The following is a 54,017-nucleotide window of genomic DNA, read 5'->3' on the forward strand; positions in this document are numbered from 1 at the left end:
GCCGGGACCATCCTGCTGGTAACCATTGATCGCGGCGAAGGGGCGGCGCTGTTTGAACGGATGCCCCGCGCTGACGGATCACGGCCATTTGTTGCTGCAAAGCGGCAAAACAAGGAAAATCCGCAGGGATTCGAGGAATATCTGGCGCGCAGACGCGCGCAGGACCGCGATTGCTGGCAAATCGAACTGGATGTCCCGGATGGGGAACGGTTCATCGCATCGTGGAACGGTTAAGTTGACTTGCAAACCATTCCCGCTAGGGGCCCGTCCCACTTCGTAAGGCGCAGGCGGCCACGGCAACACTGAGGTTGCAGGGCAGGCACGCAGACGGGGGACGGCCGGCAGGCCAGAAATCGGACCCATCCTACAACGCAAGCAACGCACCCGGGTCCCAGCCTGCGACATGGCTCGTCAACCGCACGATTTGACGGACAGAATGACCATTGCCACCCGATACGCCAGCATGGCGGCGCTTGCCGCTGGACTGGTGATGACCGTCGCCGGAGCGGATCTCTCCGGCACTTATGCCCAGGCAGCCGTGACGCAAGATGCGCCCGTTGCCCGACCGACCGGCGAGACCATGCCGGTGTTCGTTTCCGAGGAAGTGGTCCAGCCGCTTCCCCCCGCTTCCGACAATCAGGCTGACGTCATCAGCGACACTGCAGAGGTCCGCGCGTCGTCGCTGGCCGAGCTGGTGGCCGCGACGGCGAACGATGTCCCCCTGTCCGATGAGCTCCGGTGCCTGGCCGGCGCGATCTATTTCGAAGCGCGCGGGGAACCGCTGCTGGGCCAGCTGGCCGTGGCCGAAGTGGTCATCAACCGCAGCAACTCGGGCCGCTTTCCGGCCACCTATTGCGGGGTCGTGCGTCAGCCCGGCCAGTTCTCGTTCGTGCGCAAGGGCGCTATCCCGCAGGCGCGGCTTGGCACCCAGGCCTGGCGCAACGCTGTGGCCCTGGCCCGGATTGCCCATTCCGGCGGCTGGCAAAGCCACGCTGACGATGCGCTCTATTTCCACGCCCGCTATGTTCGCCCCAGCTGGAGCCACCGCAAGCAGGCGCTCGCGACGATCGATTCGCACATTTTCTATCGCTGACCGGGAAACCCGGCTCACCAGGCCGAGTCCTCAATCGCGCAAGGTCACCCAGACCGGCGCGTGGTCGCTGGCCTTCTCGCGCCCGCGGTGCGCCTTGTCGACACCGGCCGCCTCCAGCCGGTCAGCCAGTTCGGGCGACAGCAGCAGGTGGTCGATGCGGAAGCCGTGGTCACGCTGCCACGCTCCGGCCTGGTAATCCCAGAAGGTCCACACCCCGCCGCGCGGGTTGAGGGTGGCGATCGCATCGGTCCATCCATCGCCGAGCAGACGTTGGTAGGCATCGCGCGATTCGGGCTGCATCAGTGCATCGCTTGCCATGGCTTTTGGCGACCACACGTCCTTGTCTTCGGGGATGACATTGTAATCGCCCACGACGGCGCAGGGGATTTCCAGCGCCCACAGCGCGGCCATGCGGGCGTGAAGCCGCTCCATCCAGGCCAGCTTGTAGTCGAACTTGGGCCCCGGCACCGGGTTGCCGTTGGGCAGGTAGATACACACCAAGCGGACGCCGCCGACATCCGCTTCGAGGTAGCGGGCCTGTTCATCGTCCGGTGCGCCGGGCAGGCCGCGCCGGATTTCCACGGGCGCTATACCGTCAGCGAGGATCGCCACCCCGTTGAAGCCTTTCTGGCCGTGCCAGATGGCGTGATAGCCGATCTTGGCGAACTCTTCGGCCGGGAAGCCTTCGTCCTGCGTCTTGATTTCCTGCAGGCAGGCAACGGTGGGCCGCGTTTCTGCGAGCCATTCGAGCAGGCGCGGGAGGCGCGCCTTGATACCGTTGATGTTGAAACTGGCGATGCGCATGGCGCAAGCTCTGCCCGATCCGGCCGGAAACGTCTAATTCAAATCCCGAAGCTGGAGCCGCAGCCGCAGCCCGCCGCCGCATTGGGGTTTTCCACCTTGAAGGCCGCCCCGCCAAGCGATTCGACGAAATCGACCACACTGCCGCTTACCAGATCGAGGCTGACCGGATCGACCACGAGACGGACGCCATCCGTCTCGCTTACCGTGTCGTCACTGTCCGGCCCGTCGGCCAGGTCGAACTTGTACTGAAAGCCCGAGCAACCGCCCCCTTCCACGGAAAGGCGCAATACCGCCGGCTTTGATTGCCGCGTGGCAATCCATGCGACACGCGCAGCGGCAGCGGGGGTTAACGATAGCATCTGGCCCATTTGCTCTATCTAGGTCACCCGGACCCTTACCTCAAGCCATGCGGATATAATCGCGCATGGCTGCAGCTTCGTGCTCGACCTCGTCGATCCGTGACTTCACCAGGTCGCCGATCGAAATGAAGCCGCACAGGATCTCGCCTTCCAGCACCGGCAGGTGGCGGATGCGGCGGCGCGTCATCAGCGAGAGCGCCTCCAGCACCTTGGTTTGCGGGGTCACGGTAATCGGCGGGGCGGTCATCACCTCGTCCACGCGCCGGTCGAGGCAGGCAGAGCCTTCCTCGGCCATGCGATAGACCACGTCGCGCTCGGAAAAGATGCCGACCACGCGGCCAGCCTCCATCACGGGCAAGGCACCGATCCGCCGCGAGGCCAGCAAGGCCACGACCTCGCGGACCGGGGCGCCGGTTGCACAACTGATGATATCTCTGCTGCTGCGCCCGGCAATCAGGTGGGCAATCTCCATCGACTCGCCTCCTTTTCAGCTACGATGGACAGGAGAATGACACGAAGCAGGCCGAATCACCAAATCGTGCCCGTTGCTATTCGGGCATGCTGGCCCCATCTGGCACCGATGGCCCGTAAATCCCCCCTCGATGACCCGCAGAAGGCTGCCTACGCCTGGGCGCGCTACCGCCGGTTGATGCGGTTCATGCTGCTGCTCACCATCGGTGTCGTCGCTCTTGCGCTGGCGCTGCTCTACAAGCAGGGCAGCGCTGCCACCGTGCACTTCTACATCGCGACGGCGCTTGGCATCGGCTTCACCATGCTGCTGACCGGCGGCCTGATGGGGCTGGTGTTCCTGTCGAGCGGAACCGGGCACGATGAAAGCGTGACCGACCTGTCGGACGAGCACGACCGCAAGGACTAACGAGGGCCCGGATCCGGGTCTGGCGCCGGGCTTGGTGCCGGGATTGGTCTCAGTCTTTCCGGACCGGCCGGATCCGGAATTCCTCCACGGGCTCCCCCGCGATCAGGTGGCGCTGGATGATCTGCTCGAGCACTTGCGGGCTGCACGAATGGTACCAGACATTATCCGGCCAGACGACGGCGACCGGGCCTGCGGTGCAGACCTGCAGGCAATCTGCCTTGGTCCGCTGGACCCGGCCCTGCGGCCCGACCAGGCCGAGTTCCTTGAGCCGCTGCTTGAGATAGGCCCAGGCCGCCTCCCCCTCTTCCCGGCGGCAGCAGCTCTGCTTCTCCGACATGCCGCACAGGAACAGGTGGCGCTCGATCCGGTCGCCGTTGATCTTGGCCAGACCCCTGCCCGCCAGCGCGGCTGTGTCGGGCCTGCTCATTCTGCAGGCCGGGCGACAGGTTCAGGTTTCAGCCAGCGGTCGAGCCAGTTGAACACGGTCTCGTGCCACTGAAGCGAGTTCTTCGCGCCGAGCACCCAGTGGTTTTCGTCCGGGAAGACCAGCAGCTGGGCGGGGATATTGCGCTCCTGCAGCGCGGTGAAGGCGCCCAGCCCCTGGGTATAGGGAACGCGGAAGTCCTTCTCACCCAGCACGACCAGCATCGGCGTGCGCCACTGGTCGACATGATGGACGGGGTTCCACTGCTCGTAGTTGGCAGTAGCTTCGGCATAGGATCCGCCGAAATCCCACCGCGGAAACCAGGATTCCTCGGTCGCATAGTAGAACGCCCGGGTGTCGAACAGGCCGTTGTGGTTGATCAGGCACTTGAACCGGTCAGGCCATTTGCCGGCGATCCAGTTCATCATGTAGCCGCCGTAGCTGGCCCCCATGGCGCAGGCGTTGCTGCCGTCGATCTGGGGGTCCTTCGCAAGAGCCGCACCAAGCCCTTTCTGCAGGTCTTCCAGCGGCTTGCCGCCCCAGTCGCGGTTGATGGCATCGGTGAAAGCCTGCCCGTAACCAGTGCTGCCGTGGAAATCGACCGAGATCACCGCATAGCCCTGGCTGGCCAGAACGCGAGGGTTCCAGCGGGTGGACCAGCCATCGTCGAAAGAACCCTGGGGCCCGCCATGCACATAGAGCACAGCCGGCAGCTTCCCGGAATGGTTCTCGGGCCGGGTGATCTGGCCCCACACCGTGGCCCCTCCGGCTCCGGCAAAGCTGAACCGCGTGGTTCGGGTGGCGGCCATGGCGCCCATGCGTGCCGTTGCCACCGAGGTGACCGGCATGGCCTGCCGGGCGCCGCTTGACAGGAACAGTTCGGATGGCGCGCCGATCGAATTGCGGCTGAACAGCAGGCGGCCCCCTGGCAGGGGCGTCAGATCGCCGATCCGCCCCTCGTTACCGGGTATAAGGTCGAGCTTCTCGACTGCGCCGGTGCGCGGATCGATGCGGAAAGCGGGCGTATCGAGCACGTCCTGTGCAGTGCCGATCAGCCAGCGCGAATCGGGGGTCCAGGCGAGTGCGCCGAATGAACGGTCGAAATTACCGGTCAGCGCGCGGGTGCGGCCGGAGCGCAGATCGCGCAGCCACACCACCAGCCGGTCTGCCTCGTACCCGGGCCGCGCCATGGCGGTCCAGGCAAGCCATCTGCCATCAGGCGAGGGGGTGGGTGCAAGATCCATCGCCGCATTGGCTGCGGTCAGATTGACCGGGGCCGTGGCATCCAGCGCGCGCCAGAACAGGTCGGTATTGGTTGAGCGCGGTTCTTCGATGCCGGCTTGCTTGGCGATGAAATAGACGCCCGATCCGTCGGGTGCCCAGACCACGTCCTCGTTCCCGCCAAACGGTTTGTGGGGTGTGTCTCCGACAAGCGCCCCTGCACCTGCCGGCCCGTCAAGCGGTGCGCCCTCGCCGGTCATGCCGTCAGGGCCGATCCCGAAAACGAAGCCGCGGCTGAAGGTACCGGGCGTTTCCCACTCGTCCCAGTGGCGGACGAATCCGTCAGCGCCGTCGTAAAGCCGCGCGCTGCCCGGACCGGGCAGATGGGCCTTTCCGTCATCCGCGCAGCCGAAAGTGGGGCAATCACGGGCGATATCTGCCCAGACGGCAATGGCATTGCCCTTGGGCGACAGCGCGTAGCCGGCAACGCTGATCGCGAAGCGGCTCATCTGTTCGGGTGCCTCGGGGGTTCCGTCACTGCCGATCGCGGCCCGCCAGACCTGCGTGGTCGGCTCGCCTTCCCCTCTGGCGGAGAGAAACCACAGCGCCCCGTCAGGCCCGAACGAGACTGCGCTTGCACTTCCGCCCAGATCGAGCGGCACGGGTTCGCGTTGCGGATCGGCCAGATCGCGCAGCCACAGGCGCGTGCTGCGCTTCAGGCTGTCCGGATCGGTCTCGGTCACCGGGTAGACCATCAGCCGCGCGTCTGGCGCGACGGCCGGGCTGCCAAGCCGGGGCAGGGTGACGAGGTCCTTCGCGGTCATTGGCGGCGCGTCCTGCGCTGCGGCAGAAGTGGAAGCAGCCGCAAGGCACGCGGCGAGGGCGATCAGGGACCCGATATGTTTTGTCATGGCGGCAGGCCTAATGCCCCGCGCGCGCCGTGCAAAGGGCTTTCGCCCCGCGGGCTCAGCCGCGCTTGCCGGCAATCCGGCTGATTTCGGCCTTCACCATCGTTTCGACCATGCCCGGCAGGTGCGTGTCCAGCCATTGCGCCAGCATCGGGCGCAGCATCTCGCGGACCAGGCCTTCCAGCGAGGTCTCGCCGGAACGGACGATCTGGGGGGGCACCCCGGGTTCGGCGATCATCGCGAGGGCCGCCAGATTCTCGCGCATCGAATCGCGCACCGACTCGGCAATCAGGGGGGAGTCGTCTTCTGCCGGGGTCGATGGATCGTGCTCGGCCGCCAGATCATCTTCGCCCAGTTCGAGCACCTCTTCCGCGTCATCGCCTTTGGCATCGCCCTTGGTGGCTGGCGCGATTATGCCCTGCGTCTCACGGCGGCGACGCTCTTCCAGTGCACCGACCCGGTTGTCGCGGGCGATCACTTTCTTGATCGATTCAAGGATTTCCTCGACCGATGCTTCCCCGTGCTGGCTCATGCTTGCCGCCCCTGCTTGTCGTGGTGAATCAGCGCGGAGGCGTGACGTCACCAGTGTTCGATCCGGGAACTGACGCATCGGGGGCGGGTATGTCAACGGTTCGTGTCGACCGGGCGACCGGATCGGGATCACGGTCCCAGTCCCACACCCGGCCATTGACCCGCTCGTAGTTCGTCAGCGGATCATACATCAGCCCCTCGTCGGCCAGGCCAAGGTCGCGCGCTTCGGCGCGCCCCATGGCGGCCAGCAGGCTGAAGCCGGCAACGTAGGCATTGCGGCGCGCCGTCACCAGCTGGGCCCGGGCCTGCAACAGCTCCTGTTCGGCATTGAGCACGTCGAGGATGGTCCGGTTGCCGATCGAGTTTTCGGCGCGCACACCCTCAAGGCTCAGTTCCGCCGACTGGACCGCCAGCTGCGAGCTTTCGATCACCTGGAGCGAGGCCTGGTAGCTGGAGAAGGCGGCGCGGGTCTGTGCGATCACATCGCGTTCGGCGGCGATTACCTGCTCCAGCGCGGCACTCTCGCGCTGGGTTGCGGCACGTTGGCGCGCGGCGGGCAGGCCGCCCTGGAAGATCGGGATGCTGAAACGAACCCCGGCATTGGCGGTGGTTTCGGTCTGGACCAGGCCCGGCGCCCCGCCGGCGAGCGTCCCAAAGTAATCGCTGTAGTCGAGCCCGGCGAACAGGCTGACGCTCGGCAGCCGTCCTGCTCCGGCCACCTCCACGTCATAGCCGGCGGCCTTGGCCTGCTGGCGCGCGGCGATCAGATCGGGGTTGTTTTCCAGCGCCGTGTCGACCGCAATCGCCGGACTGGCGGGAAGGTTGGGCAGCGGCGGCGGAGGCTCGAGGTTGACCGGTGCGGAGCCGACCAGCCGGATATAGGTCTCGCGTGCCTGGATCAGGGCCGCCTGGGCGTTGCGCAGGTCACCCACCGCCAGTGCCAGCCGCGATTCGGACTGGGCCACGTCAGTCCTGGTCAGGTCGCCGATCTCGAACCGGTCACGGGTCGCTTCCAGATTCACGGTCAGCACGTTGACCTGTCCGGCGGTGAGATCGGCCAGCGCCTGGGTCCGCAGCACGTCCATGTAGGCCGCCACCACTTGGCTGAAGATCGCCGATTCGGTCGCCCGCAGGTTGGCCTGTCCGGCCACCACCCGCTCCTTGGCTGCCCTGATGCCGTTCTTCACCGCGCCGCCGGAATAGATCGGAACGGTCAGGTCCGGGCCGACCTGCAGCACGCGTTCGGTCGGGGCGAAGGCGTTAGGCGAAGCTTTGACGAATTCGATATACTGCCCGCTGGCAGTAACGCTCGGCAGGCCTTGCGCGCGCTGGATGTTGGGGTTCTCGTCCTCCGCCCGCTGCTGGGCACGGGTGGCCTGCAGCGTCGGGTTGGTGGCATAGGCCTGAGCCAGCGCCTCGCGCAGGGTGTCTGCCTGGGCCGGTACGGCCAGCAGCGCAACCCCGGCCAGCAGGGCATTACGGGCCAGGCGGGTCAGCATGGTCAGAAACTCCAGCCTCTCGGCTTGTCGAACTCGCCCAGACGCGGGATGCCGATTTCGGCCAGGGGCAGCAGGGCAACGTCTGCCCCGGCGCGGCGGCCGATTGCCAGCCGGGTCACGCCATTGGCTACGGTGCCGGTCACGATCCTGCCGCCTTCGGCCAGCTGTGCGGCCAGTGAAGCGGGGATGGCCTCGGCAGCACCGTCAATCAGCAGCAGGGTGAAATTGCAGTGCCGGTGCAACGGGGCGACGGCCTCTTCAGGGCCGATCACGTCAACCGTGCCGACCAGCGGCCGGAGGAGTTCGGGCAGGTATCCGGCGCCGCTGTCCACCACCAGCACCCGGTCGGCCAGGTCCGGCTTGGCTTCGGCCAGCATCATGCCATAAAACAGTGGCGCAGCGAGGCGCCGGCCATTGTCGAGCGGGATTGCCCGGTCGATGTAGGCCACGGCGCGGGCTGCGTCGGGAACGAAGTCCTCCCGGGCGACGGCCCCCATGCGTTCCAGCACAAAGGGTTCGTTGACGCCGCTGGTGCGCAGCTGGCTGTCGATCATGGCCTTGCGGGCGGTAGTATGGTCAATCGTGGCGGTCTGCATGAAAGCTCTCTTCAGGCGCTTATGTGAGCCTCGTCAGGCTGTATTATATGAACAATACAGTTCGTCAATCCCCCGCACGGCGGGTGCTGTCGCCCTTAGGCGAGCCACTCTGCCGCGCCAAGCGCTTTGCTCCTTACCGAACGGGGCAGGCCCCATTCAGCGCGTGACCTAGGCAGGCCTGCGGCGTAAGGGACGCGGCAATCGACCGGAAGGAGCACAGCTTCGATGAGCGACATGACCATTATCCGCGAAAGCGACCTGATCGAAAGCGTGGCCGACGCGCTGCAGTTCATCTCGTACTATCACCCGATAGACTACATCCGCGCCCTGGGGGAGGCCTACAAGGCCGAGCAGGGCCCGGCGGCCAAGGACGCGATCGCGCAGATCCTGACCAACAGCCGGATGTGCGCGGAAGGCCACCGGCCGATCTGCCAGGACACCGGCATCGTCAACGTGTTCGTCAGATGGGGCCAGAACTGCCGACTGGATTCGGCCCTGAGCCTGCAGGACGTGGTCGATGAAGGGGTGCGGCGCGCCTACAACCATCCGGACAACAAGCTGCGCGCGTCGATCCTGGCCGATCCCGCCTTCACCCGCCGCAACACGCGCGACAACACGCCGTGCGTGCTCTCGGTCGAGATGGTGCCGGGTAACACTGTCAGCATCGATGTGGCAGCCAAGGGCGGCGGCAGCGAGAACAAGTCCAAGTTCAAGATGATGAACCCGAGCGACAATATCGTTGACTGGGTGGTCGAGCAGATCCCGGCGATGGGTGCCGGCTGGTGCCCGCCGGGGATGCTCGGCATCGGCATCGGCGGCACTGCCGAGCATTGCATGAAGCTGGCCAAATTGAGCCTGATGGAGCCGATCGACATGGCCCAGCTCAAGCTGCGCGGGGCGCAGACTGATATCGAGCAGCTGCGGATCGATATCTTCGACGCAGTCAACGCCATGGGCGTGGGTGCGCAGGGGCTGGGCGGGCTCTCGACCGTGCTTGACGTGAAGATCCTCGACGCGCCGTGCCACGCGGCCGGCAAGCCGGTGGCGATGATCCCCAATTGTGCTGCCACCCGCCACGCCCACTTCACGCTCGACGGAAGCGGCCCGGCCTACCTCGAGCAGCCCGATCTGGACCAGTGGCCTGACGTCCACTGGCAGCCGGATGCAGCCGCGAAGCGGGTCGATCTCGACACCCTGACGGCCGAAGAAGTGGCGGGCTGGAAGCACGGCGACCGGCTGTTGCTGAGCGGCAGGATGCTGACCGGGCGCGATGCCGCCCACAAGCGGATACAGGACATGCTGGCGCGCGGGGAGGAGCTCCCGGTCGATTTCCGCGGCCGCGCGATCTACTACGTCGGTCCGGTCGATCCGGTGATGGGCGAAGTCGTCGGTCCGGCCGGTCCGACCACCGCGACCCGGATGGACAAGTTCACCGAGATGATGCTCGACCTTGGCCTGCTGGCGATGATCGGCAAGGCGGAACGCGGCGCGGATGCGGTCGATGTGATCAGCCGGTTCAAGGTCGCTTACCTGATGGCGACCGGCGGCGCGGCCTATCTGGTGGCGCGCGCGATCAAGGAAGCGCGGGTGGTCGGATTCGAGGATCTCGGCATGGAAGCGATCTACGAATTCACGGTCGAGAACATGCCGGTCACGGTCGCGGTCGATGCCGCCGGGAACAACGTCCACAAGCTGGCCCCGGCCGAATGGCGCGAGCGGATTGCCCGGGAAGGTCTGCTGACGGCCGGATGACAGAGTTCGACGAAAGGGCGAGCCTGTCCGATGGGGGCGCTGGCTTGGAGTGGGCTCCCGCCGCTAGAGCGGGGCGGTAATGACCAGCCCCGTTCCAGAAAACGAAGTCGCCCGCGTGCCCGGTCGCACCGTGATGCTCTCGATCGTGTTGTTGTGGCTGTGCTACTTCCTGATCACCACCGTGCGCGGATCGATCATCGGGCTCGATTTCGACGGCGAGACATTGCAGCGACGGGCCATGGTGTGCGGGGCCGGGATCCTCGTGACTACCGTGATGTGGCTCGTCATCCGGTTGGTTGACCGGCAGGCGGTCTGGATCAAGGCACTTGTCTCGCCCTTGGTGGCCATCCCCGCCGCGCTGGCAATCGCACAGGCGAACCAATGGGCTTTTGCCGACATTCAGAGCCGCGCCATTCAGAAGATCGGCGCCGAGCAAGGCATCAAGCTCCGTCAGGACGAAGCGGGCAATATCCTGCTAGACCTGCCTGAGGCCGGGTCGACCGGGGCGGCGCAGGTGGGCGCGGGTGAAAACCTCAAAGCCGCTGTCGGTGGCCGGTCTGGCACCATCACCCTGGCCAAGGCACCCGCAGGGTTTGACCGCTGGCGGCAGCTGTCGGGCGTCGCGCTCAGTCCCTATTTCCTCCTCCTGGCATGGGCGGCGCTCTACCTTGCCTTGCTGGCCGGGGCGCAGGCCCGCGCCGCCGAACGACGCGAGGAGCGGTTCCGCAGCGCAGCCAAAGCGGCGGAGCTGCGATCCCTGCGCTACCAGGTCAATCCGCACTTCCTGTTCAACACATTGAATTCGCTGTCCTCGATGGTCATGACCGGCAAGACCGAACAGGCAGAGGCGATGATCCAGACCATCGCCAGTTTCTATCGCCACAGCCTTGCCGACGATGCCAGCGCCGATGTCATGCTGGCTGACGAGTTTGCCCTGCAGCAGCATTATCTCGACATCGAGGCGGTTCGCTTCCCTGACCGGTTGCGTCCGGTGTTCGAACTGCCTGACGGACTGGGCGAGGCGAGGGTGCCGGGGATGATCCTCCAGCCGCTGGTGGAGAATTCGGTCAAGTACGGCGTGGCCCCGGTCAATCGCCCGGTCACCCTCAAGGTGACGGCACGCGAAGAGTTCGGCCGGCTGGTGCTGGAAGTCTGCGATGACGGGCCCGGGGCGCCGCACGGCGCGAGCAATGGCTTCGGCATCGGGCTGGCCAATGTCCGTGACCGGCTCGAAGCGCGCTTCGGCAAGGAGGCCAGCCTGGTTTCCGGCCCGGTCGGGAACGGCTATCGTACCGAAATCCGCCTGCCGCTGGTGACCCATGTCTGACGAAGCCGCTGACGCCCCGCTCCGCACCCTGATCGTTGATGACGAACCGCTGGCGGTCGAGCGGCTGCAGGTCATCTGCGCCCGGATCCCGCACCTGGCGGTGGTCGGCACGGCCAGCGACGGCGCCGCGGCGCTGCGGCTGGTCGAGGCGCTTCATCCCGATCTCATCCTGCTCGACATGACCATGCCGGAACTCGATGGCCTGGGCGTGGCGCGAAAGCTGGCCCGGCGGGATCACCGGCCGGCCGTGATCTTCGTCACCGCGCACGACCATTTTGCGGTGGAGGCGTTCGATCTGGAAGCGGTCGATTATGTGCTGAAACCCGTTGCGCCGGACCGGCTCGACCGGGCAATCGAGCGCGCTCTGGCGCGGCGGGGAGAGCGCTCCCGCCCGGCGGGCGAATGGCTGGAAGAACTGTGGGTGCCCCACCGGTCGGAACTGCTGCGGATCGAGGTCGCCCAGGTCGGGCGGATCGATGCGGAGCGCGACTATGTGCGGCTCCATGTCAGCGATGGCGGTGATGCGACCCGCAGTTATCTGCTGTTGCAGACCATTGCCGGGCTCGAAAGCCGGCTCGATCCGGCGCGTTTCATCCGGATCCATCGCTCCACTATCCTGCGCAAGGACCGGATCAAGGGCCTTCGCCACGATGGCCTGGGCGTCTGGTCGGTGGAGCTGGAGGACGGGGAGGCCTTGCGGATCGGGCGGACCTATCTGCCGCGGGTCAAGGCCATGGCCGGGCGCTGAGCGCTTCAGGCGGTCCCTGGCAAGGTTCAGGACAGAAAAGCAGGACCCGGGCCGGGGGACTGGTCCGGCCCGGGTCCATCAGGTAGCGGCTGCGGGGTGTCAGCCGCCGAGCTGCTGTTCCGCCGCAGCGGCAGCAACCTGCTTCTTCGCCTCAGCCTTGGCCTGGCGGTAGCATCTGGTATCCTCGAGCGGGACGAGGCGGGTCCCGGTCCGCTGCTGGTCAAGGCCGCAGACCTTGCGGGCGGCGCGATCGATCCGTCGTTCAAGCGCAGCCTGGCCCTCCGGGTGGGAAAGATTGAGATCGGCGTATTGCACGCTGGTGGTGTTGGTCCGGGTTGCGACCTCGGCCGCGGCCGGGGCGATTGCAGTGAGTGATGCGAGTGTGCCGGCAAAGGCCAGCAGGGCCGCTTTCATGGGGGTTCTCATCGGTTTATCCTCCTTGTGCGGACCTTCCCGACGTGGGGGTGGAAGGCTTTCCGCAAGGATGGATATGCGCCTTCCAGACACGGCACGCTTGCCCGCATCGGCAGCTGGGTTAGTCGGTTCGACCGGCGCGGACCCGCCCGACGGACTGCGCAAACCGGCGGACGAAAGGTGTTTGGCAACCGACCGGCGGCAGGGCACAAGGCGGCTATGGCGTTGATCGTGACCTTCCTGCTCGGAATCGGCAACTTCGCGATGCACAAGGCAGTGCTGGAGAGCGGCCACCGGCTGCTTGGCCAGTTCGCGCTGGCGCCCGGCGGCAAGCCCAGGCGCGTCACGCTGCTGGTCGAGTTCATTATCCTGCTGGCCGCGATGCTGGGCACCGCCAACGGGCTGCCGGGCCTTGCCTTGGGCTACCTGCTCTACTCGCTCGCCAATGGTCTTTCGGCCTGGCTGATCCTGACCGGCCGGGTTTAGAACGGGCCGGGTTTAGAACGGGTCGGGTCTGGAACGGGCGGATCCGGGGCAGGCCTACTCGCCCCTGAACACCGGCGCGCGCTTTTCCAGCAGGGCATCGACCCCTTCCAGGTGGTCGGCGGTGACATGCATCAATGCCTGGGCGTTGGCGGCCATCTCCAGCGCGGTGTCGTAGGTGGTGTGCCGCCCCTGGCGCATCAGGTTCTTGGCCTGCCGCAAGGCGTGGGGCGGCATGGCCGCGACTTTGGCCGCCAGGGCCCGGGCTTCATCCATCAGGCTGTCCTGTGACACGACCCGGCTGACCAGACCCCAGTCGAGCGCGGTCGCGGCATCGATTACCTCGCCGGTATAGAACAGTTCGGCCGCGCGCGCCTCGCCGATAACCCGCGGCAGCACCCAGGTGCCGCCATCACCCGGGATGATCCCGAGCTTGAGGAAAGTGACGCCGAATTTCGCCTTGTCGCTGGCGATCCGCATGTCGGCAAGGCAGGCCAGATCGCATCCCAGCCCGATCGCCGGGCCGTTGACCGCCGCGATCAGGGGCACGCGCAGGCCGTAGAGCGCGCGCAGGATCTTGTGGATGTTGTTGCGATAGCCGTCGGCAATGGTCGGCGCGTTGCCGCCGAAATTGCCGGTCTTGTCCTTCATTGCCTTGATGTCGCCGCCAGCCGAGAACGCCCGCCCCGCCCCGGTCAGGATCACACAGCGCACGTCCATATCGGCATTGATCGCCTCGCAGGCGGCCACAAACGCATCCCCGTCGCCTGCGGCGCCCAGCGGGTTCATCGTCTCCGCCCGGTTGAGCGTGAGGATAGTGACGTGGTTGGCAGTGGAGATGCTGAGGAGGGTCATGGGCGAGGCATCCTTTCGCCCACCCCCATGCCATCACCCATCCACTTCGTCACCCCGGCCCCCGAGCCGGGGTCCAGCTTTTCTCCGGAACCCGCGCCACCTCGCCAGAACAGCGGGACCCCGGATCAAGTCCGGGGTGACGGTGCTAGTGAGGCCCCATGTCAAGCCATCGCCCGTAGTTGCGAATCGTTACCGGCCAGTTCTTCGGCCAATCAGGCAGGTTACTCTCGTGGAAGCCGCGCCGCTCGGCCCATTCGCGCGGCCAGTCCATACTGATGTCGTCATCGTCGATTGGCAGATCCTTGATGAGGTCGTCATCAGGGTGCGGCGTCAGCGAGGGCTCGTGAAACTTAAGGCAGGAGAGCGTCGTCTGCCAAAGAAAACGGGCGGCATCTTCAGAGACGTCGCTCACCATCAATTCCATGAACTGTGCTTCGGTGAGATTTGCCCGCCGGGCGTGTGTCGCCCGGATTTGCCGCCTGGTGTTCCGCCATGCCACACCAAACATGATCCCGAGGAAGCCTGCGACCGTGAATGTTGCCCAAAGCCAGTCAGGGACCAAGGACATAACACTCACCGAATTAGATCAAGCCCGCGCCTCTTCCACGCCCGCGCTGTTATGCCGCAGCGCTTTCAGCACGGTGTCGACGATATGCGGCGCGTTGAGCCCGGCTTCGTCGTACTGCTTTACCGGATCGTTCTGGTCCTGGAACGTGTCGGGCAGGCGCATGGTGCGGACCTTAAGGCCTGCATCAGTCAGGCCTTCATCGCTGGCGAAGGTCAGCACGTGAGCGCCGAGGCCGCCGATCGCGCCTTCTTCGATCGTCACCACCACTTCGTGGGTGCGCATCAGCTTCTCGATCAGTCCGGTATCGAGCGGCTTGACGAAGCGCAGGTCTGCGACCGTGGTGGACAGCCCCTTTGCGTCGAGCTGGTCGGCCGCCTTCAGCGCTTCGGCAAGACGGGTGCCGAGCGAGAGGATCGCCACCTTGGACCCTTCCCGTACCACCCGGCCCTTGCCGATTTCGAGTTTCTGCGGAACCTCCGGCAGGGCCACCCCCGTGCCATTGCCGCGCGGATAGCGGAAGGCGATCGGGCCGCTGTCGTGTTCGGCGGCGGTGTAGGTCATGTGGACCAGCTCCGCCTCGTCGGCCGCCGCCATCACCACCATGTTGGGCAGGGTGGCAAGGTAGGTGACGTCGAAGCTGCCGGCATGGGTCGCCCCGTCGGCGCCGACCAGCCCCGCGCGGTCAATCGCGAAACGGACGGGCAGGTTCTGGATGCACACATCGTGCACCACCTGGTCATAGGCGCGCTGGAGGAAGGTCGAATAGATCGCGCAGAACGGGCGCATCCCCTGTGCGGCGAGTCCGGCAGCAAAGGTCACCCCGTGCTGCTCGGCAATGCCGACGTCGAAGGCGCGAGTGGGGTGCGCCTTGGCGAAGCGGTCAATCCCCGTCCCGCTCGGCATGGCGGCGGTGATGGCGCAGATCAGCGGGTCAGTCACGGCCAGTTTGGCGAGGGTATCGCCGAACACGTTCTGGTAGGCGGGCGGGCCACCTGCGCTCTTCTTCTGTTCGCCGGTGACGACGTCGAACTTGACCACGCCGTGGTATTTGTCGGCGCTGTTTTCGGCCGGGGCATAGCCCTTGCCCTTCTGGGTCACGACATGGATCAGGCACGGGCCCTCGGCGGCGTCGCGCACGTTCTCCAGCACCGGCACCAGCTGGTCGAGATCGTGCCCGTCGATCGGGCCGACGTAGTAGAACCCCAGCTCTTCGAACAGGGTGCCGCCCATGGCCAGGCCGCGGGCGAATTCATCGGTCTTGCGCGCAGCGATGTGGAGCGGGCGGGGCAGCTTGCGGGCAAACCGCCTGGCAAGCTCGCGCAGGCCCAGGAACTGGCCGGAGGAGACGAGCCGGGCAAGGTAGGACGATAGCCCACCCACCGGCGGGGCAATCGACATGTCGTTGTCGTTGAGGATGACGACCAGCCGGTTACCGGCAGCCTCGGCGTTGTTCATCGCCTCGTAGGCCATGCCGGCACTCATCGCGCCGTCGCCGATCACGGCAATTCCGCGCCCCGGCTCATCCTTCATCTTGGCCGCCAGGGCAAAGCCGAGCGCGGCGCTGATCGAGGTGGAGGAGTGGGCCGCGCCGAACGGGTCGTATTCGCTTTCGCTACGCTTGGTGAAGCCTGAGAGGCCGCCACCCTGGCGCAGGGTGCGAATCCGGTCGCGCCGCCCGGTCAGGATCTTGTGCGGATAGCACTGGTGGCCGACATCCCATACCAGCTTGTCGGTCGGCGTATCGAATACGTAGTGGATCGCGACTGTCAGCTCGACCACGCCAAGGCCCGAGCCGAGATGGCCGCCGGATGTGCTGACGGCTGAAATGGTCTCGGCGCGAAGTTCATCGGCCAGCTGGCGCAATTCCTCGCGCGGGAGCCGTCGCAGATCGGCGGGCAGGTGGACCTGATCGAGTGTGGGGGTGGTCGGACGTTCGCTCATCGGCATTGCATACACATGCGAAGTGAGGCTGTCGATGAACCGGAATCAGGTGCCATGCCCTCAGCCCGCGCAGGCGGAGCACAGGCCGCGTACTTCGATGATCGGGCGGCGAATGGCAAAACCGGCTGAGACGGCTACCTCCCGAACCGCGCGGGATACACCGTCATGGTCGATATGGGTGGCTTCCCCGCATTCATCGCAGACCAGGAAGATGCAGTCATGCGCGCAGCCCGGGTGGCTGTTGGCGAGATAGGCGTTCGCGCTCTCCACCCTCAGCGCGAGGTTGTTGGTCACGAACAGGTCAAGGATGCGGTATACGCTGTTGGCTGCAACCCGCTTGCCGCGGCTGCGCGAAAGGTTGTCGGCGATGTCATAAGCGGAGGCAGGCCGGTCATGCCGGGCCAGTTCCTCGAACACCGCCTGGCGCATGCCGGTCCACTGTTCTCCGGCCCCCGTCAATGCCGCTTCGGCCGCTGCGACCAGTGCCTTGCCGCGGTGTTCATGATGCGAATGGTCGTGCATGGCACCGATATATGCGGCGCGCGGGCGGATTGCCAATCAGTTCCGCTGGAAGCTTGCCCGGAAATGATCGGGGTAAAGCACCTTGAGCGCGCGGACCTTGGGCGCATCCCACCGCACGATATAACCGTGCCGGGGGTTCTTCAGCATGAAGTCCTGGTGGTAGTCTTCCGCCTTGTGAAAGGCACGGTAGGGTTCGATCCCGGTTACGACCGGCTTTTTCCAGACGCCCGATGCTTCCATTTGTGCAAGGTAGGCTTGTGCCACCGCCCGCTGCTCTGCCCCGATCGGAACCAGCGCCGCCCGGTATTGTGCGCCAACATCAGGCCCCTGACGGTTGCGCAGGGTCGGGTCGGCGGTGACGGAAAAGAAGATGCGCAGCAGCTCGTCATAGCGGACCACGGCAGGATCGTAGACAATGCGCACGGCCTCGGCATGTTCGGTGGTGCCGGCAGATACCATGTCATAGTTGGCGGTTCTGGCGCTGCCACCGTGATAGCCGGACACCGCGCTGCTGACGCCCTTTACGTGGCTGAACACCCCCTCGACGCCCCAGAAACAGCCACCAGCGAAGATGGCGACCTTCTTACCCGGCTTTTCCTTGGCGATGCGCTTGGCCGCCGGGGCCTCGACCGCCTTTTCGCTTGCCTGGGCGGCGGGCTGGCACGATGCCAGCAGCAGCCCGAGGGCGGCAATCAGCGCTGCTGAGCGGATGACTCGACCGTTTCGGCGTGGGCGCTGGGCAGGAACTGCTCCTGGAACGAAGGCCCGATCTGCATGGCCACCAGCACCGCGCCAAGCGCAAAGCCGATGCCGAAGCTGCGATAGAGATCGGGTTTGAGGAGACCCATGCGGCGTTCCGTTCATATCTGTTCTGTTCCAGCAGTCACCTAACCCGGCAGCTCTTGCGGCAAAGTGAACGCGGAGTTGGTACCCGTTCATTCGCGCCAGTGCGCCAATGGTTACGGTGCACCGGCTGAATATTTCTCCGGTCAGTGCCGGAAGTGGCGCATCCCGGTGAAAACCATGGCCAGACCTGCATCGTCGGCTGCCGCAATCACCTCGTCATCTCGGATTGATCCGCCGGGCTGGATCACGGCGGTCGCGCCTGCTTCGGCCGCGGCCAGCAGACCGTCGGCGAAGGGGAAGAAGGCGTCAGAGGCAACCGCGCTCCCGACTGCGCGGCTCTGCGGCCAGCCGTATTTCTCAGCGGCTTCGGCGGCCTTCATCGCGGCGATCCGGCTTGAATCCCGCCGGTTCATCTGGCCGGCACCGATGCCGGCAGTTGCGCCGTTGTTGGCGTAGACAATCGCGTTGGACTTGACGTGGCGGGCCACGGTCCAGGCGAACAGGCAGTCCTTCAATTCCTGCTCGGTCGGCGCGCGTCTGGTAACCACTTTCAGGTCAGCGGCGGAAATCGCCCCGTTGTCGCGCGTCTGGACCAGCAGTCCGCCCGTGATCGGCTTGACCGACAGACCGCCCCGGCGCGGATCGGGCAGGTCCCCGGTCACCAGCAGGCGCAGGTTCTTCTTTCTGGCAAAGGCGGCGCGGGCTTCCTCGCTGACCGAAGGCGCGATCACCACTTCGGTAAAGATTTCGCAGATCGCCTCGGCGGTCGCGCCGTCGAGCTCGGTGTTGACGCAGACGATTCCGCCGAACGCCGACACGCTGTCGCACGCGAGCGCTTCGTGCCACGCCTCAAGCAGGCTGCCGCGTTGGGCAACGCCGCAGGGGTTGGCGTGCTTGACGATGACGACTGCCGGTTGTGCCCCGCGAAACTCGGCGGCGAGTTCCAGCGCCGCGTCGGCATCGTTGTAGTTGTTGTAGCTCAGTTCCTTGCCCTGAAGCTGCTCGGCCTGGGCAATCCCGCGCGTATGCGGCCCGGCGGGGGTGTAGAGCGCGGCCTGCTGGTGCGGGTTTTCACCATAGCGCAGCACGACCGGTGCCTTGCCGTTGACCGCCAGCATGTCGGGGAACAGTTGCCCCTGGTCAGCGAAGGCGAACCACTGGCTGATCATGCTGTCGTAGGTGGCGGTCAGGGCATAGGCCTTGGCCGCACAGCGGCGGCGGAAAGCGAGCGAGGTGGCTCCCTGTTTCGCTTCCAGTTCGCCCAACAGTTCGGCGTAGTCAGCGGGGTCAGTCGCAATGGTGACGAATTGGTGATTTTTCGCTGCCGAGCGAACCATACTGGGCCCGCCGATGTCGATGTTCTCGATGATCTCGTCGCGATCCGCGCCGCGCGCCACGGTTGCCTCGAACGGGTAGAGGTTGACCACCACCAAATCGATCGCACCGATCGCGTGGTCTGCCATGGCCGCGGCATGTTCGGGATTGTCGCGCACCGCCAGCAGGCCGCCGTGGACCTTGGGGTGCAGCGTCTTGACCCGCCCGTCCATCATCTCCGGAAAGCCGGTCAGGTCGGAAATGTCGAGCACCGTCAGGCCAGCTTCGCGCAAGGCCTTGGCCGTGCCCCCGGTCGAGACCAGTTCGACGCCACGAGCCGCAAGCGCAGTGCCCAGCTCTACCAATCCGGTCTTGTCGGACACTGACAACAGTGCCCGGCCGATCTTGACGTCGTCCACGTGAAACTATCCCATCTTCTTGAGCAGCCAGGAGAAAGTACCCCCGCTGCGCGGCGCCATCCCTTCGATGACGAGTTGCTGGATCGGGTGCGGGCGGCCCTGCCCGTCCACCCACATGCTTTCCTCCACCGCAAGCGCCGCCGCATTGGCATCGCCCGCCATGCGGAACTGCCAGTAGGACCCGTCAGGCAGGGCAAGCCCTGCACCCTTGCGGTCTTCCGACAGCCCGATTTCAATACCCGGCCCGATATGGAACCGGATCGCGTAGCCGACCTTGCCGCGCTTGCCCTTGCGGCCTGACGGGATCAGCAGATCCTCACCGCGCAGCTCGGTGCCGTTGTCGCGCATGATCAGGATGCGCCGATGGGTCAGGTTGTAGCGCGTGGCATAGCCATCGTGGCTGCCTTCGATCCGTGTCGCGCCGCCATTGCCCAGATCGAGCGCGCGGCGGTCAATCTCGACCTCGTTGACCCCGCTGCCCAGCTTGCCGCCGAGCAGGACAGCGGTGGAATTGGCGTTGTCGAGCACCAGCGTCGAATGGGCTGCACTCGCGCGCAGGCCCTGCTCGATCCGCACCGGCACCTGCCCTCCAGCCAATGCGGCGCCGCCGCAATTGACCACGATCCGCTGGCCGTCGGCGCTGAATTCGAACGCCAGGGTAGAGGCGCAGCCCCAGCGGGCGTGGCGGGCGAGCGGCGGCGGGGCGGCGTCGAAGATCAGCACCGACTTGCCGCCGCTGACCCGCTGGTAACCCCATTGGCGAACGTCCTTGAGCGGCCGGGTCCGCACGCCGCTGGCGTCGATCATGGCCGCGACCCGCGCCGCCGAGATTGCGCCCGAACCCTGCCAGTTGCCCAGGCCCCCGTCACTGTGGACCAGGCTGAGCAGGGGCGGCACCATCAGGGCCAGCATGGCCTGCAGCGCTTCGGGCGGATCGCGGTCAACCGCGCGGTAGCAGGCGGCAAGGTCAACCAGCAGGCCGATCACGTCCATCTGCGCGAGCGGGCTGCGCGACAGCACGCCGCCGTCCTCGCTCACCAGTTCACCCAGAGCGCGAACCAGCCCGGCCTCGCCATAGAGACGGCGCGGCTTACCCTCGGGCAGCAGCAGCCCTGCCGCCACGATGGCGCACCAGCCGGTTACCTCGCCCAGCCGGTCGGGCGCCCGGGTCACCGACTTGTCCAGCCAGCGGGCCGTCTCGGCAAAAGCCTTCAGGGCCTTGGAGCGAAGCCGCGCGTCATTGCCCGACAGGATAAGCGGAGCATGGACCAGCCAGGCGAGCAGCCGCTGTCCGGCATGTTCGATGTGCCATGCGGCGCCTTTGCCGGGCGCCGCGTTCTCGGCCAGCCAGAGCCCGAACACCCGCTCGGCAGTGGGCACGCATTGCTCGCGCGGCGCACTGGCAGCGAGGTCGCGCAGCCACGCGAAACCGTGGACGACCCGCTCGAAGGGCGGAGTCAGCCGGGCCACTGGCGAGAAATCCATCTGCGCGATCGGCGCCTTGACCCCGTGGACAAGGAAATGGCCGGCCCGCAAGGCCACACCCGCGGCTCGCTCACCGGCCAGCGGCGAGGCGACCGTGCCGAGCAGGCGCGGCTTGGCGGGCTTGGCGAAAGGGGAGGTCAGGGTGGAGCCGGGCACACCCAGGCGATACGCCAGCCGGATCAGACGCTCCCCTGCACCAAGGGAAGGCGGCGCAAAATCGGCCAGCGCCAGGGCCCGGCCCGGCTCCAGCAGGTTGCTCGTCTGCGGCGCGGCTTCCAGCAGGTGGCTTTCATGCCCTTCACCCAGCGGCAAGGCGATCGCTTCCTCGGTGGCAATCCGCCGGGCCTCGATCTCGCCGCGGGTCAGGGCCTCGCTCATCATCCCTGCCCCCGCAGGGCTGCGATATTGGCGGCATAGTGCCCCGGACCACCCTTGAAGGTGGCAGATCCGGCCACCAGCACATCGGCCCCGGCATCGACGCACTGGCGCGCGGTCTCGACATTGACGCCGCCATCCACTTCGAGATGGATCGGCCGGCCGGTGGCGTCGATCCGCCGGCGAATGGCCTCGACCTTGCGCAACTGGCTGTCGATGAAGCTCTGTCCCCCGAAGCCGGGATTGACGCTCATCACCAGCACGAGGTCTGCCAGGTCGAGCAGGTAATCGAGCGATTCAACCGGTGTGCCGGGATTGAGCACCACACCGGCCTTCTTCCCCAGGTTCCGGATGGCCTGAAGCGTGCGGTGGATGTGCGGCCCCGCTTCGGGATGAACAGTGATGATGTCTGCCCCGGCCTCGGCAAAGGCTTCGAGATAGGCATCGATGGGGGAAATCATCAGGTGGACGTCAAATGGCTTGTCCGTGTGGGGGCGCAGAGCCTTGACCACTGCCGGGCCGATGGTGATGTTGGGGACATAATGCCCGTCCATCACGTCCACGTGGATCCAGTCCGCCCCGGCCAGATCGATCGCACGCACTTCCTCCCCCAGCCGAGCGAAGTCGGCCGAAAGGATGGAAGGAGAGATCAAGGGTCGCGCCATTCTCACACTGGTTTGCTGCAGGCGTTTATCGGCCCTAGGGTCGCACCCGAACCGGAACAAGCGGGCGGGCGCGGTTTTTCCACACTGCTCCGCTGCCATTGTGCCTTGTGCGGGCAATTAAGGCGCAATTCAGGGCGCGGCCGCTATTTCCTTGCATCACTAGGCGCCGACAAACCGGAAGGGCAAACCGGAAGGGCAACCGGATTGGCCGGGGCTGATATGTGCTGCAACAGGCACGGGGCATTTCAGGAGTACGTGATGATCAAGGGTTACCGTTACGGTGCAATGGTGCTGGCAGCTGCGGGTCTGGCGGCTGCGCCTGCCGCTCAGGCGCAGTATCAGAACGAGGTCCCGCACAACCCCGCTTCCTGCAGCAGCGGCGGCCCGAAGATTCGGGTCAACGTCAGCGGCATCAAGGCGGCCAGGGGCACGATCCGGGTCCAGGCCTATTACGGCACCAAGGCTGACTGGCTGGAAAAGGGCAAGTGGCTGACCCGGGTCGAGGCCCCGGCCAGGGCGGGCACGATGACCTTCTGCCTCCCGGTTCCGCAAGCCGGAACTTATGGCGTGGCGGTGCGGCATGATCTCAACGGCAACGGCAAGACCGATCTGCGCGAGGATGGCGGGGCCATGTCCAACAACCCCAGCATCAATATCTTCAACCTCGGCAAGCCGAGCTACAAGAAGACCGCCTTCACTGTCGGCAGCGGCGTGACCACAATATCGATCGCGATGAAATACATGTGATCGGGGAAATGCATGTGATCGCGCGAGCGGGTCAGCCCCGGCGCGCGCGCCAGACCCGGTAAAGCACTGCCGGGGCCGCCAGCACAGGGTGCCGTTCGCGCCACGGTGTGACCGCGACCGGCACACCGGTATGGCGCTCGATCTTCCAGGCGGCGTAGCGTGCGGCCCCTTCGAAGGTGGTGCTGGCCTTGAGCAGGCGCAGCACGTTAAGCGGCTTGCCCAGCCGCCGGCGCTGGCTCCACCACCGGACGATGCCCTGGCGCACCTCTTGCGTCATCGCCGGGCGGAGCAGGTCGCCGTCGCGCGAAAAGCCGATCCCCTCCGCCGTCAGCGCCAGTGGGAGCAGGCCGTCGAAATGCTCGGCATTGACGGTCAGGATGGTATCCTCGCGCCCGGCTTGCTCGACCCGGAATTCGGCCCGATAGGTCGCCCGGAACAGTGCCCGCCAATATTCCTGTGCAGTGCCGGCTTCGGGCCCAAGCGCCACAGCCAGCCGTCCGGCAGTTCGTGCCGCTGCGCCGACGGCCTCGACAATCTCCGCCCGCGTGGCCTCGTCTGCCGCAAAGACCAGCGCGCTCGGCTGGACGAACCGCGCCCAGATGGTCGTATCCCGGCTTTCGCCCCGGCAGGCGCGGGCAAAGGTCTCCAGCGCCATGGTCGCCACCTTGGCACGCAGGGTAAGGCCTTCCGTCACGCACTCGTGATAGCTGACCCGGGGCCAGATACGGTCGCGCTGCGGGCCGGGCAGCAGCAAGTAAAAGTCCAGCACGCCGTCCAGTTCGCCCGTACGGAGGTTGGAACCATAGAACAGCGCAGCACAAGCGCCGGACGCCTCGGCCAGCTGGCGCGCGAATGCCGCAACCTCCGGCTTGACCGGTCGCTCCAGCTGCGCCGCCAGGCGGCTGGCGAGCGTTTCGTTCACGGCACCACGAAGCGCAAGGACGGGCCTTGCGAGACCCGATAGCGGCCTGGTGGAAAGGCCTCACCGTCCAGGATGTATTCGTCGGCAATGACGAGCTCGAACATATCGGCCGTGGAGTAATGCAGTCCGCGGCTGTCCGGATCCTTCAGCTTCAGGCCCGCCAGCAGCAGCGGCACCATCGCCAGCATGCGCCGGCCAGGCCGGTCAAGCGTGACGATCTTCAGGCCTTCGCGCAAAGCACCGAAAAGCCGGATACCGCCCGGGAACCGCTCCAGCGTGGAGGCCAGCATGATCGAGCGCCGCCCATCATATCCGGCACCGGCATGCGGCAGGGGGTTTCCTTCGCTGCCCAGACGCAGATCCATGCGGACACCTCGCCGCCACGGATTGGCGTCGCTGCCGAACAGTGCCTGAAGCACGCCCCAGCCCGCTGTCACCATCACCGCGAGGCTGTTGAATGCGCCGAGCCGGTGCGCTTCCTGCCCGGCACGCACGCCCGTGGCATAGCTGCCCGCGCCGAGAATGAAACCGGCCAGCGGTTCGCCGCCACCTTCGGCGGGCTCCACGATCAGGGGCCGCCGTGCGATCCGCTGGCCCTGGTCCCATGCATCGACCGCCCCTGCCAGCGTCCAGCCGGCGGGTGCCCCCAAATCGACGTTGAGGGCATTGGTCTTGCCCTTTGGCAAGACCGCCAGCTCAGGCCAGTCTTCGCCAAACACCGCCAGCCCGGCAGTCAAAACGTCCCGCACCGTGCCGTCGCCGCCATTGATCACCAGATATTCCACCCCGAGCGCGGCAAATTCTGACAGCGCAGCCCGGATTTCCTCGCGCTCGCGCGGTTCGGCCACATGGATGTTGGGACGACCGGCAATGTCGAGATCGCGGCCCCGGTTGCGGTGGCTGCGGGGGTTGTAGATGACGCCCACGACCGGTGGTGCGCCATCGCTGCGCCTGGCGTTGCCGGTCGTATCAATCTGAGGCACCATCGGGCGCCGCCTTTAGCCGCCCAGATGCGGCGCTGCACACTTTTTTTGCCGACGGCGGGGCAAGAGTGCGATAAAGTGCTGCTCATGCTGCATCCGGACCTGCTCGAAGCCGCCCGCTCCCTTTCAGACCGTATTGTCGCGCTGCGCCGCGCCATCCACGCCGAACCGGAACTGGGGCTGCATACGCCGCTCACCATGGCCAAGGTCCGCGCGGCGCTCGCGCACCTGCCGCTCGAATGGCGCGAAGGGCCATCGACCACGGGCCAGGTCGCGATCCTGCGCGGTGCGCGCGCCGGTGCCGCGGGCCATGGGCGGGTGCTGCTGCGCGGCGACATGGATGCGCTGCCGATGGACGAGCACACAGGGCTGCCGTTCGCCTCGACCATTCCCGGACGGATGCACGCCTGCGGGCACGATACCCACACCGCGATGCTGGTGGGGGCGGCCGAGATCCTCGCCGCGCGGCAGGGCGAGCTGGCGGGCGAGGTCATGTTCATGTTCCAGCCGGGGGAAGAGGGCTATCACGGGGCCCGCTTCATGCTCGATGACGGGCTGCTTGACCCGCTGCCCGACGCGGCCTTTGCGCTTCACATCATGCCCAATGCGCCGCACGGCGTAATCGGCGGCCGGGCGGGCCCCCTGCTCGCGGCCGCCGACCAGTTCGACATCGTGGTGACGGGGCGGGGCGGCCATGCCTCGATGCCGCATGACACGCGCGATCCCGTGCCGGCCGCCTGTGCCATCGTCTCGGCCATCCAGGCGATGGTCACCCGCCGGTTCAATGCCGCCGACGCGGTGGTGGCGACCGTCACCCAGATCAATGCCGGGACAGCGCACAATGTGATCGCGGATTTTGCGACCCTGCGCGGCACCCTGCGCAGCCTCTCGCCCGGGCATCGCGCCCAGCTCCATGCGCTGCTGCGCGAGGTCGCCAGCCACACCGCACAGGCTCACGGGGTCGAGGCCGAGGTGACGATCACCGAAGGCTTCCCGGTCACCATCTGCGATGCCCGCGCCGTCACGCTGGGAGCAGAGGTCACCCGCGCCACGCTGGGCGAGCAGGCCTGGCGCGACCTGCCGGCCCCGATCATGGGCGCGGAAGACTTTGCCTACGTGCTGGAGAAAGTGCCCGGCGCGATGTTCTTCCTCGGCGTGGCGCAGGAGGGTGAGGACTGGCGCCAGTGCTGTGCAATCCATTCGCCCCGGATGCATGTGGACGAAGCCGCCATGCCCAGCGGCACTGCCATCCTTGCCGGCTGCGCCCTGCAATTCCTCCAGCGGGGCTTCGCCTGACGTAACGGCAGCGGTTTACGCCGCAAAGCAAACCTGCCTAGGTTCCGCCCGAAGGCCGGACAGACCACGATTCGGCCACCTCTGGAGAGGATACCGATGTCCGGCAGCGAACCTTACCACCCGACCTATGGCGATGCGCTGGCTTTCCATGCCGCAGCCCGGCCCGAGCAGCCCGCGCTGCGCTATGGCGATACTGTCACCAGCTACCGCGATTACGACCGGCATGTGACGCAGGTCGCCAATGGCCTTGCGGCGATGGGGCTGAACCAGGGCGACCGGGTCGCCTATTTCGGCAAGAACAGCGATCATGCAGTCGAACTGGCGCTGGGCGCGGCGCGAGCGGGCATGGTATTCATTCCGATCATCTGGCGGCTGGCCCCGGCCGAGGTCGCATTCATCATGGCTGACTCCGGCGCACAGGTATTGTTCCGCGAGGATGAATTTGCCGATGTCGAATTCGACGGTCGAATTGTCTCGATGGAGCAGGATTTTGCCGCCTGGCGCGATGCCCAGAGCGACGCGGCGGTCACCACTGAAGTCGGCCCGCACGATCCCCTGCTCCAGCTCTACACATCCGGCACCACCGGCCTGCCCAAGGGCGTGGTGCTGAGCCACCACAACGGCACCCACCTGCGCCCCCTGATGAAGCAGCACGGGATTTACTGGTACTGCGCCGATCCGGGCGACAGCATCATCCTTGCCATGCCCTATGGCCATATTGCCGGGGTCGGCACGGCGCTGGGCGCTGTCCTGGGCGGGCAGGAACTGCTGATTCACCGCGAATTCGATCCGGTCCTGCTGATCGGCGATGTCGAGCGTTATCGGGTCAAGTGGCTGTTCCTCGTCCCTGCCGCGATTCGCTTGCTGCTGTCCCATCCGGCTGCGGCAAGCGCCGATTTCTCCAGCGTCCGCGGGCTCACCTATGGTGCCAGCCCGATTCCACTCGACCTGCTCAAGCAGGGAGTCGAGCGGCTCGGTTGCGATTTTGCCCAGCTTTACGGCCTGACCGAGACGTTCGGCACGGTCGTCAGCCTGTCGCCAGATGACCACAAGCCGGCAAACATCATCGGCCGCGAACGGGTTATGACGTCGGCAGGCAAGGCGCTGCCGGGCTCGGAAATTGCGATTCTCGACGAGAACCTCCAGCCGCTGCCCCCCGGCCAGATCGGCGAAGTGGCGATCCGCGGCGAATGCGTGATGCTCGGCTACTGGAACCGCCCGGAAGAGAATGCCAAGGCGCTGACGGGGGACGGCTGGTTCCGCACCGGCGATGCTGGCATCCTTGACGAAGAGGGCTACCTCTACATTCAGGACCGGATCAAGGACATGATCATCACCGGGGGCGAGAACGTCTATCCGGCGGAAGTGGAAAGCGCGGTGTTCGGCCATCCGGATATTGCCGACGTTGCCATCATCGGCGTGCCCGACGAAAAGTGGGGCGAAGCGGTGAAGGCGGTGGTGGTGCGACGGCCGGGCAGCGATCTCGACGAGAAGGGCGTGATCGCCTTTGCCAGGGAACGCATTGCCGGATTCAAGTGCCCCAAGTCGGTCGACTTCATCGAAGCCCTGCCGCGCAACCCCAGTGGCAAAATCCTCCGCCGCGAACTGCGGGCGCCTTACTGGGAAGGCAAGGAGCGAATGGTCAACTGAGCTCGCGGCTGATCTGCAGAAAAAATGGCGCACCCGACAGGATTCGAACCTGTGACCCCTGCCTTCGGAGGGCAGTACTCTATCCAGCTGAGCTACGGGTGCTCTGAGGCCGGCAAGGCCGACGAGGGGCGCGCTTAGCAAAGCAGGGCGGAGGTGGCCAGTGGAATATGGCGGGCGAAATTGCGGGCGACCTGTCAGCCGGCGGCCTGCGTCGGGCCGTGCATTTCGTGCGGTTATTAGCGATTTGGCAAGTGCCCTGCCGTAAGACTTGGCCGGCAACCATGACCAGCACTTCGCCCCACCCCGCCCAAAGCGGCTCTGTCGATCAGCGCACCTGGCAGGCGCTGAGCCTGCGCTGGGCTGCGCTGCACGATGCGGCGGCAGCTGTCGCGGCTCTCGCGGGGCTGGCACCCGAGGTGCCCGAGCACGCCGTCCGCGCCTTTCCCGGGCTCGCCCGCGATGCCGGCGCCCGCCGGTTTGCCGCGGTGGAACAGGGTGTGGCGGACATTGCAGCAATCATGCAGCCGGGCCTTGCGGCCTTGCTGGCGGTCAACGCGCGCGGGCAGGATGCCCGGGTTCCGGCGCTGGCCCTGTGGCAGGAATTCCACGCCGCGCGGGCCGCGGTGCTCGGACTGGTTCCGGCGGAAGGCACTTCACGCAGGAGTGCCTGACAGGCCGGGCGAGCGGCAAGGGTTGACCTTGTTCGCACTATGTTCCAATGCTTGAGGTATGCCCCGGCCTGCTCCTGCACCCTTTTCTCCGCCCGATCCGGTGCCAGCAACAGACGCCAGTGCCGTCGCCCGCGGCATCGCTCGCCTGTTTGCCCGCAACGATATCTGGTGCCTGCCCGAAATGCCCCTGCGCAACGGGCGCCGGGCCGACCTGATGGGCATCGATGCCAAGGGGCAGGTGGTGATCGTGGAGATCAAGGTCGCGCGGGCGGACCTGCTGGGAGACGGCAAGTGGCCCGATTACCTGGATTTCTGTGACCGGTTTTTCTGGGGCTTGCCCCCCTTGCTCGACCGTTCGCCACTGGAGGGTGCCGACTTCCGGCCTGATTGCTGCGGCGTGATCGTGGCGGACGGCTACGATGCGGAGATTCTTCGTCCTGCGCCGCTCCATCCGCTCGCGCCGGCCCGCCGCAAGGTCGAGGTCGAACGGCTGGCCCGCGCGGCGCTGCGCCGGCAGCTGGTCGCCCGCGATCCGGATTGTGCGCCCTGGGTGCCGTCCGAATAGTCGCTGGAGATAGGCTCTGTTCGCGTGGGCTTCGCTGCGGCATAGGCTGGCGCGCATGAATGTCGCACTTATTCTGGCTGTCGTGACCTCCGCCCTGGCAATGACCGCGATTGTCGCGCTGCGCTATCTTGTCACCAGCGGGGCCTTTGCCTGGGCCACCAGCCATGTCCGCCCGGGGCTCTACGCCCGACTAAGGCCGCAGATCCGGCGTGAGATCGGCTGGTCGCTGCTGTCCGCCGCGATCTACGGCGTACCGGCCGGGGTGGTCGCCTGGGGCTGGCAGGAACGTGGCTGGACGCAGATATACACCGGGTTCGGCGACTATCCGCTGTGGTACCTGCCGGTTTCGCTGTTCATCTACCTCTTCCTGCACGACACCTGGTTCTACTGGACGCACCGCTGGATGCACCGTCCGCGGTGGTTCCGCATCGCCCATGCCGTGCACCATGACAGCCGCCCGCCGACAGCCTGGGCGGCCATGAGCTTCCATCCGATCGAGGCGCTGACCGGTGCCTTCGTGATCCCGGCCCTGGTGTTCTTCGTCCCGGTTCACGTGGCGGTGCTCGGGCTGGTACTGGCCACCATGACTGTTATGGGGGTGACCAATCACATGGGCTGGGAAATGTTCCCCCGCGCTCTTGTTAACTCCAGGTTGGGCAACTGGCTGATAACGGCCAGCCACCATCAGCGTCATCACGAGCAATATCTATGCAACTATGGCCTCTATTTCCGTTTCTGGGATCGCCTGTGCAAGACCGATCGCGGCCTGTCCGACAGCTTTGCGCGCTAGCGCTGGCCGGCGGGGCGATGGTGCTGTCCGGCGCGGCCGAGCCGGCCGGGGTCGATGTGACGGTGACGGTGGCGGAGATTCGCTCCACCAAAGGGGTGGTGCGCGCCTGCATGACGACCGACGCCGGGAAATTCCCCCGGTGCCGCGGGGTTGCCGGGGCCCACAGCGCGGTCGTTCCGGCCAAGGGTTCGGTCACCCTCACCTTCACCGGTGTGCAGCCCGGCCGCTATGCCATTGCCCTGCTGCATGACGAGAACAGCAACGGCAAGGCCGACCGTGCGCTGGGAATGATGCCGAAGGAAGGGTTCGGCTTCTCGCGTGATGCCAAGGTCCAGATGGGGCCGCCCAAGTTCGGCGATGCGGTGTTCGAAGTCGGCGCGGCCCCGGTCAGGCAGTCGATCCGGATGCGATACATGCTCTGATCCTGTGCTGCCGGCACCATGACGTCATCCGGAAAGGTGTGCGCGCAACTTAACGGTATGTTTACCATGGCCCGCCAGAACAGGTTCTCGAACCACATGGGGGCTTGGCTCAGGTCATGGACACACTGCGCGGACACTTCGACGCATCACGGCTGGATGACGACGGGCGCGACGATTATCCCGGCGATGACGATACCGGAATCGAATCGCCACCGGCGGGCATCGGAACCGACGAACGCCGGATGCAGGTGCGCGCCTACAATTTCTGGGCGAGCCAGCTGCAGGATCGCAATTTTCCGTCGATCGAGGAACTCGAGCCGGACCAGTTGCCTGATTTCGGGCCCTACAGCGTGCTGCTCGACTTCTCCGCCGGGATCGACAACCCGGCCGTGCAATATCTCGGGCGCGAACTGGCGCGCGAATGCGGCACCGACAATGCAATCGGCCAGCTGTCGGATGTGCCTGCTCGCTCTCTGCTGAGCCGGATTACCGACCATTACCTCCAGATTATCGCAAACCAGGCGCCGATCGGATTCGAAGCCGAATTCGTCAACCAGCGCGGGGCAACGATTCTCTACCGGGGGATCCTGCTGCCGTTCTCAAGCGACGACGACACCATCGACTTCATTTACGGCGTGATCAACTGGAAGGAAATGGCCGACCAGATGACGTCGGACGAGCTCCTGCTGGAGATCGACCAGGCGCTGGAAGAAGCCGCCGATCCGGTCCCGCTGCCGCAACTCGGCCAGCAGGACATTGCATTTCCCGTGACCGACTGGGCCGATGGCCCTGGTGCCGTCGTGGCCGATTTGCCGCTGTCCACCTACGACGACGGCGAATTCGATGATGGCTATGACGGTGATCCGCTGCCGCAGCCCCTGTTCGGCATGGATGTCGAGGCGTTGCTGGAGGATGAGGACGACGATGATGCCGCCGAGGAGGATGTCGCCGAATCGCGCTTCGCCTCGTTGCTTGGTGCCTCGCCGCGCCCTTCGGGCGCTTATGATCCCGCAGAAGACGATTGGGCGGAAGAACCGGCCGGCTTCGACGTCGAACTCGACATCGACCAGGAAGCCGATTTGGCCGGATATGATGCCGAAATTGCCGTTGCCGACAGCGATCTGCCGGGCGCAGGGCATTCGCCGGGTCCGTTCGAGGCCGTGGTGGAACCGGGCGAGGCGGCCGATGGTGACGGCGCGAGCGCGCCTGAAGCAGGCTTTGCCGATGGTGCGGAAGACGGCCCCGTCGGCCTTTACGACTGTCTCGCGGCAGCGCGCGAGCTGGCCCACGCCGCCCGTAGCAGCGAGGATCGCAGCCGAGCCGCCTTGTACGAGGCAGTGGGCCGCGCTTACGATGTCAGCCTGGCTGCGATGGAAGAGCCGCAGGAATTTGCCGATCTGGTCGCCGAAAACGGCCTGACCGTGCAGGACCGCGCGCCGATGACGCCAGTCGTCAAGCTGGTGTTCGGTGCCGATTACGACAAGACCCGCCTGACCGAATATGCGGCCGTGCTGTCCCATGCGCATCGCAGCGGGATCGAGCGGGGCGGGTTGACGCGCTTTCTGCGCCAGGCCGAAGGCGGCCTCAAGGGGGTGGTCCAGGCCGAGCGCCGCCTCCGCCGCGAGGAAGCAGGCAAACCAGCCGAGGCCGCCGACGGCCCCCGCGAAGCACTGGCCCGCAAGTTGCGCGAGATGGAGCCACGTGGCTTCGGCGACATCGCCCCGGAGGGCAGTGAATTCGGCCTGGTGATGATCCGCCGGCTCGAAAGTGGCGAGATTGTCGTGCTCGGCGAAGTACCGGACGACGTGTCGCTGGTGGAGCGGGCCGCGCGCCGCCTGCTCGGCTGATCATTCACCCCTGAACAGCGATCCATCCGGTACCGTCGAAAAGCATGGCACCCCTCCTTGCTGCCCGCTAGAGGGAAGCCGGTATGGCTTTCGGCAGAGGAACACGGCGCATGGGCTGGATCGGCTGGACCGCTACCATCGTGCTCGTTCTGGTCGTGGCTCTGCTTGGCGCATGGCGATATGCCCACGCCACCGGTGCGGTCGGCCTGCTCGAATGGGCGGATCGCACGATCGGCACCACGCAAGGAACCGCCGTTGCGGCCAGCGGCGTCGCTTTCGGCGATGATCCTGCGCAAAGGCTCGACATCATTGCTCCCAACACACCGGGGCCGCACCCGGTGATCGTGTTTTTCCACGGCGGCGGCTGGCATTCGGGCAGGCCGGAAGACTACCGCTTCGTTGGCCGCACCTTCGCCCGCGCCGGCTATGTCGTGGTCCTGCCCGGCTATCGCCTTGGGCCCGAGGGCATCTACCCCCGCATGCTGGAGGACGGCGCGGCAGCACTGGCCTGGACCAACGCTGAGATTGCCCGCTTCGGCGGCGATCCCCGGCAGGTGATCCTGATGGGTCATTCCGCCGGCGCGCATACCGCAACGATGCTGGGGCTCGAGCGGCAGTGGCTGGGCCAGCAGGGCCTGCCCGATGGCTTCGTCAAGGCCGTCGTCGGCCTCGCCGGTCCCTACGATTTCCATCCCTTCACCAGCGATTCTGCCCGCAATGCGTTTGGCCACGTGCGCGATCCGGCGGCGACGCAGCCTATCACCTTCGTGCGCGGCGATGCCCCGCCGATGCTGCTGCTGACCGGCGATGCAGACACCACGGTGAAACCGCGCAACAGCCGCGTGCTGGCCAAGGCCCTGACCGACGCCGGGGCGCGGGCGGAACTGGTTATCCTGCCTCAGGTCGATCACGCCGGGCCCGTGCTCAAGCTGGCCCGCCCCTTTGCCAGAGACACGCGGGTGCGCGATGCCGCGCTCGGTTTCCTCGACACCCTGCCTGAGGCTTCAGTTCCGGTTCAGGCAGAAATGCGCTAGCCTGCCGCAATGCGCCTCCCCGCCCTCCTGTTCGCCCGCTGTCTTGCCATTCTCGCTGCGTTTTCGCTGGTGGCGACCCCGGCACAGGCGCAATCGATCCTGCGCGATGCGGAGACCGAGGCGCTGCTGCAGGACATGGCCGCTCCGCTGGTCGAGGCCGCCGGTCTCGCCCCGGGTAACGTCGACATCGTCCTGATCAACGACCGTTCGATCAACGCTTTCGTGGCGGGCGGCCAGGCGATCTACATTCACACCGGCCTGATTGAGGCGGCGGATACCGCCAACGAGGTGCAGGGCGTGATCGCCCACGAACTGGGCCACATCACCGGTGGGCACATCATCCGCTATGACGAAGGTGCCAGCAACGCGACCGGGATTTCGATCCTGTCCCTGCTGATCGGCGTCGGCGCCGCGCTGGCCGGGGCGGGTGACGCAGCGATCGGCGCGATCATGGCCGGGCAGCGTGCAGCAATGGGCAAATTCCTCGCCTTCACGCGGGTGCAGGAATCCTCTGCCGACGCGGCCGGGGCGGAATATCTTTCCCTTGCCGGGATTTCCGGGCGCGGCTCGCTGGCCTTCTTCAAGAAGCTGCAGAACCAGGAATTCCGCTACGGCGTGAGCCAGGATGACGAGCAGGCCTTCGTCCGCACCCACCCGCTGACCGGTGACCGGCTTTCCACCCTGCGTGATGTCTACGAAAGAGACCCGGCCTGGACAGCGCCTGACGATCCGGTGCTCCAGCGCCGGTTCGAGCGGATCAAGGCCAAGCTCTACGGCTATCAGGCAGAACCGCAGCGCGTGCTCCAGGCCTTTCCTGAACAGCGCCAGGATGTGCCGGCGCGCTATGCCCGGGCCTATGCCTGGCACAAGGAGGCCCTGATGGACAGGGCGCTGGTGGAGGTCGAGAGCCTGCTGGCAACCGATCCGGACGATCCCTATTTCCTCGAACTCAAGGGCCAGGTCCTGCTCGAATCGGGCCGCCCGGCTGAGGCCATCGCGCCCCTGCGCCGCGCGACCGAGCTGTCTTCCCACCAGCCGCTGATCGCGTCCATGTTCGGGCATGCCTTGCTGGCGACCGAGGATTCGAGCCATCACCCGGAGGCCGAGCGGGTCTTGCGGGCGGCGGTTTCGCGTGATCGCTACAACCCGTTTGCCTGGTACCAGCTGGGCGTGGTGTTTGCCGCACGGGGCGACATTCCCCGGGCGCGGCTCGCCAGCGCCGAACAGCAGGTCATGAGCCGGCAGTATACCCTTGCGCTGCGCAGTGCCCAGGCGGCCGAGGCAGGCCTGCCCCGGGGCACCCCCGACTGGATCCGGGCGCAGGACATTTCGCTCCAGGCCCGCGCTGCGCTTGAACAGCAGCGCGACCGCCGCTAGCCCCGGACACATGGCACGCACCCTGTTTCTCACCGCGCTGGTCGCGCTCCTGTCCGGCTTCGGCGGGGCGGCCCTGTGGTCGCTGAGCGGCCTGGGAGATAGCCAGGTGCGCCAGTACCTTGTCGCCAACCCCGATATCCTGCCTGAAATGGCCGAGGCGTTCGAGCAGCAGCAGTCGGCCAAGCGGCTCGCTGACGTGGGCGACGATGTCACCCGCGCTTTCCCCGGTGCGGTGCTGGGCAATCCGCAGGGCACGGTCACGCTGGTCGAGTTCACCGACTATGGCTGCACCTATTGCCGGACCAGCCTGCCGCACGTCGAGCAGCTGATTGCCGCCAATCCGCAGCTCAAGGTGGTGATCCGCGAATGGCCGATCTTCCAGGGCAGCGAGGAAGCCGCCCGGATGGCGCTGGCAGCGGCGAAGCAGGGCAAATACACCGCCTTCCACAACGCCATGTTCATCCAGGGTCCGCCCAATCCCGCGCGGGTGGAAGCGGCGGCACGCTCGGCCGGGCTCGATCTGGCAGCGGCCCGGGCCTATGCGGTCTCGCCTGAGGTCGATGTGGAGATCGCCCAGAACCGTGCCCTGGCAGATCAGCTCGGCTTCACCGGCACGCCCAGCTGGGTGGCAGGCGGGCAGACCCTGGTCGGCGCGGTCGGCCCGGAATCGCTGCAGCGGGCGATCGATCAGGCAAAGGGCACCTGAGATGCGCGCGCTGCTCGCGATCATCGCGGGCGCGATGCTTGTCTTGGCCAGCCCGCCACTGGCCCGCGCCGGGCAAGCTTCACCCTATCTGTTTCTCCAGCAGCGCGATCAGGCGCTGTTTCACGCCGGGTGGCGGCTGGTGACGGGCAACGCACCGTTCTGCACCCGCACGGTGCCGGCGACCGGGCTCCTGCTTCACGACGCCGCTACCTACCCCGATCCGCCCGCTGCCCGCGCCGCGCTTGGCCTTGCGGGGGACGTAGCGGTGCAGGCAGTGGCGGCTGGATCCCCGGCAGCTCGCAGCAACGTGCCGGTTGGCGCTACGCTGAAGCGGCTGGAGGCGCGCGATCTTGCCGCCGCGTTCCCGCCGTCGCAGCCGCCATGGCAGCGGCTTCTGGAAATCGAAGCCGCGCTGGAGCAGGCGCTGGCTCGCGCGGGCGAAGCCAAACTGACGTGGGAGGAGGCCGGCGGCAGCCTTGCCTCTGCTGCCGTTCGGTCGGTCCCCGCCTGTCACAGCCGGTTCGAAGTGACCGGAATCGGCGAGCGGGCTGCGGCAGACGGGGAACGGGTGCTGGTCGGGGACCGGTTCCCGGGGTTTGACTGGCCGGAGGAGGAATTCGCCGCTGCCGTGGCCCATGAACTGGCGCACAATCTGCTCGGCCACCGTGCCTGGCTGGACCGGCACGGGCGCAGCCGGAGCAATGTCCGCCGGACGGAGGAAGAAGCTGACCGCCTGGCCCCGTGGTTGCTGGCCAACGCGGGCTACGATCCCGCAGCCGCGGTGCGCATGATGCGCCGCTGGGGCCCGGACCACGGCGGGGGCTTGCTGCGCAAGCGCACCCACGCCGGGTGGGACGAACGCGCGGAGATGATCGCTGGCGAACTGCCGCTGATCGATCGCGCGCGGGCTAGTGAAGGCAGGGCTGACTGGTCTCGCTATTTCCGCCGGGAGACCGGCGGATAGCCCTTATTCGGCGGCTTCGGCCTGCGGTTCATCGAACTTGTAGAGCGTGCGCAGCGGGCGGGCCATGACCCGGCGGACCATCGGCTCGAAGAACGCAAGCGGCTCGCTCTGGTAGTCAGGGTCGAACGCGCACTGGTCATACTTCTCGCAGAATTCGGCGCAGGCCTCGAAATGCTCGTGATCGCGGAATTTCTCGCGCGAATTCTGGTCCATGCCGAGATAATGGAAGTAGTAATAGCCCTGGAAATGGCCGTGGTTCTGGCAGATCCAGTGCAGCTCCTCGCGCACGAACGGCTTGATGATCGCGGCGGCCACATCAGGGTGGTTGTAGCTTCCCAGGGTATCGCCGATGTCGTGCAGCAGGGCCATGACGACATATTGCTCGTCCCGCCCGTCGCGGTGCGCGCGGGTGGCGGTCTGCAGCGAATGCTCCAGCCGGTCGACCGGGAAGCCGCCGAAATCGCCATCGAGCAGGCGCAGGTGGTCAAGCACCCGGTCAGCCACGCCCGGGGCGAATTCCTTGAAATGTGTGCCGATGATCGCCCAGTCTTCGGCCGTGCCTTCCTTCATCGCCCGGAACTTCGCCCGTTCATGCGCGCCCTGTTCCAGCGTTTCGCCTGTGCTCATGGCCTCTCTCCTTCGGCGCAGAGTGTAGCGCACGCGCCCGGCAGCGCAAAACACATCTGACGCTCGTGCAGAAATCGGCTAAGACCGGCAGTGATGGCCCTGATGCCCTTTCAGCCCACGCCGTTCTTCGCCGACAAGAACCGGGCGTTCTGGACCCTGCAGTTCGCCGGCTGGGGCGGGGTGCTGCTGCTGCGCGCCATGTCGGCCTTTGCCAATGGCCAGCCCGCCAGTTTCCTGGTGCTGATCCTGATCACCACGATCACCGGCTTCTCGCTCAGCCTGCTGCTGTCGCCGATTTTCCGCCAGCTGATCAATCGCCGTCCGCTGGTCACCTGGGGCGCGACGACAGCGGTGCTGCTGGTCGCGGTCAGCCTCCACGCCTTCATCGACAGCTGGGTGCTGGGGCTTTACAGCAGCAATGCGGAAACGGGCTTTGCCCAGCTGTTCATCGGGATATTCTTCCTCAACCTGTCGCTGCTGGGGGCCTGGTCGGCGCTCTATTACGCGATCAACTTCTTCCTCCAGGTGGAGGAGCAGGCTGACCGGCTGGAGCGGCTGGAGGCGCAGGCCACCAGCGCGCAGCTCGCCATGCTGCGCTACCAGCTCAACCCGCATTTCCTGTTCAATACGCTGAATTCGATCAGCACGCTGGTGCTGCTCGAGCAGACCGAGCCGGCCAATGCCATGCTCACCCGCCTGTCGGGCTTCCTGCGCCATACCCTGCTGACCGAGCTGACCGGCACGATCCCACTGGCAGAGGAGGTCGAGACCCTGCAGCTCTATCTCGACATCGAGCGGATGCGGTTCGAGGAACGGCTGCGCACGCACTTCGATATCGAGCCTGCTGCCGAACAGGCCCTGCTGCCCGCCATGCTGCTGCAGCCGCTGGTCGAAAACGCCATCAAGTATGCCGTCACCCCGCAGGAAGAAGGCGCGCGAATCACCGTTTCGGCCAAGGTGCTGGGCAACCGGTTGCGGGTGGCGGTTTCCGACACCGGGCCCGGTGCGCAGGGCCCGGGGCGGCGCCCCCTGCCGGATGCGGTGACCGGGCGGCGCACTGTCTCGACCGGCGTCGGCCTGCCCAATATCCGCAACCGTCTGGCGCAGGCTTACGGCGAAGAGCACCGGTTCGAGATACGCACGCCTCCCGAAGGCGGGTTCACCGTCATCATCGAGATTCCCTATGAAACGGCGGAGAAAACTGCACCGATGTCGGCACCGACACGCATGGCAAGCGTTCCCGCTCCGAGCCAGCCCGGGCTGGCCGCTGCCCCCACTCCTGGAGCCCTGACATGACCATCCGCACTGTTCTCGTCGATGATGAAAAACTCGCCATCCAGGGCCTGCAACTGCGGCTCGAGCGGTTCGAGGACGTCGAGATCATCGCCACTTGCGCCAACGGGCGCGAGGCGATCCGCACGATCAAGACCGAAAAGCCCGATCTCGTCTTTCTCGACATCCAGATGCCGGGGTTTGACGGGTTTTCGGTGGTCAAGGGCGTGATGGAAATCGAGCCGCCGCTGTTCGTGTTCGTCACCGCCTTCGAGGAGCACGCCATTCGCGCGTTCGAGGCCAATGCGGTGAATTACCTGATGAAGCCGGTCGACGAGGTCAAGCTGGCCGACACGATCGAGCGGGTCCGCCAGCGGCTGGCCGAAAAGCGCGGGGTTGAGGAAGCTGAAAAGCTGATGACCGTGCTCAGCGAGGTTGCCCCCGAAGCGGCCGAGGAGTTCGTCGAGAGTGATGGATCGGCCGACAGCGCCGACCGGTTCGAGAAACTGATCAACATCAAGGACCGCGGGCAGATCTTCCGCGTCGAAGTGGCGTCGATCGAGCATATCGAAGCTGCCGGCGATTACATGTGCATCTACACCGGCGACAATTCGCTGATCCTGCGCGAGACGATGAAGGATCTGGAACGCCGGCTTGACCCGCGCACCTTCCAGCGGGTCCACCGCAGCACCATCGTCAACCTTGACCAGGTCCGCCAGGTCCGCCCCCACACCAATGGCGAATGCTTCCTGGTGCTGGAAAGCGGCGCCGAGGTGAAGGTTTCGCGCAGCTACCGCGATGTAGTTGCCCGCTTCGTGCACTGATTGAGGCGAAGCCGCATCCGCGGCTTCGTCCTCGCCAGACGCGCGGCAGAGCCCCGCCCGCTGCGGGCGACCTTGCGGAGCCTGCGGCTCCGTTTATGGGTAGGCTATGACCAGCTCTACTCTCCCCGGCTTCGATCTTGACCGCTTCGTGCGCGAAACCCTTGCCGAAGACCTGGGCGAAGGCCTTCCCGGCGGCGGCCGCGACGTTACCTCGCTCAGCGTGATTCCGGCCGACGCGCGCTTCTCGGGCGTGATGGACAGCCGCGATCCGATCGTCGTCGCCGGGCTGCCGATTGCCGAGGCCTTCTTCCGCGCGCTGGATCCCGAGATGGCGATCGAGCTGCTGGTCGGCGAGGGCGAGGAGGTGCCGCCAGGCACGGACCTGATGCGGCTGGAAGGCAATGCCCGCGCCATGCTGACGGCCGAGCGTAGCGCGCTCAACACCGTCCAGCACCTGTCCGGCATCGCCACCCTGACGCAGCGATATGTCCGCGCGATGGATAATCCCGCCTGCACCCTGCTCGATACCCGCAAGACCATCCCGGGTCTGCGTATCCTTGAAAAGTACGCGGTCCGCATGGGCGGGGGCAGCAACCACCGCATGGGGCTGTGGGATGCAGCGATGATCAAGGACAACCATGTGCTGGTGGCAGGCTCGGTTGGCGAGGCGGTGCGCCGCGCGGTCGAGGCCGGGGTCAGGGAAATCATCTGCGAGGTTGACCGGCTCGACCAGATCGAACCGGCGCTGGTGGCTGGCGCGACCCGCCTGCTGCTCGACAACATGGAACCCGAAACGCTTCGCACCGCCGTGTCGCTGGTCGGCGGGCGGGTGCCGACCGAGGCCAGCGGCGGGATCAACCTCCAGACCATCAAAGCCAAGGCGGCAACCGGCGTGAACTTCGTCTCGGTCGGCCGCCTGACCCAGAGCGCACCGGCCGCCGATATCGGGCTGGACTTCACCGCGCTGTGAGATTGGCCGCCGGACCACGCCCGTTATCGGTCCGACTGTTTGCCGCATCTTTCCTGTGTGCCGCGCTTATCGCCTTCCTGCGCGACCTGTCGGACTGGCAGCGGACCGCGGCGATGATGGCGGCCAAGGTTCCCGACATTTCCTGGACGTGGGATGCCGTGATCGTGCTGCTGTCGGCCCGGCTCTCGATTGCGCTCATTCCCATAGCCCTGGTGTGGTGCGCGGCCAGCAACTTCGCCCGCTGGATGGTGACCCTGCTTGCTCTGGGGAAACTGATCAATGTCCCCCATGCAATCGGTCTGTTGCGCAGCGGAGCCCCGATCGATCCGTGGTGGGCAGTGTCGACTGCGCTAAGCCTGCTTGCAGTGGGGTTCCTTTTCACGCCCGGCGCGCGCGAATGGTTCAGAACGAAGGGGGAAGATCGCGTTGCGGTTTTCAGTTAGCATCGGGCGCTGCCTCTGGCTCTCCGCGCTCCTTGGTGCAGCGCCGCTGCACGCCCAGGCCTATCAATGCCGGATGCCGGAGCGGATTACAGTCCCGCGCATCACGCCCGATGCCGGCGAGCGCCGTGTGCCCGTGACCGGCTATACCCTCGCGCTCAGCTGGGTGCCGGAGTTCTGCAAACCGCGCGAGGGCGAGCCCCGCCATGCAATGCAGTGTTCGGGTAGCAACGGCCGCTTCGGTCTGGTGGTCCACGGGCTGTGGCCGGAGGGGCGCAGCACCTGGCCGCAATGGTGCCGTAGCCCGCGCAGCGTCTCGCCGGTGGAGGCGCGGCAGAACCTGTGCATGATGCCCTCGGCCAATCTGGTCGCGCGCCAGTGGGCCAAGCACGGCAGCTGCATGGCGCGCACGCCGGAGGGCTATTTCAAGGCGACCCGGATCCTGTGGAACAGCCTGGCGCTGCCCGACCTCGACCGCCTCTCGCGCGAAGACGGGCTCACCGCCGGGCGGCTGCGCGAGGCATTCATCCTTTCGAACCCCCACTGGAAGCCGGAGATGATCGGAGTCCGCCTCAACCAGCGCGGCTGGCTGGAGGAACTGCGGCTATGCTACGGCAAGGACTTCATGCCGGCCCGGTGCGATGCCCGGCAATTGGGGGCCCGGGACAGCGCAGGTGTGAAGATCTGGCGGGGGTTGTGAACGGCCAGGACAGCCCGACTCCGGCTATTTCCTATGGGTTCCTAACAAGGTTATCATACCTACCCAGAGCACCAGAACTGCAAGGCTGGGCAGGATATAGAATCCAATCGCCAAGAGGTAATCTGCTAGCCTGATGGGGCCGACAAGCGCAGCGCCAATCGGAAACAAAACAGTTATGACGATGAAAACGATGGCCGCAGTGGCGGCTACGATGCGGCCCGCCGCTACTGCGCTTCGCTTCGCACTTCGCGAAAACACCAGCGGCAGCAAGTAGAACATACAAATTCCGGCTAGATATGGCGCGGCCTCGCTCAGATAACTTTCGGACACTTTACCGCCGCTCTCTGAAAAACCCGCGCAGCAATTCCGCCGCCTCGCTCTCACCCATGCCGGAATAGACTTCGGGACGGTGCAGGCATTGCGGCTGGTCGAACACCCGGGCGCCGTGTTCCACCGCGCCGCCCTTGGGGTCGCTGGCGGCGTAGTAGAGCGCGGCCAGTCGGGCATGGCTGATCGCGCCGGCACACATCGCGCAGGGCTCCAGCGTGGCCCACAGCTCGCACCCCTCCAGCCGCTCGTTGCCGAGCGCCAGTGCGGCGGCGCGAATCGCCACGATCTCGGCATGGGCGGTGGGATCGTTCGTGGCGCGCGGGGCATTGCGGCCCTCGCCGATCACCGCGCCATCCTTGACCACGACCGCGCCAACCGGCACTTCGCCCGCTGCGGCGGCTTCGCGGGCCAGCTCCAGCGCGCGCTGCATCGGGTGCGGGAGAGGCCAGCGGGTCATAGCTGCCGAGCTAGCGAGCGCGCCCCTCTCGCGCAACTTGCTTGACGATTCGGGATGCCAAGGCTAAGCGCGCCGCTTTCCGGGATACCCCGACAGAAACGCGGGCCTTCGACCTTGGTTGGCGGCCCCCACTGCAAACGGACGAGAAAAACCATGTCGCGCATCTGCGAACTGACCGGCAAGGGTCGCCAGGTTGGCCACAACGTGAGCCACGCCAACAACAAGACCAAGCGGGTGTTCCTGCCCAACCTGCAGAACGTCACGCTGATGAGCGAAAAGCTGGACCGCAGCTTCAAGTTCCGCGTCTCGACCCATGGCCTGCGCTCGGTCGAGCACAATGGCGGTCTCGACAACTGGCTGCTCAAGACCAATGACGAGAAGCTCTCGACCAATGCGCTCAAGGTGAAGCGCGAGCTGAAGAAGGCGGCAGCGGCCGCCTGATTGAGCTGTTATTCTGAAAGGCGCGCCGGGCTTGCCGGGCGCGCCTTTTGCGTGTCCGCCGGCCGCGTGTCGGGTGTCCAGCGCAGGCGGTAGAGCAGGGTCCGCTGCAGCGCGGCGCCATTGTCGTCCGAGATCAGCCACAGCGTCAGAGCGCCATCCGCGCGCGGCTCCACCGCCAGACCTTCGAAATTGTCGGTCGGCAGGTCCAGACCGAAGCGCGCCACTTCCACGCCCCGCCACTGGCCGCCCGCGCGAATCGCGGCCGGATCAGCGATGAGCAACCGGGCGGAGAAGCGCGGCGGGATGACACCTTCGATAGCCCGCAGAAGGATCAGCACCCGCCCGTCAGGCAGTGCCGCCATGTCCGTGGCGCGGTATGGCTTTGGCGGGACGAACGCGAACGATACCGATTCGGCACCATCCACCGGATCGCCCTCGAACAGCAGCGCCGGATAGCCTTCCCCCGCCCACTCCGGTGAGCCCTCACCCAGGATGATAAAACGCCCGTCGGCGAGGCGGGCCATGGCTTCCGGCCCGCGATTACCGAGCCAGCTTTGCATGCCCTCCGGAAGGATCCGTTCCGGGTCCCGCAGGGACAGATCGTGCCTGTCCACGCTGTTGGCCCCCTCGTAGGCAATCCATAGCCGACCGGTCGGCAGATCAATGGTCGCGGCCTCCGCATCGACCTGGCGCTTGTCGCTGATCGCCTCGCCGCCGATCACGCCGAACTGCGGGTCCGGCCCGTTTCGGCCGGGCGGGGTAAAGCGCAGCCAGCGGCCCCGGTCGCTGACCGCCAGCAAGGTGCCGTCGGGCAGGGCAACGAGGCCGGAATAGCCGTGGAAATGGCTGTTGGGGCTGGTCAGATGCCACACCCCTTCGATCATGATCTCCCCCGCCTGCCGGCTGGCCCCTGCCAGTGGTTCCATCCGTAGAATAGGGCGCAGGTCCTCGACCAGGCCCGGCCCGCGCAGCCAGGTGCCGGGCGCCAGGCCAGCGGCAATTACTGCCAGCAGGGCGAGCCGAACAGTCCGACGCATCGCGTTGGTCAGTTCATCGGGCCAGTGAACAGTAGCGGATCAAGCCGTGCGTCGCGCCACTTGAGGCCCCAGTGGAGGTGCGGCCCGGTGGTTCGCCCGGTCGCACCGATATTGCCGATGTACTGGCCCTGGCGCACCACGTCGCCCTCGCGCACCGCCAGCTTCGAGCAGTGCAGGAATGCGCTGTTGAGGCCGTTGCCGTGGTCGATGATCAGCAGATGTCCTTCGAGGCTGAACGGCGTTTGCGCCGCCAGCGTAACCACGCCGTCAGCCGGGGCGACGAACGGCGTGCCGCTGGTGCCGGTGGCGATGTCGATCCCCGAATGGTAGCTGGCCGGCTCGCCCTTGTAGATGCGCTGCGAGCCGAACCGGCCGGAGATCCGCCCCTTGAGCGGCCAGATGAACTGCTGGCGCCAACCCGCTACATCGTGGTCGATGCTGCGGGCGGCGTTGATCCGGGCCAGCTCCGGCCGGCGGCGCTCCATGAATGCCTCGGTTGCTCCGCCCGGCCGGCGAGCGACATTGACATGCTCGATCCGCCACTCGCGCGGGGATACGCTCAGGCTCTCGGTGACGGAACGGCCGTCGGCAAGCTGCGCCACCAGCACGCCCGGCCCGGTGGCATCGCGGTCGAACGCGGCAAAGAAGGTGCCGTCAGGAGCGAGCGGCAGCTTGCGGCCATCGAAGCGGAGCTCGACCGTTCCGGCCGGCGCGATGCCGCGCAACCAGCCGCCCTGGGTGCGCTCCCCTTCGAGCCGGGTGAACCCGGGGGCAGGCCGGTCAGGAAAGGCCGGTTTGGTCACGCCTGCTGGCGTTTCACTGGCGGGGACCACGGAGGTTTCGCTGCGGGCGCTGCCGCATCCGACCAGCGCGGCAAGCAACAGCAAGGCGGGAAATGCGCGCGTCGCCATCAGCTTTCGAGAAACCGCCGGGTGGCGATTTCGGGCGTGGCATAGGCTTCCTGCCGGTCGACTGACCAATAGCGCAGCTCTTCCAGCGGAATCACCGCGCCGCTGACTGCGCAGCGCACGTGTTGCCCATGGCGCAGCACCCGGAACCCGCTCGGTCCGTAGTGCAACTTCGCCTCGCTATTGCCTCGATTCATCAACATCCTGCGTTCCTAGCAGAGCCGGTTCAGCCGAACAAATCATCCTGCCGTGGCGGGGTGCCTTCCGGTTTCCGCTTTGCCCTGACCGGTTCCGTCTTCGCAGATGCCGGTTTGACCGGGCCTGAACCCGATGGCGAATCGGCTGGCATGACAGCCAGCGCGCCATCGGCAAAGGCAAGCTCCAGCCGGGCTTGTGCGGCGGCGGTGGCCCGATCGCGCACCAGCCTGCCCTCGCTATCGCGCACCAGCACGAAGCCGCGCTTGATCGGGGCCGTGGGATCAAGCGAGGCAAGCAGACGTCCGGTTCCCCCAAGCCGCTCAGCATCCCGGCCAAGGCGCTGGGTCAGCAGGGCAGGTGCCAGGCGAACACGGGCAAGCGCGTCGCGCGCGTCGCGGGCCGCCCGTTCCAGCGTGGCAGGCGCCAGCCGCAGCGCGCCGAGCCGCTCGCGCCCGCGCGCTGCCCGGTCGCCCAGCGCGCGGCGCAGGCGCTCGGACAGATCATCGAGCCGCTGGGCTTGCGGTTGCAGCAGCGCCTGCGGTGCGGGCAATCGCCGGGCCCGCACCTCCAGCCGCTCGCGCCCCAGCTGGACCGGGCGCAGGATCGCGCGCTGCTGGCGAGCGCGTAAGTCAGCCAGGGTGGCGGCCAGTTCCGCCCGGACCGGAACCGCCATTTCGGCGGCCGCTGTGGGTGTGGGCGCGCGCCGGTCAGCGGCGAAATCGCAGAGCGTGGTGTCGGTCTCGTGCCCGACCGCGCTGATGACCGGGATCGGTGATGCGGCGACCGCGCGCACCACTGCTTCCTCGTTGAAGCTCCACAGGTCCTCGATCGAGCCGCCCCCGCGTGCGACGATCAGCAGGTCGGGGCGCGGCACGCCACCGAGTTCGGGGCCGCCCTCGGGTATCGCGCCGAAGCCGCGCACGGCCGCAGCGACCTGTTCGGCGGCACCCTGCCCCTGGACCAGCACCGGCCAGACCAGCACGTGGCTGGGAAACCGGTCGGCGAGCCGGTGGAGGATATCGCGGATGACCGCGCCGGTCGGGCTGGTCACCACGCCGATCACGCGCGGCAGGAAAGGCAGGGCGCGCTTGCGGGATTCGTCGAACAGCCCTTCGGCGCCGAGCCGCTGGCGGGTCTTCTCCAGCAGCGCCAGCAGCGCGCCTTCGCCCGCGATTTCCATCGTTTCGATCACGATCTGGTATTTCGACCGGCCCGGATAGGTCGTCAGCTTGCCACTGGCGACCACTTCGATCCCGTCTTCGGGCAGGAACGAGAGCCGCCGCGCCCCGCCGCGCCACATTACCCCGTCGAGCACCGCATTTTCGTCTTTCAGGCAGCAGTAGAGGTGGCCCGAAGCCGCCCGCTTCACGCCTGACAGCTCGCCGCGCAGGCGCACGAAACCGAACCGGTCTTCCACCGTGCGCTTCAACTTCTGCGATAGCTCGGTGACGGTAAGCGGCGCGGCATTGTCCCCTTGCCGCGCGCGCGCTACCAGCCCGCCACTGTCGACGTCATCGGAATCGGAAGCGGCCATGAACATCCTTCTGCTGGGCTCGGGCGGGCGCGAACATGCGCTGGCGTGGAAGCTGGCGCAATCCCGCCTGCTGGCTGGCACTGAGGATAAGCTCTATGCTGCCCCGGGCAACCCCGGGATCGCGGACCATGCAACGTGCGTGGCGCTTGATGTGACCGACCATGGCGGTGTGATTGCCTTCTGCGAAGAGCACCGGATCGGCCTGGTCGTGGTCGGGCCGGAAGCGCCGCTGGTGGACGGGCTGGCCGATTCGCTCCGCGGCGAAGGCATTGCCGTGTTCGGTCCTTCCCGCGCTGCGGCGCAGCTGGAAGGAAGCAAGGGCTTCACCAAGGACCTGTGCCAGCGGGCCGGCATCCCCACGGCCGGGTATGTCCGCACCGCCTCGCTCGAAGAGGCCCGCCGCGCGCTGGGCGGTTTTGCGCCCCCCTATGTTCTCAAGGCCGACGGGCTGGCTGCGGGCAAGGGCGTGGTCATCGCTGACACGCGCGAGGAGGCCGAGGCAGCCCTGGCGGACATGTTCGGCGGCCAGTTCGGTGCCGCGGGTGCTGAGGTGGTGATCGAGGAGTTCATGGCGGGCGAGGAAGCGAGCTTCTTTGCCCTGACCGACGGCGCAACCGTGCTTCCGTTCGGCAGCGCGCAGGATCACAAGCGGGTGGGCGATGGTGATACCGGCCCCAATACCGGCGGGATGGGCGCCTACAGCCCGGCGCGGGTGCTCACCCCCACTCTCCACGGCGAAGTGCTGGAACGGATCATCCTGCCCACGGTGAGGACCATGGCGGAAGAAGGCACCCCCTATTCCGGCGTGCTGTTCGCCGGACTGATGCTGACCGACCAGGGCCCCAAGCTGATCGAATACAACTGCCGCTTCGGCGATCCCGAATGCCAGGTGCTGATGATGCGGCTGGAAAGCGATCTGGGCGAACTGATGTACGCCTGCGCCACCAATGCCCTGGCGAGCCAGCCGCCGGTCCGGCGCTCACGCCAGACCGCGCTGACCGTGGTGATGGCAGCGAGCGGCTATCCCGGCACGCCGGACAAGGGCGGGCAGATCGACCTGGATGCAGCCGAGACGGACGGGGCGAAGGTTTTTCACGCCGGCACTGCCCTTGATGAGCAGGGTGCGTTGGTCGCCAGCGGCGGGCGGGTCCTCAGCGTGACGGCAACGGGCAGCACGGTGACCGAGGCGCAGGCTGCGGCCTATGCCGCCGTCGACAAAATCGATTTCAAAAGCGGATTTTGCCGGCGCGATATCGGCTGGCGGGAAGTGGCGCGGGAACTGGCCGGGGAAGCGGGCTGAGGATCAGCCGTCCGCCTTGCGGTACGGCACGAAGTCCTCGAGGAAGACGACCCCAGTGAAGAAATTGCCGGTCCGGTCATGCGTGGTCACATTGTCAAGTTTGCACAGCTGGCCGGAACTGCCGTACTTTCGGATGACCAGATAATCGTTGTCATCCAGGCTGTCCGGGTTGCGGGTGCGATTGACCCACAGAGTCTTGCCCTGGCGATAGACCAGCGCGGTGCCGTCGATGACCTGCAGGTTGCCGCTGCCGAAGGTGTTGATGCAGCGTTCCGGCTCACCTGCAACGCGGCCTTCGAGCATTTTCGCAAGTTTGATCTCGCCCTTGCTCGGAGCTGGCGCTTCTTCCGCCGAGGCGGGCATGGCCAGCACGGCAAGAGCGGCGAACGGCATCAAGAACTTCATCGGTCAGCCTCCTGTCTGCAAGCGGTCAGTATCACCCGGAGATGAATCGGCCCGCCATGATGATATCATCGCCGGTATGCGATGAACCATCGATGACCGTTCGGCCGAAACTGCAAACTCAGTCCTGCGGGACCCGGAAGGTGCCCGATACACGCCCGCTGCTGGAGCCTGGCCCCTCGCCGGTCACACCGGACGAGCCCGAAGCGCGCCCGTCCACGCTGGAAAACCCGGTCCTCAGGTCGATCACCAGCCGCCCGCCGTTGAGCGTATCACCGCCGCGGCGCAGGCGGACATTGCCCGCCATGGTGATGATCCGCCGGTTGAAGTCGTAAACGGCCACGTCGCCGCTGGCGGCCTCATCGGCCCGGGTGACCTGGACTCCGCCGGTGGCCGTAATCCGCTGGATGCCGAGCGAGCCGGCATCCGAATAGTTGACGATCGTCCGCGCCGAGCGAACGCGCAGGCCGGCCTGCTGAATATCGACGCTGCCGGACAGGACCACGCGGTTCTGCCGGTCCTGCAACTCGATCCGGTCAGCCGCATAGGATACAGGTGCGTTGGAATTGTGCCCGGCGATCGCCTGCGCACCCGCCTGCATCCCGGCAAACAGGGCCAGCCCCCCGGCAAAACCGGCCAGTGCCCAGCGGGGCGCGTGCTTCCAGTGCGTGTTCATTGCGGCATCCTCAGTTGCCCCGGCACCATGCGCAGCCGCGCATTGCCGTCAAGCGTGATGGTTCGTTCCGACAGGTCTGCGGCCAAGCGGTCGGCGGAAAAGGTGCCCGCCGGGATTTCGCCCTCGACACCGCCATCGCCCGTCATGCGCTTCGACCTCAGGTCGATCGAGACATCGCGGGCGACCATGCGGTAACCGTCGGCGGCGGTCAGGCGCACTGGCCCGAACACCCGCATGACCTCGCTTTCGATCGTGTAGGCGCCCGATTCGGCCGAGAGCCTGGCGGGCCCTTCCGCCAGCAAGATCCGCGCGATGAGGTCATACATCCGGACAACCCCCTCGCTGCTCGATCGCTGGACCGCCTGCCCCGCCTGCAGGGAAAAGGGTCGTCCCTGGTCATCCTGCCCGCGATACATGGCGTTGGCGACGGCGAGGCGCTCGTCGATGACCGCCACCTTGTTGCGGTCGAGCAGGAAGCTCACCTCGCCGCGCGGGCTCAGCGGGGTGATGATCATCAGCGCCGCCAGCACGCCCACGCCCATCGGCAGGGCACGGGCGAGAAAGGCAATCAGCCGATCATGGCGCCCGCCGGGCGCGGCCATGTGCTGCCGCGCACTGCGCAGCGCCCGTGCCTGCTCGGTCTCGACATGATCCTCGATCACCATTGCCTTGCTTTGCCAGCCCTAGTCCTGCCTGCCTCATCCTTACATGTGGCTGAAGATATCCTGCTCGGCCCATCCGGCCAGATCGAGCCGGGCCCGGGTAGGCAGGAAATCGAATGCCGCCTGGGCAAGCTCCGTGCGCCCTTCGCGTGCCAGCCGCTCCACCAGGATGGCGTGCATCCGGTGGAGGAAGCGCACGTCGCTGGCAGCATAGTCGCGCTGTGCTTCGTTGATCACGGGCGCGCCCCAGTCGCTGGACTGCTGCTGCTTGGAAATGCTTTCGCCCAGCAGTTCCTCGACCAGGTTCTTGAGCCCGTGCCGGTCGGTATAGGTGCGGGTCAGCTTGCTGGCGATCTTGGTGCAGAATACCGGCGCGGCGGTGATGCCGAGATAATGCTCGATCGCGGCCAGGTCGAACCGGGCGAAGTGGAACAGTTTGAGCCGGGCCGGATCGGCCAGCACGGCCCGCAGGTTGGGCGCGGCATAGTCGCTCCCGACACGGAAGCGGACGAGGTGCTCGTCGCCCTTGCCGTCGCTGATCTGGACCAGACACAGCCGGTCGCGCGCGGTGACCAGACCCATTGTTTCGGTATCGACCGCCACCGGGCCGGGTGCGAGCACGCCTTCGGGCAAATCTTCTTCGTGGAAATGTACAGCCATAGGCCCCAGCCCTTAGGCGCATTGGGGATGGGAGGGAAGGCCCGCTGGCCCGGCGGCAGGCGCGCTGGTATCGGCGCGGGATGAGCGATGCCCTTCCTCCATCCTGGCGCGACGCGCTCGGCCCTGTGCTCGTCACGCCCGAGGCCCGCCGCCTGGGCGGGTGGCTGAAGGCAGAAGAGCAATCGGGCAAGCTGGTCTTCCCGCCGCGCGGCCAGCGGCTGGCGGCGCTCGCCGCAACGCCGCCTGAAGCGGTGCGGGTGGTGATCCTGGGGCAGGACCCGTACCACGGCCCGGGGCAGGCAATGGGGCTCAGCTTCTCGGTTCCGCGCGGGGCGGCCGTGCCGCCGTCGCTCGCCAATATCTACAAGGAGCTGGAGAGCGACCTCGGCTTGCCGCGCCCTGGGCACGGTGACCTGAGCGGATGGGCCCGGCAGGGCGTGTTGCTGCTCAATGCTACCCTGACGGTGGAGGCGCACAAGGCCGCGAGCCACGCCGGCAAGGGCTGGGAGGCCGTCACCGATGCCTGCGTGCAGGCGGTTGCTCAGGGCGGCGCTCCATGCGTCTTCATCCTGTGGGGCAGCCACGCCCAGGCCAAGGCTGCGCGGGTGCCGGAAATCGAGGATGGCGGGCGGCATCTGGTCATTCGCAGTCCGCATCCAAGCCCGTTGTCTGCCTATCGCGGCTTTTTCGGTTCGCGCCCGTTCAGCCGCGCCAATGCCTTTCTCGAGCAGCACGGCCGCGGCACAATCGACTGGCGCATCTGACCGCAAGGCTGGCATCCCGCAGGTGGCCTTGGCGAAGGCCCAACTTGCTGGCACAATCTCGGGACAGGGAGGGACGATGATGACAAGCAGGCTGGGAATGGCATCCCGATTGGGGGGCCGATTGAAGGGTTGCGCAATGGCGCTGGCCTTGGCGGCGCTGCCGGTGCTGCCCGCGCGGGCTGACACCCACGCCGGGGTCGGCGTGGAGCAGGCCGAGGCAGAAGAAGCGGAAGCGTCCCGCCAGCGAGCGGCGCTGGCTGAAGCGATGTCTCTGGGCGGGCTATGGATCGAAACCCAGCGCCGCTATGCGCGGATTCCGGCGATCTCGGTAGCTGTGGTGCGGGGCGAGCAGACCGTCTGGTCGCAGGGCTTCGGCACGATCGACCGGCAGCAGCGCGTGCCGGCCAGTGGCGACACGATCTATTCGATCTGCTCGATCTCCAAGCTGTTCACAGCCGTAGCGGTCATGCAGCAGTGGGAGGAAGGGCGCCTGCGGCTGGACGAGCCGGTCAGCAGCTACCTGCCCTGGGCCACCCTGGCCGCTGACGCGCGTGAAAGCGTGCCGGTCACGCTGCGGGGGCTCCTGACCCATTCGGCCGGATTGCCGCGCGAGTCGGCCCACCCTTACTGGACCGGGCCGGACTTTCCCTTCCCCACCCGTGAGGAAATCCGCAGCGGACTGCCGGGCCAGCCGTCGCTTTACCCTGCATCGACCACCTTCCAGTATTCCAACCTCGGCATCACCCTGGCGGGCGAGGCGGTCGAGGCAGCCAGCGGCGAGCCCTACGATGGCTACGTCACGGCCCGCATCCTTGCTCCGCTCGGCCTGGCCGACACCCGCCCGGGCATACCGGCAGGCCTCTATGGCAAGCAACTGGCAGTTGGCTGGGGCGCGCTGACCCCCGAGGGTGTCCGGCCCGAGGTCCGCCTGTTCGATCCCCGCGGGATCACGCCTGCGGCCGGCTTCAGTTCGACCGTGAACGACCTCGCCCGGTTTGCTGCCTGGCAGTTCCGCCTGCTGCGCACCGGGCAGGCCGAAGTGCTGCGCCCCTCCACTCTGCGCGAAATGCACCGGGTTCATTACATCACACCTGATCGCGAAACGAGCTGGGGCCTGGGCTTTGCTGCCTGGCAGATGGATGGCCGCAACTTCGTCGGCCACGGCGGCAGTTGCCCCGGCTATCGCAGCACGCTGATGGTCGAGCCCGCGTCCGAAACCGCCATAGCAGTCGCGATGAACGCGATGGACGATCCCGGCGTCTATGCGATGGGACTGGGCGGGCTGATGGCCAGCCGCCTGGACGCGAAGCCCTACGACGCGCCCGAGAGCGGCCCGGTCGAATTTGAGGCCTATGCCGGCTTCTACGGCGGGCAACCCTGGGGGCCGGACAGCGTGATCCTGCCCTGGGCGGGGGGGCTGGCCTGGGCCGAACTCGCCACCGGCGACCCGGCCGGCGACCTGACCCGGCTCAAGCCGCTCGGTGGTGACCGTTTCCGGGTCATGACCAGCAAGGGCGAAGAGCGCGACGTGGTCACGTTCGTGCGCGGCCCCGATGGACGAATCACCGGGGTCGAGCGGTTCGGGAACACGTCACCCCATCTGCGACCACTGGCTGCGGGGAGTACACGCCCATGAAGGAAGAAATGCCTGTCCTGCTCGATATCGCGGGCGGTGTCGCCACCGTTACGCTCAATCGCCCGCAGGCGATGAACGCGCTGAGCAAGGCCATGCGCCAGATGCTGCACGACGTGATGCACAGGGTCGATGCCGATGACAGCGTGCGCGCCGTGGTGCTGACCGGGGCGGGCGAGCGGGCCTTTACCGCCGGTCTCGACCTGAAGGAGCTGGGCTCCGACGCCTCGGCGCTCGGCGCGGCCAATGCCGAAAGCCCGGCCGACAATCCGGTCAAGGCGATCGAGCAGTGCCGCAAGCCGGTAATCGGGGCGATCAACGGGGTGGCGATTACCGGCGGCTTCGAGGTGGCGCTCGCCTGCGATGTGCTGGTGGCCAGCACCAACGCCCGCTTCGCCGATACCCATGCCCGGGTCGGCATCATGCCCGGATGGGGCCTGTCGCAGAAGCTGTCACGCATGATCGGGATTTCGCGGGCCAAGGAGCTGTCGTTCACCGGCAACTTCCTCGATGCCGGCACGGCGCAGGCCTGGGGTCTGGTCAACCATGTGGTCGAGCCCGGCGCATTGTTGCCGCTGGCGCAGCGGCTGGCTGGTGACATGGCCCAGATCGATCCGGCCTTCCTTGCCCGCTACAAGGCCCTGATCGACGAAGGTTATGCCGCCAGCTTTGCCGATGGCCTGACGCTGGAGGGCCGTCTGTCGAGCGCCGCCAATTCCGCGGTCCGGCCGGAAGAGGTCGAAGCCCGGCGCATGGCGGTGCAGGCGCGGGGGCGGGGCCAGGCCTGAAGCGCTTGCTTTTCGGCAGCCACACCCCTATGCGCGCGCCTTCCCGAAAGGGAGACCGTGCGGGAGGCAGGATGGAGCAATCCAGGTCTGCCGTCTCACCGCTTATCAGGAGAGCCGCAGCCCTGCCATCCGGCAGGCGGCTCGACAGTGTGAAAGGATATGGCCCCATGGCCAAGAAGATTGAAGGCTACATCAAGCTGCAGGTGCCTGCCGGCGCCGCCAACCCCTCCCCGCCGATCGGCCCTGCCCTGGGCCAGCGCGGCGTGAACATCATGGAATTCTGCAAGGCGTTCAACGCCGCGACCGACAGCCTGGAAAAGGGCATGCCGATCCCGACCGTGATCACCGTCTATGCCGACCGTTCGTTCACCTTCGTCACCAAGACCCCGCCAGCCTCCTACTTCCTCAAGAAGGCCGCCAACCTCAAGTCGGGCTCGAAGGAGCCGGGCAAGGTTGTCGCAGGCTCGGTGACCAAGGCTCAGGTGCGTGAAATCGCTGAAGCCAAGATGGCCGATCTCAATGCAAACGACGTCGACCAGGCGATGAAGATCATCGAAGGCTCCGCCCGCTCTATGGGCTTCGAAGTGGTGGAGGGCTAAGGACATGGCAAAGCAGACCAAGAAGCAGAAGACCCTCGCCGCGCTCGATGCTGAAAAGCTGTACGGGTTCGACGAAGCCGTCGCCAAGCTGCGCGAAATCGCCAGCAAGAAGTTCGACGAAACGCTCGAAGTGGCGATGAACCTGGGCGTCGATCCGCGTCATGCCGACCAGATGGTGCGCGGCATGGTGTCGCTGCCTTCGGGCACCGGCAAGGACGTGCGCGTGGCCGTGTTCGCACGCGGTGACAACGCCGACAAGGCGCTCGCTGCCGGGGCCGACAAGGTCGGCGCGGAAGACCTGATGGAAGACATGCAGGCCGGCAACCTCGACTATGACCGCGTGATTGCCACGCCGGACATGATGGGCGTGGTCGGCCGCCTCGGCAAGGTGCTGGGCCCCAAGGGCCTGATGCCGAACCCGAAGCTCGGCACGGTCACTCCCAACGTGGAACAGGCGGTCAAGGACGCCAAGGCCGGCCAGGTCGAATTCCGCGTCGAAAAGCAGGGCATCATCCATTCGGGCATCGGCAAGCTGTCGTTCTCCGACGATGCGCTGAAAGCCAACTTCAAGGCACTGACCGAAGCGGTGGTGAAGTCCAAGCCGAGCGGCGCGAAGGGCAAGTATGTCCGCAAGATCTCGCTCACCAGCACCATGGGCCCCGGCCTCAAGGTCGATCTGGGCGAAGTCGAAGGCGCGTAAGCTTTCTCCCATCCGGCCGTGGTCGGGTGATAATGAAAATCAGAAGGGCCGGGGGAGCGATCCTCCGGCCTTTTTGCATTTTTGCATTGCGCATA

62 protein-coding genes and 1 tRNA gene (1 of these 63 only partly in view) are annotated in these 54,017 nt (G+C 66.5%); 31 read left to right on the forward strand and 32 right to left on the reverse strand.

The features are described from left to right. On the forward strand, positions 1-234 hold the 3' portion of the coding sequence (locus U4960_RS01660) for a DUF1491 family protein (protein WP_324261880.1). 102 nt of this gene lie to the left of the window's left edge; only the last 234 of its 336 coding nucleotides appear in the window; its start codon lies beyond the left edge, outside the window; the stop codon is at positions 232-234. 202 nt (positions 235-436) lie between these two features. Next, positions 437-1,093: a cell wall hydrolase gene (locus tag U4960_RS01665; RefSeq protein ID WP_324261881.1), complete on the forward strand. Its 657-nt coding sequence runs from the start codon at positions 437-439 to the stop codon at positions 1,091-1,093. A gap of 30 nt (positions 1,094-1,123) precedes the next feature. Here U4960_RS01665 and xth read toward each other — a convergent pair whose 3' ends face one another. The 3 genes from xth to U4960_RS01680 are packed head-to-tail and all read right to left on the reverse strand — an operon-like array spanning position 1,124 to position 2,728. Next, positions 1,124-1,897, reverse strand: a complete 774-nt coding sequence (gene xth / locus U4960_RS01670) for an exodeoxyribonuclease III (RefSeq protein ID WP_324261882.1) — start codon at positions 1,895-1,897, stop codon at positions 1,124-1,126. 38 nt (positions 1,898-1,935) lie between these two features. Beyond that, on the reverse strand, positions 1,936-2,265 hold the full coding sequence (locus tag U4960_RS01675; RefSeq protein ID WP_324261883.1) for a HesB/IscA family protein: 330 nt from the start codon (positions 2,263-2,265) through the stop codon (positions 1,936-1,938). 31 nt (positions 2,266-2,296) lie between these two features. Continuing rightward, positions 2,297-2,728, reverse strand: coding sequence for a CBS domain-containing protein (locus U4960_RS01680; RefSeq protein WP_324261884.1), 432 nt, complete (start codon positions 2,726-2,728; stop codon positions 2,297-2,299). Positions 2,729-2,836: 108 nt separating this feature from the next. Here U4960_RS01680 and U4960_RS01685 point away from each other — a divergent pair, with 108 nt between their 5' ends. Next, positions 2,837-3,133, forward strand: a complete 297-nt coding sequence (locus tag U4960_RS01685; protein WP_324261885.1) for a hypothetical protein — start codon at positions 2,837-2,839, stop codon at positions 3,131-3,133. 49 nt (positions 3,134-3,182) lie between these two features. Here U4960_RS01685 and U4960_RS01690 read toward each other — a convergent pair whose 3' ends face one another. From U4960_RS01690 to U4960_RS01710, 5 genes are read right to left on the reverse strand one after another with little or no spacing between them, the layout of a single operon-like run. Next, positions 3,183-3,560: a (2Fe-2S) ferredoxin domain-containing protein gene (locus U4960_RS01690; RefSeq protein WP_324261886.1), complete on the reverse strand. Its 378-nt coding sequence runs from the start codon at positions 3,558-3,560 to the stop codon at positions 3,183-3,185. Then, a complete protein-coding gene (locus U4960_RS01695) occupies positions 3,557-5,689 on the reverse strand; it encodes an alpha/beta hydrolase family protein (protein WP_324261887.1) in 2,133 nt (710 codons plus the stop codon). The genes U4960_RS01690 and U4960_RS01695 overlap by 4 nt, the downstream gene beginning before the upstream one ends. A 55-nt stretch (positions 5,690-5,744) precedes the next feature. After that, on the reverse strand, positions 5,745-6,218 hold the full coding sequence (locus U4960_RS01700) for a DUF2497 domain-containing protein (RefSeq protein WP_324261888.1): 474 nt from the start codon (positions 6,216-6,218) through the stop codon (positions 5,745-5,747). A gap of 28 nt (positions 6,219-6,246) precedes the next feature. Next, complete coding sequence (locus U4960_RS01705; RefSeq protein ID WP_416379131.1) at positions 6,247-7,713, reverse strand: TolC family outer membrane protein; 1,467 nt, start codon at positions 7,711-7,713, stop codon at positions 6,247-6,249. A gap of 5 nt (positions 7,714-7,718) precedes the next feature. Further along, the gene (locus U4960_RS01710; protein ID WP_324261890.1) at positions 7,719-8,312 is read right to left on the reverse strand and encodes a protein-L-isoaspartate O-methyltransferase family protein; all 594 of its coding nucleotides are present in this window, start codon (positions 8,310-8,312) and stop codon (positions 7,719-7,721) included. A 225-nt stretch (positions 8,313-8,537) separates the two neighbouring features. Here U4960_RS01710 and U4960_RS01715 point away from each other — a divergent pair, with 225 nt between their 5' ends. The 3 genes from U4960_RS01715 to U4960_RS01725 all read left to right on the forward strand — a co-directional run bounded on the left by U4960_RS01715 (position 8,538) and on the right by U4960_RS01725 (position 12,139). Continuing rightward, positions 8,538-10,064, forward strand: coding sequence for a fumarate hydratase (locus U4960_RS01715; protein WP_324261891.1), 1,527 nt, complete (start codon positions 8,538-8,540; stop codon positions 10,062-10,064). A 79-nt stretch (positions 10,065-10,143) separates the two neighbouring features. Continuing rightward, on the forward strand, positions 10,144-11,391 hold the full coding sequence (locus tag U4960_RS01720; protein WP_324261892.1) for a sensor histidine kinase: 1,248 nt from the start codon (positions 10,144-10,146) through the stop codon (positions 11,389-11,391). Further along, positions 11,384-12,139, forward strand: a complete 756-nt coding sequence (locus U4960_RS01725) for a LytR/AlgR family response regulator transcription factor (RefSeq protein ID WP_324261893.1) — start codon at positions 11,384-11,386, stop codon at positions 12,137-12,139. Before U4960_RS01720 ends, U4960_RS01725 begins: the two co-directional genes overlap by 8 nt. A gap of 99 nt (positions 12,140-12,238) precedes the next feature. Here U4960_RS01725 and U4960_RS01730 read toward each other — a convergent pair whose 3' ends face one another. Beyond that, the gene (locus U4960_RS01730) at positions 12,239-12,565 is read right to left on the reverse strand and encodes a UrcA family protein (RefSeq protein ID WP_324261894.1); all 327 of its coding nucleotides are present in this window, start codon (positions 12,563-12,565) and stop codon (positions 12,239-12,241) included. Positions 12,566-12,772: 207 nt separating this feature from the next. Here U4960_RS01730 and U4960_RS01735 point away from each other — a divergent pair, with 207 nt between their 5' ends. Continuing rightward, positions 12,773-13,039, forward strand: a complete 267-nt coding sequence (locus U4960_RS01735; RefSeq protein ID WP_324261895.1) for a hypothetical protein — start codon at positions 12,773-12,775, stop codon at positions 13,037-13,039. A 54-nt stretch (positions 13,040-13,093) separates the two neighbouring features. Here U4960_RS01735 and U4960_RS01740 read toward each other — a convergent pair whose 3' ends face one another. The 9 genes from U4960_RS01740 to rpe all read right to left on the reverse strand — a co-directional run bounded on the left by U4960_RS01740 (position 13,094) and on the right by rpe (position 22,026). After that, positions 13,094-13,891: a crotonase/enoyl-CoA hydratase family protein gene (locus U4960_RS01740; RefSeq protein ID WP_324261896.1), complete on the reverse strand. Its 798-nt coding sequence runs from the start codon at positions 13,889-13,891 to the stop codon at positions 13,094-13,096. A 145-nt stretch (positions 13,892-14,036) separates the two neighbouring features. Then, positions 14,037-14,315, reverse strand: coding sequence for a hypothetical protein (locus U4960_RS01745; RefSeq protein WP_324261897.1), 279 nt, complete (start codon positions 14,313-14,315; stop codon positions 14,037-14,039). 162 nt (positions 14,316-14,477) lie between these two features. Beyond that, positions 14,478-16,400, reverse strand: a complete 1,923-nt coding sequence (gene dxs, locus U4960_RS01750; protein WP_324261898.1) for a 1-deoxy-D-xylulose-5-phosphate synthase — start codon at positions 16,398-16,400, stop codon at positions 14,478-14,480. Positions 16,401-16,460: 60 nt separating this feature from the next. Continuing rightward, positions 16,461-16,922 carry a Fur family transcriptional regulator gene (locus U4960_RS01755; RefSeq protein ID WP_324261899.1) on the reverse strand — a complete coding sequence of 154 codons (462 nt, stop codon included), beginning with the start codon at positions 16,920-16,922 and terminating at the stop codon, positions 16,461-16,463. Between the two features lie 36 nt (positions 16,923-16,958). Next, positions 16,959-17,633: a peptide-methionine (S)-S-oxide reductase MsrA gene (gene msrA / locus U4960_RS01760; protein WP_324263154.1), complete on the reverse strand. Its 675-nt coding sequence runs from the start codon at positions 17,631-17,633 to the stop codon at positions 16,959-16,961. Next, complete coding sequence (locus U4960_RS01765; protein ID WP_324263177.1) at positions 17,615-17,770, reverse strand: hypothetical protein; 156 nt, start codon at positions 17,768-17,770, stop codon at positions 17,615-17,617. Before U4960_RS01765 ends, msrA begins: the two co-directional genes overlap by 19 nt. Positions 17,771-17,911: 141 nt before the next feature. Further along, positions 17,912-19,501, reverse strand: coding sequence for a bifunctional phosphoribosylaminoimidazolecarboxamide formyltransferase/IMP cyclohydrolase (gene purH, locus U4960_RS01770; RefSeq protein ID WP_324261900.1), 1,590 nt, complete (start codon positions 19,499-19,501; stop codon positions 17,912-17,914). A gap of 6 nt (positions 19,502-19,507) precedes the next feature. Next, on the reverse strand, positions 19,508-21,367 hold the full coding sequence (locus tag U4960_RS01775; protein ID WP_324261901.1) for a heparinase II/III family protein: 1,860 nt from the start codon (positions 21,365-21,367) through the stop codon (positions 19,508-19,510). Continuing rightward, positions 21,364-22,026 carry a ribulose-phosphate 3-epimerase gene (gene rpe, locus U4960_RS01780; protein WP_324261902.1) on the reverse strand — a complete coding sequence of 221 codons (663 nt, stop codon included), beginning with the start codon at positions 22,024-22,026 and terminating at the stop codon, positions 21,364-21,366. The genes U4960_RS01775 and rpe overlap by 4 nt, the downstream gene beginning before the upstream one ends. Positions 22,027-22,284: 258 nt before the next feature. On the opposite strand from rpe, the gene U4960_RS01785 reads away from it, so the two are divergent. After that, a complete protein-coding gene (locus U4960_RS01785; protein WP_324261903.1) occupies positions 22,285-22,773 on the forward strand; it encodes a DUF2141 domain-containing protein in 489 nt (162 codons plus the stop codon). Between the two features lie 31 nt (positions 22,774-22,804). Here U4960_RS01785 and U4960_RS01790 read toward each other — a convergent pair whose 3' ends face one another. Next, entirely contained in the window at positions 22,805-23,695 is an 891-nt protein-coding gene (locus U4960_RS01790) for a hypothetical protein (protein ID WP_324261904.1), read from the reverse strand. Then, positions 23,692-24,681, reverse strand: a complete 990-nt coding sequence (locus U4960_RS01795; protein ID WP_324261905.1) for a diacylglycerol/lipid kinase family protein — start codon at positions 24,679-24,681, stop codon at positions 23,692-23,694. The genes U4960_RS01790 and U4960_RS01795 overlap by 4 nt, the downstream gene beginning before the upstream one ends. A gap of 84 nt (positions 24,682-24,765) precedes the next feature. Here U4960_RS01795 and U4960_RS01800 point away from each other — a divergent pair, with 84 nt between their 5' ends. Beyond that, on the forward strand, positions 24,766-25,974 hold the full coding sequence (locus tag U4960_RS01800) for a M20 metallopeptidase family protein (protein WP_324261906.1): 1,209 nt from the start codon (positions 24,766-24,768) through the stop codon (positions 25,972-25,974). 96 nt (positions 25,975-26,070) lie between these two features. Continuing rightward, positions 26,071-27,624 (forward strand): long-chain-fatty-acid--CoA ligase, encoded by a 1,554-nt coding sequence (locus U4960_RS01805; protein WP_324261907.1) that lies wholly within the window; start codon positions 26,071-26,073, stop codon positions 27,622-27,624. A 25-nt stretch (positions 27,625-27,649) separates the two neighbouring features. Here the strand turns inward: U4960_RS01805 and U4960_RS01810 are convergent. Further along, a tRNA-Arg gene (locus U4960_RS01810) sits at positions 27,650-27,726 on the reverse strand. 179 nt (positions 27,727-27,905) lie between these two features. Here U4960_RS01810 and U4960_RS01815 point away from each other — a divergent pair. The 9 genes from U4960_RS01815 (at position 27,906) to U4960_RS01855 (ending at position 36,000) form a co-directional block, all read left to right on the forward strand. Beyond that, positions 27,906-28,295, forward strand: coding sequence for a hypothetical protein (locus U4960_RS01815; protein WP_324261908.1), 390 nt, complete (start codon positions 27,906-27,908; stop codon positions 28,293-28,295). Positions 28,296-28,353: 58 nt separating this feature from the next. Further along, on the forward strand, positions 28,354-28,860 hold the full coding sequence (locus tag U4960_RS01820; protein WP_416379089.1) for an MmcB family DNA repair protein: 507 nt from the start codon (positions 28,354-28,356) through the stop codon (positions 28,858-28,860). Positions 28,861-28,915: 55 nt separating this feature from the next. Next, positions 28,916-29,650, forward strand: coding sequence for a sterol desaturase family protein (locus U4960_RS01825; protein WP_324261910.1), 735 nt, complete (start codon positions 28,916-28,918; stop codon positions 29,648-29,650). A 17-nt stretch (positions 29,651-29,667) separates the two neighbouring features. Beyond that, a complete protein-coding gene (locus U4960_RS01830) occupies positions 29,668-30,072 on the forward strand; it encodes a DUF2141 domain-containing protein (RefSeq protein WP_324261911.1) in 405 nt (134 codons plus the stop codon). Between the two features lie 116 nt (positions 30,073-30,188). Then, complete coding sequence (locus U4960_RS01835) at positions 30,189-31,919, forward strand: PAS domain-containing protein (RefSeq protein WP_324261912.1); 1,731 nt, start codon at positions 30,189-30,191, stop codon at positions 31,917-31,919. A 110-nt stretch (positions 31,920-32,029) separates the two neighbouring features. Next, a complete protein-coding gene (locus U4960_RS01840) occupies positions 32,030-32,953 on the forward strand; it encodes an alpha/beta hydrolase (protein ID WP_324261913.1) in 924 nt (307 codons plus the stop codon). A gap of 9 nt (positions 32,954-32,962) precedes the next feature. Next, the gene (locus U4960_RS01845) at positions 32,963-34,330 is read left to right on the forward strand and encodes a M48 family metalloprotease (RefSeq protein ID WP_324261914.1); all 1,368 of its coding nucleotides are present in this window, start codon (positions 32,963-32,965) and stop codon (positions 34,328-34,330) included. Positions 34,331-34,340: 10 nt separating this feature from the next. Continuing rightward, a complete protein-coding gene (locus U4960_RS01850) occupies positions 34,341-35,036 on the forward strand; it encodes a DsbA family protein (RefSeq protein WP_324261915.1) in 696 nt (231 codons plus the stop codon). A 1-nt stretch (position 35,037) separates the two neighbouring features. Next, positions 35,038-36,000 carry a hypothetical protein gene (locus U4960_RS01855; protein WP_324261916.1) on the forward strand — a complete coding sequence of 321 codons (963 nt, stop codon included), beginning with the start codon at positions 35,038-35,040 and terminating at the stop codon, positions 35,998-36,000. Between the two features lie 3 nt (positions 36,001-36,003). On the opposite strand, the gene U4960_RS01860 is transcribed toward U4960_RS01855, so the two are convergent. Then, on the reverse strand, positions 36,004-36,627 hold the full coding sequence (locus U4960_RS01860; protein WP_324261917.1) for an HD domain-containing protein: 624 nt from the start codon (positions 36,625-36,627) through the stop codon (positions 36,004-36,006). A gap of 93 nt (positions 36,628-36,720) precedes the next feature. Between U4960_RS01860 and U4960_RS01865 the strand changes: the two genes are divergently transcribed. From U4960_RS01865 to U4960_RS01885, 5 genes are all read left to right on the forward strand, one after another. Next, positions 36,721-37,923, forward strand: coding sequence for a sensor histidine kinase (locus tag U4960_RS01865; protein WP_324261918.1), 1,203 nt, complete (start codon positions 36,721-36,723; stop codon positions 37,921-37,923). Then, positions 37,920-38,723, forward strand: coding sequence for a LytR/AlgR family response regulator transcription factor (locus U4960_RS01870; RefSeq protein ID WP_324261919.1), 804 nt, complete (start codon positions 37,920-37,922; stop codon positions 38,721-38,723). Before U4960_RS01865 ends, U4960_RS01870 begins: the two co-directional genes overlap by 4 nt. 106 nt (positions 38,724-38,829) lie before the next feature. Then, positions 38,830-39,693 (forward strand): carboxylating nicotinate-nucleotide diphosphorylase, encoded by an 864-nt coding sequence (nadC, locus tag U4960_RS01875; RefSeq protein ID WP_324261920.1) that lies wholly within the window; start codon positions 38,830-38,832, stop codon positions 39,691-39,693. Between the two features lie 2 nt (positions 39,694-39,695). Then, positions 39,696-40,136 (forward strand): hypothetical protein, encoded by a 441-nt coding sequence (locus tag U4960_RS01880; RefSeq protein WP_324261921.1) that lies wholly within the window; start codon positions 39,696-39,698, stop codon positions 40,134-40,136. Further along, entirely contained in the window at positions 40,120-40,833 is a 714-nt protein-coding gene (locus U4960_RS01885) for a ribonuclease T2 family protein (protein WP_324261922.1), read from the forward strand. Before U4960_RS01880 ends, U4960_RS01885 begins: the two co-directional genes overlap by 17 nt. A gap of 24 nt (positions 40,834-40,857) precedes the next feature. On the opposite strand, the gene U4960_RS01890 is transcribed toward U4960_RS01885, so the two are convergent. Beyond that, the gene (locus tag U4960_RS01890) at positions 40,858-41,163 is read right to left on the reverse strand and encodes a hypothetical protein (RefSeq protein WP_324261923.1); all 306 of its coding nucleotides are present in this window, start codon (positions 41,161-41,163) and stop codon (positions 40,858-40,860) included. 1 nt (position 41,164) lies between these two features. Continuing rightward, positions 41,165-41,620, reverse strand: a complete 456-nt coding sequence (locus U4960_RS01895; protein ID WP_324261924.1) for a nucleoside deaminase — start codon at positions 41,618-41,620, stop codon at positions 41,165-41,167. A 153-nt stretch (positions 41,621-41,773) separates the two neighbouring features. On the opposite strand from U4960_RS01895, the gene rpmB reads away from it, so the two are divergent. Continuing rightward, positions 41,774-42,061 carry a 50S ribosomal protein L28 gene (gene rpmB, locus U4960_RS01900; protein ID WP_324261925.1) on the forward strand — a complete coding sequence of 96 codons (288 nt, stop codon included), beginning with the start codon at positions 41,774-41,776 and terminating at the stop codon, positions 42,059-42,061. A gap of 8 nt (positions 42,062-42,069) precedes the next feature. On the opposite strand, the gene U4960_RS01905 is transcribed toward rpmB, so the two are convergent. Genes U4960_RS01905 through xseA form a run of 4 tightly spaced genes read right to left on the reverse strand, consistent with a single transcriptional unit; the run spans position 42,070 to position 45,738 of the window. Then, positions 42,070-43,098: an esterase-like activity of phytase family protein gene (locus U4960_RS01905; protein ID WP_324261926.1), complete on the reverse strand. Its 1,029-nt coding sequence runs from the start codon at positions 43,096-43,098 to the stop codon at positions 42,070-42,072. Positions 43,099-43,106: 8 nt separating this feature from the next. After that, positions 43,107-44,009 carry a M23 family metallopeptidase gene (locus U4960_RS01910; protein ID WP_324261927.1) on the reverse strand — a complete coding sequence of 301 codons (903 nt, stop codon included), beginning with the start codon at positions 44,007-44,009 and terminating at the stop codon, positions 43,107-43,109. Continuing rightward, positions 44,009-44,209, reverse strand: a complete 201-nt coding sequence (locus U4960_RS01915; RefSeq protein WP_324261928.1) for a DUF2093 domain-containing protein — start codon at positions 44,207-44,209, stop codon at positions 44,009-44,011. Before U4960_RS01915 ends, U4960_RS01910 begins: the two co-directional genes overlap by 1 nt. 23 nt (positions 44,210-44,232) lie before the next feature. Beyond that, on the reverse strand, positions 44,233-45,738 hold the full coding sequence (gene xseA / locus U4960_RS01920) for an exodeoxyribonuclease VII large subunit (protein WP_324261929.1): 1,506 nt from the start codon (positions 45,736-45,738) through the stop codon (positions 44,233-44,235). Here xseA and purD point away from each other — a divergent pair. Continuing rightward, on the forward strand, positions 45,737-47,038 hold the full coding sequence (gene purD / locus U4960_RS01925; RefSeq protein WP_324261930.1) for a phosphoribosylamine--glycine ligase: 1,302 nt from the start codon (positions 45,737-45,739) through the stop codon (positions 47,036-47,038). The two genes, xseA and purD, sit on opposite strands and share 2 nt — an antisense overlap. Positions 47,039-47,041: 3 nt before the next feature. Here the strand turns inward: purD and U4960_RS01930 are convergent, their stop codons facing one another. The 4 genes from U4960_RS01930 to U4960_RS01945 all read right to left on the reverse strand — a co-directional run bounded on the left by U4960_RS01930 (position 47,042) and on the right by U4960_RS01945 (position 49,438). Next, a complete protein-coding gene (locus U4960_RS01930) occupies positions 47,042-47,443 on the reverse strand; it encodes a hypothetical protein (protein ID WP_324261931.1) in 402 nt (133 codons plus the stop codon). A gap of 118 nt (positions 47,444-47,561) precedes the next feature. Then, positions 47,562-48,116: an LptA/OstA family protein gene (locus U4960_RS01935; protein ID WP_324261932.1), complete on the reverse strand. Its 555-nt coding sequence runs from the start codon at positions 48,114-48,116 to the stop codon at positions 47,562-47,564. Then, the gene (lptC, locus tag U4960_RS01940; RefSeq protein WP_324261933.1) at positions 48,113-48,781 is read right to left on the reverse strand and encodes an LPS export ABC transporter periplasmic protein LptC; all 669 of its coding nucleotides are present in this window, start codon (positions 48,779-48,781) and stop codon (positions 48,113-48,115) included. The genes U4960_RS01935 and lptC overlap by 4 nt, the downstream gene beginning before the upstream one ends. 39 nt (positions 48,782-48,820) lie before the next feature. After that, positions 48,821-49,438 (reverse strand): ribonuclease D, encoded by a 618-nt coding sequence (locus tag U4960_RS01945; RefSeq protein ID WP_324261934.1) that lies wholly within the window; start codon positions 49,436-49,438, stop codon positions 48,821-48,823. A gap of 80 nt (positions 49,439-49,518) precedes the next feature. Between U4960_RS01945 and ung the strand changes: the two genes are divergently transcribed. From ung to rplA, 5 genes are all read left to right on the forward strand, one after another. Then, positions 49,519-50,202, forward strand: coding sequence for a uracil-DNA glycosylase (gene ung, locus U4960_RS01950; RefSeq protein WP_324261935.1), 684 nt, complete (start codon positions 49,519-49,521; stop codon positions 50,200-50,202). Positions 50,203-50,338: 136 nt separating this feature from the next. Continuing rightward, on the forward strand, positions 50,339-51,838 hold the full coding sequence (locus U4960_RS01955) for a serine hydrolase domain-containing protein (protein WP_324261936.1): 1,500 nt from the start codon (positions 50,339-50,341) through the stop codon (positions 51,836-51,838). Next, positions 51,835-52,623 carry an enoyl-CoA hydratase gene (locus tag U4960_RS01960; protein WP_324261937.1) on the forward strand — a complete coding sequence of 263 codons (789 nt, stop codon included), beginning with the start codon at positions 51,835-51,837 and terminating at the stop codon, positions 52,621-52,623. Before U4960_RS01955 ends, U4960_RS01960 begins: the two co-directional genes overlap by 4 nt. A 167-nt stretch (positions 52,624-52,790) precedes the next feature. Further along, positions 52,791-53,222 carry a 50S ribosomal protein L11 gene (gene rplK / locus U4960_RS01965; RefSeq protein ID WP_324261938.1) on the forward strand — a complete coding sequence of 144 codons (432 nt, stop codon included), beginning with the start codon at positions 52,791-52,793 and terminating at the stop codon, positions 53,220-53,222. Positions 53,223-53,226: 4 nt separating this feature from the next. Next, positions 53,227-53,922, forward strand: a complete 696-nt coding sequence (gene rplA, locus U4960_RS01970) for a 50S ribosomal protein L1 (RefSeq protein WP_324261939.1) — start codon at positions 53,227-53,229, stop codon at positions 53,920-53,922. Positions 53,923-54,017 lie beyond the last annotated feature (95 nt).

Origin of the sequence: Altererythrobacter sp. H2 (assembly GCF_035319885.1) — a bacterium.
GTDB lineage: Bacteria > Pseudomonadota > Alphaproteobacteria > Sphingomonadales > Sphingomonadaceae > 34-65-8.

Coding starts and splice junctions, on each gene's coding strand:
- U4960_RS01765 (WP_324263177.1), bottom strand. CDS start 17,770: ATGGGTCTCCTCAAACCCGATCTCTATCGCAGCTTCGGCATCGGCTTT.
- xth (WP_324261882.1), bottom strand. CDS start 1,897: ATGCGCATCGCCAGTTTCAACATCAACGGTATCAAGGCGCGCCTCCCG.
- U4960_RS01855 (WP_324261916.1), top strand. CDS start 35,038: ATGCGCGCGCTGCTCGCGATCATCGCGGGCGCGATGCTTGTCTTGGCC.
- U4960_RS01820 (WP_416379089.1), top strand. CDS start 28,354: ATGCCCCGGCCTGCTCCTGCACCCTTTTCTCCGCCCGATCCGGTGCCA.
- U4960_RS01715 (WP_324261891.1), top strand. CDS start 8,538: ATGAGCGACATGACCATTATCCGCGAAAGCGACCTGATCGAAAGCGTG.
- U4960_RS01845 (WP_324261914.1), top strand. CDS start 32,963: ATGCGCCTCCCCGCCCTCCTGTTCGCCCGCTGTCTTGCCATTCTCGCT.
- U4960_RS01785 (WP_324261903.1), top strand. CDS start 22,285: ATGATCAAGGGTTACCGTTACGGTGCAATGGTGCTGGCAGCTGCGGGT.
- U4960_RS01805 (WP_324261907.1), top strand. CDS start 26,071: ATGTCCGGCAGCGAACCTTACCACCCGACCTATGGCGATGCGCTGGCT.
- U4960_RS01945 (WP_324261934.1), bottom strand. CDS start 49,438: ATGGCTGTACATTTCCACGAAGAAGATTTGCCCGAAGGCGTGCTCGCA.
- U4960_RS01755 (WP_324261899.1), bottom strand. CDS start 16,922: ATGCACGACCATTCGCATCATGAACACCGCGGCAAGGCACTGGTCGCA.
- rpmB (WP_324261925.1), top strand. CDS start 41,774: ATGTCGCGCATCTGCGAACTGACCGGCAAGGGTCGCCAGGTTGGCCAC.
- U4960_RS01725 (WP_324261893.1), top strand. CDS start 11,384: ATGTCTGACGAAGCCGCTGACGCCCCGCTCCGCACCCTGATCGTTGAT.
- U4960_RS01675 (WP_324261883.1), bottom strand. CDS start 2,265: ATGGGCCAGATGCTATCGTTAACCCCCGCTGCCGCTGCGCGTGTCGCA.
- U4960_RS01910 (WP_324261927.1), bottom strand. CDS start 44,009: ATGGCGACGCGCGCATTTCCCGCCTTGCTGTTGCTTGCCGCGCTGGTC.
- U4960_RS01685 (WP_324261885.1), top strand. CDS start 2,837: ATGGCCCGTAAATCCCCCCTCGATGACCCGCAGAAGGCTGCCTACGCC.
- purD (WP_324261930.1), top strand. CDS start 45,737: ATGAACATCCTTCTGCTGGGCTCGGGCGGGCGCGAACATGCGCTGGCG.
- lptC (WP_324261933.1), bottom strand. CDS start 48,781: ATGGTGATCGAGGATCATGTCGAGACCGAGCAGGCACGGGCGCTGCGC.
- U4960_RS01955 (WP_324261936.1), top strand. CDS start 50,339: ATGGCGCTGGCCTTGGCGGCGCTGCCGGTGCTGCCCGCGCGGGCTGAC.
- U4960_RS01865 (WP_324261918.1), top strand. CDS start 36,721: ATGGCCCTGATGCCCTTTCAGCCCACGCCGTTCTTCGCCGACAAGAAC.
- U4960_RS01935 (WP_324261932.1), bottom strand. CDS start 48,116: ATGAACACGCACTGGAAGCACGCGCCCCGCTGGGCACTGGCCGGTTTT.
- U4960_RS01905 (WP_324261926.1), bottom strand. CDS start 43,098: ATGCGTCGGACTGTTCGGCTCGCCCTGCTGGCAGTAATTGCCGCTGGC.
- U4960_RS01775 (WP_324261901.1), bottom strand. CDS start 21,367: ATGATGAGCGAGGCCCTGACCCGCGGCGAGATCGAGGCCCGGCGGATT.
- U4960_RS01860 (WP_324261917.1), bottom strand. CDS start 36,627: ATGAGCACAGGCGAAACGCTGGAACAGGGCGCGCATGAACGGGCGAAG.
- nadC (WP_324261920.1), top strand. CDS start 38,830: ATGACCAGCTCTACTCTCCCCGGCTTCGATCTTGACCGCTTCGTGCGC.
- dxs (WP_324261898.1), bottom strand. CDS start 16,400: ATGAGCGAACGTCCGACCACCCCCACACTCGATCAGGTCCACCTGCCC.
- xseA (WP_324261929.1), bottom strand. CDS start 45,738: ATGGCCGCTTCCGATTCCGATGACGTCGACAGTGGCGGGCTGGTAGCG.
- U4960_RS01740 (WP_324261896.1), bottom strand. CDS start 13,891: ATGACCCTCCTCAGCATCTCCACTGCCAACCACGTCACTATCCTCACG.
- rplA (WP_324261939.1), top strand. CDS start 53,227: ATGGCAAAGCAGACCAAGAAGCAGAAGACCCTCGCCGCGCTCGATGCT.
- U4960_RS01795 (WP_324261905.1), bottom strand. CDS start 24,681: ATGGTGCCTCAGATTGATACGACCGGCAACGCCAGGCGCAGCGATGGC.
- U4960_RS01870 (WP_324261919.1), top strand. CDS start 37,920: ATGACCATCCGCACTGTTCTCGTCGATGATGAAAAACTCGCCATCCAG.
- U4960_RS01850 (WP_324261915.1), top strand. CDS start 34,341: ATGGCACGCACCCTGTTTCTCACCGCGCTGGTCGCGCTCCTGTCCGGC.
- U4960_RS01700 (WP_324261888.1), bottom strand. CDS start 6,218: ATGAGCCAGCACGGGGAAGCATCGGTCGAGGAAATCCTTGAATCGATC.
- U4960_RS01835 (WP_324261912.1), top strand. CDS start 30,189: ATGGACACACTGCGCGGACACTTCGACGCATCACGGCTGGATGACGAC.
- U4960_RS01735 (WP_324261895.1), top strand. CDS start 12,773: ATGGCGTTGATCGTGACCTTCCTGCTCGGAATCGGCAACTTCGCGATG.
- U4960_RS01695 (WP_324261887.1), bottom strand. CDS start 5,689: ATGACAAAACATATCGGGTCCCTGATCGCCCTCGCCGCGTGCCTTGCG.
- U4960_RS01800 (WP_324261906.1), top strand. CDS start 24,766: ATGCTGCATCCGGACCTGCTCGAAGCCGCCCGCTCCCTTTCAGACCGT.
- U4960_RS01745 (WP_324261897.1), bottom strand. CDS start 14,315: ATGGAATTGATGGTGAGCGACGTCTCTGAAGATGCCGCCCGTTTTCTT.
- U4960_RS01825 (WP_324261910.1), top strand. CDS start 28,916: ATGAATGTCGCACTTATTCTGGCTGTCGTGACCTCCGCCCTGGCAATG.
- U4960_RS01665 (WP_324261881.1), top strand. CDS start 437: ATGACCATTGCCACCCGATACGCCAGCATGGCGGCGCTTGCCGCTGGA.
- rpe (WP_324261902.1), bottom strand. CDS start 22,026: ATGGCGCGACCCTTGATCTCTCCTTCCATCCTTTCGGCCGACTTCGCT.
- ung (WP_324261935.1), top strand. CDS start 49,519: ATGAGCGATGCCCTTCCTCCATCCTGGCGCGACGCGCTCGGCCCTGTG.
- U4960_RS01915 (WP_324261928.1), bottom strand. CDS start 44,209: ATGTTGATGAATCGAGGCAATAGCGAGGCGAAGTTGCACTACGGACCG.
- rplK (WP_324261938.1), top strand. CDS start 52,791: ATGGCCAAGAAGATTGAAGGCTACATCAAGCTGCAGGTGCCTGCCGGC.
- U4960_RS01960 (WP_324261937.1), top strand. CDS start 51,835: ATGAAGGAAGAAATGCCTGTCCTGCTCGATATCGCGGGCGGTGTCGCC.
- U4960_RS01830 (WP_324261911.1), top strand. CDS start 29,668: ATGGTGCTGTCCGGCGCGGCCGAGCCGGCCGGGGTCGATGTGACGGTG.
- U4960_RS01930 (WP_324261931.1), bottom strand. CDS start 47,443: ATGAAGTTCTTGATGCCGTTCGCCGCTCTTGCCGTGCTGGCCATGCCC.
- U4960_RS01840 (WP_324261913.1), top strand. CDS start 32,030: ATGGGCTGGATCGGCTGGACCGCTACCATCGTGCTCGTTCTGGTCGTG.
- U4960_RS01680 (WP_324261884.1), bottom strand. CDS start 2,728: ATGGAGATTGCCCACCTGATTGCCGGGCGCAGCAGCAGAGATATCATC.
- U4960_RS01710 (WP_324261890.1), bottom strand. CDS start 8,312: ATGCAGACCGCCACGATTGACCATACTACCGCCCGCAAGGCCATGATC.
- U4960_RS01720 (WP_324261892.1), top strand. CDS start 10,144: ATGACCAGCCCCGTTCCAGAAAACGAAGTCGCCCGCGTGCCCGGTCGC.
- U4960_RS01690 (WP_324261886.1), bottom strand. CDS start 3,560: ATGAGCAGGCCCGACACAGCCGCGCTGGCGGGCAGGGGTCTGGCCAAG.
- U4960_RS01815 (WP_324261908.1), top strand. CDS start 27,906: ATGACCAGCACTTCGCCCCACCCCGCCCAAAGCGGCTCTGTCGATCAG.
- U4960_RS01730 (WP_324261894.1), bottom strand. CDS start 12,565: ATGAGAACCCCCATGAAAGCGGCCCTGCTGGCCTTTGCCGGCACACTC.
- U4960_RS01895 (WP_324261924.1), bottom strand. CDS start 41,620: ATGACCCGCTGGCCTCTCCCGCACCCGATGCAGCGCGCGCTGGAGCTG.